The sequence below is a fragment of the Fodinibacter luteus genome (assembly GCF_039541575.1).
Classification (GTDB): domain Bacteria; phylum Actinomycetota; class Actinomycetes; order Actinomycetales; family Dermatophilaceae; genus Fodinibacter; species Fodinibacter luteus.
In genome coordinates, this window is the sequence record NZ_BAABGM010000002.1 from 1 (window position 1) to 57,671 (window position 57,671).

At 72.6% G+C, this 57,671-nt stretch carries 50 protein-coding genes (1 of these 50 running past the window's edge); 24 read left to right on the plus strand and 26 right to left on the minus strand.

The window, feature by feature from the left end:
* Window positions 1–699: 699 nt before the first annotated feature.
* Complete coding sequence (locus ABD899_RS01865; RefSeq protein WP_345201677.1) at window positions 700–2,904, minus strand: hypothetical protein; 2,205 nt, start codon at window positions 2,902–2,904, stop codon at window positions 700–702.
* The gene (locus ABD899_RS01870; RefSeq protein ID WP_345201679.1) at window positions 2,901–3,305 is read right to left on the minus strand and encodes an FAD synthase family protein; all 405 of its coding nucleotides are present in this window, start codon (window positions 3,303–3,305) and stop codon (window positions 2,901–2,903) included. Before ABD899_RS01870 ends, ABD899_RS01865 begins: the two co-directional genes overlap by 4 nt.
* Before the next feature lie 104 nt (window positions 3,306–3,409).
* Here ABD899_RS01870 and ABD899_RS01875 point away from each other — a divergent pair, with 104 nt between their 5' ends.
* Window positions 3,410–4,252: a TIGR03089 family protein gene (locus ABD899_RS01875; protein ID WP_345201681.1), complete on the plus strand. Its 843-nt coding sequence runs from the start codon at window positions 3,410–3,412 to the stop codon at window positions 4,250–4,252.
* A 369-nt stretch (window positions 4,253–4,621) separates the two neighbouring features.
* Here ABD899_RS01875 and ABD899_RS01880 read toward each other — a convergent pair whose 3' ends face one another.
* The gene (locus tag ABD899_RS01880) at window positions 4,622–6,454 is read right to left on the minus strand and encodes a peptidoglycan-binding domain-containing protein (protein WP_345201683.1); all 1,833 of its coding nucleotides are present in this window, start codon (window positions 6,452–6,454) and stop codon (window positions 4,622–4,624) included.
* A gap of 299 nt (window positions 6,455–6,753) precedes the next feature.
* Between ABD899_RS01880 and ABD899_RS01885 the strand changes: the two genes are divergently transcribed.
* A complete protein-coding gene (locus ABD899_RS01885) occupies window positions 6,754–7,548 on the plus strand; it encodes a CoA transferase subunit A (RefSeq protein WP_345201685.1) in 795 nt (264 codons plus the stop codon).
* Window positions 7,549–7,550: 2 nt separating this feature from the next.
* Window positions 7,551–8,189 carry a CoA transferase subunit B gene (locus tag ABD899_RS01890; RefSeq protein WP_345201687.1) on the plus strand — a complete coding sequence of 213 codons (639 nt, stop codon included), beginning with the start codon at window positions 7,551–7,553 and terminating at the stop codon, window positions 8,187–8,189.
* 22 nt (window positions 8,190–8,211) lie between these two features.
* Here the strand turns inward: ABD899_RS01890 and ABD899_RS01895 are convergent, their stop codons facing one another.
* The gene (locus ABD899_RS01895) at window positions 8,212–9,540 is read right to left on the minus strand and encodes a SpoIID/LytB domain-containing protein (protein WP_345201689.1); all 1,329 of its coding nucleotides are present in this window, start codon (window positions 9,538–9,540) and stop codon (window positions 8,212–8,214) included.
* Between the two features lie 232 nt (window positions 9,541–9,772).
* Between ABD899_RS01895 and ABD899_RS01900 the strand changes: the two genes are divergently transcribed.
* The 5 genes from ABD899_RS01900 (at window position 9,773) to ABD899_RS01920 (ending at window position 14,304) form a co-directional block, all read left to right on the plus strand.
* A complete protein-coding gene (locus ABD899_RS01900; protein ID WP_345201691.1) occupies window positions 9,773–11,512 on the plus strand; it encodes a lipopolysaccharide biosynthesis protein in 1,740 nt (579 codons plus the stop codon).
* A 9-nt stretch (window positions 11,513–11,521) separates the two neighbouring features.
* A complete protein-coding gene (locus tag ABD899_RS01905; protein WP_345201694.1) occupies window positions 11,522–12,391 on the plus strand; it encodes a glycosyltransferase in 870 nt (289 codons plus the stop codon).
* On the plus strand, window positions 12,388–13,194 hold the full coding sequence (locus ABD899_RS01910) for a glycosyltransferase family 2 protein (RefSeq protein WP_345201696.1): 807 nt from the start codon (window positions 12,388–12,390) through the stop codon (window positions 13,192–13,194). The genes ABD899_RS01905 and ABD899_RS01910 overlap by 4 nt, the downstream gene beginning before the upstream one ends.
* Window positions 13,195–13,258: 64 nt before the next feature.
* Entirely contained in the window at window positions 13,259–13,945 is a 687-nt protein-coding gene (locus ABD899_RS01915; RefSeq protein WP_345201698.1) for a glycosyltransferase family 2 protein, read from the plus strand.
* Window positions 13,942–14,304: a DUF2304 domain-containing protein gene (locus ABD899_RS01920; protein ID WP_345201699.1), complete on the plus strand. Its 363-nt coding sequence runs from the start codon at window positions 13,942–13,944 to the stop codon at window positions 14,302–14,304. Before ABD899_RS01915 ends, ABD899_RS01920 begins: the two co-directional genes overlap by 4 nt.
* A 46-nt stretch (window positions 14,305–14,350) precedes the next feature.
* Here the strand turns inward: ABD899_RS01920 and ABD899_RS01925 are convergent, their stop codons facing one another.
* The 4 genes from ABD899_RS01925 to ABD899_RS01940 form a co-directional block, all read right to left on the minus strand.
* Window positions 14,351–15,100, minus strand: a complete 750-nt coding sequence (locus ABD899_RS01925; protein ID WP_345201700.1) for an ABC transporter ATP-binding protein — start codon at window positions 15,098–15,100, stop codon at window positions 14,351–14,353.
* Window positions 15,101–15,104: 4 nt separating this feature from the next.
* The gene (locus ABD899_RS01930; RefSeq protein ID WP_345201702.1) at window positions 15,105–15,899 is read right to left on the minus strand and encodes an ABC transporter permease; all 795 of its coding nucleotides are present in this window, start codon (window positions 15,897–15,899) and stop codon (window positions 15,105–15,107) included.
* Window positions 15,900–15,999: 100 nt separating this feature from the next.
* Complete coding sequence (locus ABD899_RS01935) at window positions 16,000–17,217, minus strand: LicD family protein (RefSeq protein WP_345201703.1); 1,218 nt, start codon at window positions 17,215–17,217, stop codon at window positions 16,000–16,002.
* The gene (locus ABD899_RS01940) at window positions 17,214–19,808 is read right to left on the minus strand and encodes a CDP-glycerol glycerophosphotransferase family protein (RefSeq protein ID WP_345201706.1); all 2,595 of its coding nucleotides are present in this window, start codon (window positions 19,806–19,808) and stop codon (window positions 17,214–17,216) included. The genes ABD899_RS01935 and ABD899_RS01940 overlap by 4 nt, the downstream gene beginning before the upstream one ends.
* Before the next feature lie 114 nt (window positions 19,809–19,922).
* On the opposite strand from ABD899_RS01940, the gene ABD899_RS01945 reads away from it, so the two are divergent.
* Window positions 19,923–21,944: a DUF6541 family protein gene (locus ABD899_RS01945; RefSeq protein ID WP_345201708.1), complete on the plus strand. Its 2,022-nt coding sequence runs from the start codon at window positions 19,923–19,925 to the stop codon at window positions 21,942–21,944.
* On the opposite strand, the gene ABD899_RS01950 is transcribed toward ABD899_RS01945, so the two are convergent.
* Window positions 21,941–23,497 carry an LCP family protein gene (locus ABD899_RS01950; protein WP_345201709.1) on the minus strand — a complete coding sequence of 519 codons (1,557 nt, stop codon included), beginning with the start codon at window positions 23,495–23,497 and terminating at the stop codon, window positions 21,941–21,943. The two genes, ABD899_RS01945 and ABD899_RS01950, sit on opposite strands and share 4 nt — an antisense overlap.
* Before the next feature lie 144 nt (window positions 23,498–23,641).
* On the opposite strand from ABD899_RS01950, the gene ABD899_RS01955 reads away from it, so the two are divergent.
* Together ABD899_RS01955 and ABD899_RS01960 are read left to right on the plus strand one after the other, a co-directional pair.
* Complete coding sequence (locus tag ABD899_RS01955) at window positions 23,642–24,982, plus strand: LCP family protein (RefSeq protein WP_345201711.1); 1,341 nt, start codon at window positions 23,642–23,644, stop codon at window positions 24,980–24,982.
* 169 nt (window positions 24,983–25,151) lie between these two features.
* Entirely contained in the window at window positions 25,152–26,678 is a 1,527-nt protein-coding gene (locus ABD899_RS01960) for an LCP family protein (RefSeq protein ID WP_345201712.1), read from the plus strand.
* A gap of 144 nt (window positions 26,679–26,822) precedes the next feature.
* Here ABD899_RS01960 and ABD899_RS01965 read toward each other — a convergent pair whose 3' ends face one another.
* Together ABD899_RS01965 and ABD899_RS01970 are read right to left on the minus strand one after the other, a co-directional pair.
* Complete coding sequence (locus ABD899_RS01965) at window positions 26,823–27,989, minus strand: acyl-CoA dehydrogenase family protein (protein ID WP_345201714.1); 1,167 nt, start codon at window positions 27,987–27,989, stop codon at window positions 26,823–26,825.
* Between the two features lie 196 nt (window positions 27,990–28,185).
* Window positions 28,186–29,247, minus strand: coding sequence for an LLM class F420-dependent oxidoreductase (locus tag ABD899_RS01970; RefSeq protein WP_345201715.1), 1,062 nt, complete (start codon window positions 29,245–29,247; stop codon window positions 28,186–28,188).
* Between the two features lie 149 nt (window positions 29,248–29,396).
* Here ABD899_RS01970 and ABD899_RS01975 point away from each other — a divergent pair, with 149 nt between their 5' ends.
* Window positions 29,397–30,569, plus strand: a complete 1,173-nt coding sequence (locus tag ABD899_RS01975; protein ID WP_345201717.1) for a nucleotide sugar dehydrogenase — start codon at window positions 29,397–29,399, stop codon at window positions 30,567–30,569.
* Window positions 30,570–30,688: 119 nt separating this feature from the next.
* The gene (locus ABD899_RS01980; RefSeq protein WP_345201718.1) at window positions 30,689–31,141 is read left to right on the plus strand and encodes a CoA-binding protein; all 453 of its coding nucleotides are present in this window, start codon (window positions 30,689–30,691) and stop codon (window positions 31,139–31,141) included.
* 99 nt (window positions 31,142–31,240) lie between these two features.
* Here the strand turns inward: ABD899_RS01980 and purE are convergent, their stop codons facing one another.
* Both purE and ABD899_RS01990 read right to left on the minus strand, forming a co-directional pair.
* Window positions 31,241–31,732, minus strand: coding sequence for a 5-(carboxyamino)imidazole ribonucleotide mutase (purE, locus tag ABD899_RS01985; protein ID WP_345201924.1), 492 nt, complete (start codon window positions 31,730–31,732; stop codon window positions 31,241–31,243).
* Between the two features lie 41 nt (window positions 31,733–31,773).
* Complete coding sequence (locus ABD899_RS01990; protein WP_345201720.1) at window positions 31,774–32,958, minus strand: 5-(carboxyamino)imidazole ribonucleotide synthase; 1,185 nt, start codon at window positions 32,956–32,958, stop codon at window positions 31,774–31,776.
* A 39-nt stretch (window positions 32,959–32,997) separates the two neighbouring features.
* On the opposite strand from ABD899_RS01990, the gene ABD899_RS01995 reads away from it, so the two are divergent.
* Entirely contained in the window at window positions 32,998–33,474 is a 477-nt protein-coding gene (locus ABD899_RS01995; RefSeq protein ID WP_345201721.1) for a GtrA family protein, read from the plus strand.
* A gap of 59 nt (window positions 33,475–33,533) precedes the next feature.
* On the opposite strand, the gene ABD899_RS02000 is transcribed toward ABD899_RS01995, so the two are convergent.
* From ABD899_RS02000 to ABD899_RS02015, 4 genes are read right to left on the minus strand one after another with little or no spacing between them, the layout of a single operon-like run.
* Window positions 33,534–34,565, minus strand: coding sequence for a sensor histidine kinase (locus ABD899_RS02000; protein ID WP_345201723.1), 1,032 nt, complete (start codon window positions 34,563–34,565; stop codon window positions 33,534–33,536).
* Window positions 34,566–34,572: 7 nt separating this feature from the next.
* Window positions 34,573–35,247: a response regulator transcription factor gene (locus tag ABD899_RS02005; protein ID WP_345201725.1), complete on the minus strand. Its 675-nt coding sequence runs from the start codon at window positions 35,245–35,247 to the stop codon at window positions 34,573–34,575.
* A gap of 13 nt (window positions 35,248–35,260) precedes the next feature.
* Window positions 35,261–36,382 (minus strand): adenylate/guanylate cyclase domain-containing protein, encoded by a 1,122-nt coding sequence (locus ABD899_RS02010; protein ID WP_345201727.1) that lies wholly within the window; start codon window positions 36,380–36,382, stop codon window positions 35,261–35,263.
* Window positions 36,383–36,397: 15 nt separating this feature from the next.
* Window positions 36,398–37,165 carry a biotin--[acetyl-CoA-carboxylase] ligase gene (locus ABD899_RS02015; RefSeq protein WP_345201730.1) on the minus strand — a complete coding sequence of 256 codons (768 nt, stop codon included), beginning with the start codon at window positions 37,163–37,165 and terminating at the stop codon, window positions 36,398–36,400.
* 23 nt (window positions 37,166–37,188) lie between these two features.
* Between ABD899_RS02015 and ABD899_RS02020 the strand changes: the two genes are divergently transcribed.
* Window positions 37,189–38,817: an acyl-CoA carboxylase subunit beta gene (locus tag ABD899_RS02020; RefSeq protein ID WP_345201731.1), complete on the plus strand. Its 1,629-nt coding sequence runs from the start codon at window positions 37,189–37,191 to the stop codon at window positions 38,815–38,817.
* Between the two features lie 43 nt (window positions 38,818–38,860).
* A complete protein-coding gene (locus ABD899_RS02025) occupies window positions 38,861–39,151 on the plus strand; it encodes an acyl-CoA carboxylase epsilon subunit (RefSeq protein ID WP_345201732.1) in 291 nt (96 codons plus the stop codon).
* A gap of 139 nt (window positions 39,152–39,290) precedes the next feature.
* Here the strand turns inward: ABD899_RS02025 and ABD899_RS02030 are convergent, their stop codons facing one another.
* Window positions 39,291–39,953, minus strand: a complete 663-nt coding sequence (locus tag ABD899_RS02030; protein WP_345201733.1) for an MOSC domain-containing protein — start codon at window positions 39,951–39,953, stop codon at window positions 39,291–39,293.
* 45 nt (window positions 39,954–39,998) lie between these two features.
* Here ABD899_RS02030 and ABD899_RS02035 point away from each other — a divergent pair, with 45 nt between their 5' ends.
* The 7 genes from ABD899_RS02035 to ABD899_RS02065 all read left to right on the plus strand — a co-directional run bounded on the left by ABD899_RS02035 (window position 39,999) and on the right by ABD899_RS02065 (window position 48,495).
* Entirely contained in the window at window positions 39,999–41,687 is a 1,689-nt protein-coding gene (locus ABD899_RS02035) for a DUF885 domain-containing protein (RefSeq protein WP_345201734.1), read from the plus strand.
* Window positions 41,688–41,749: 62 nt separating this feature from the next.
* Window positions 41,750–42,352, plus strand: coding sequence for a TetR/AcrR family transcriptional regulator (locus ABD899_RS02040; RefSeq protein ID WP_345201736.1), 603 nt, complete (start codon window positions 41,750–41,752; stop codon window positions 42,350–42,352).
* Between the two features lie 17 nt (window positions 42,353–42,369).
* Entirely contained in the window at window positions 42,370–44,265 is a 1,896-nt protein-coding gene (locus ABD899_RS02045) for a cation:proton antiporter domain-containing protein (RefSeq protein WP_345201738.1), read from the plus strand.
* A gap of 82 nt (window positions 44,266–44,347) precedes the next feature.
* Entirely contained in the window at window positions 44,348–45,847 is a 1,500-nt protein-coding gene (locus tag ABD899_RS02050) for an amino acid permease (RefSeq protein ID WP_345201740.1), read from the plus strand.
* Window positions 45,847–46,731 carry a universal stress protein gene (locus ABD899_RS02055; protein ID WP_345201742.1) on the plus strand — a complete coding sequence of 295 codons (885 nt, stop codon included), beginning with the start codon at window positions 45,847–45,849 and terminating at the stop codon, window positions 46,729–46,731. The genes ABD899_RS02050 and ABD899_RS02055 overlap by 1 nt, the downstream gene beginning before the upstream one ends.
* Window positions 46,732–46,762: 31 nt before the next feature.
* Window positions 46,763–47,707 carry an arginase gene (rocF, locus tag ABD899_RS02060; RefSeq protein WP_345201745.1) on the plus strand — a complete coding sequence of 315 codons (945 nt, stop codon included), beginning with the start codon at window positions 46,763–46,765 and terminating at the stop codon, window positions 47,705–47,707.
* 68 nt (window positions 47,708–47,775) lie between these two features.
* Window positions 47,776–48,495 (plus strand): Maf family protein, encoded by a 720-nt coding sequence (locus ABD899_RS02065; protein ID WP_345201747.1) that lies wholly within the window; start codon window positions 47,776–47,778, stop codon window positions 48,493–48,495.
* Between the two features lie 178 nt (window positions 48,496–48,673).
* Here the strand turns inward: ABD899_RS02065 and ABD899_RS02070 are convergent, their stop codons facing one another.
* On the minus strand, window positions 48,674–50,290 hold the full coding sequence (locus ABD899_RS02070) for an acyl-CoA carboxylase subunit beta (protein ID WP_345201750.1): 1,617 nt from the start codon (window positions 50,288–50,290) through the stop codon (window positions 48,674–48,676).
* Between the two features lie 76 nt (window positions 50,291–50,366).
* Window positions 50,367–51,557 carry an acyl-CoA dehydrogenase family protein gene (locus tag ABD899_RS02075; RefSeq protein WP_345201752.1) on the minus strand — a complete coding sequence of 397 codons (1,191 nt, stop codon included), beginning with the start codon at window positions 51,555–51,557 and terminating at the stop codon, window positions 50,367–50,369.
* Between the two features lie 221 nt (window positions 51,558–51,778).
* On the opposite strand from ABD899_RS02075, the gene ABD899_RS02080 reads away from it, so the two are divergent.
* The gene (locus ABD899_RS02080) at window positions 51,779–52,183 is read left to right on the plus strand and encodes a MerR family transcriptional regulator (protein ID WP_345201927.1); all 405 of its coding nucleotides are present in this window, start codon (window positions 51,779–51,781) and stop codon (window positions 52,181–52,183) included.
* A 455-nt stretch (window positions 52,184–52,638) separates the two neighbouring features.
* Here ABD899_RS02080 and ABD899_RS02085 read toward each other — a convergent pair whose 3' ends face one another.
* The 6 genes from ABD899_RS02085 to ABD899_RS02110 all read right to left on the minus strand — a co-directional run.
* Window positions 52,639–53,553 (minus strand): PfkB family carbohydrate kinase, encoded by a 915-nt coding sequence (locus ABD899_RS02085; RefSeq protein WP_345201754.1) that lies wholly within the window; start codon window positions 53,551–53,553, stop codon window positions 52,639–52,641.
* Window positions 53,554–53,645: 92 nt separating this feature from the next.
* Window positions 53,646–55,022, minus strand: coding sequence for a hypothetical protein (locus tag ABD899_RS02090; RefSeq protein WP_345201757.1), 1,377 nt, complete (start codon window positions 55,020–55,022; stop codon window positions 53,646–53,648).
* Window positions 55,022–55,966: a glycosyltransferase gene (locus tag ABD899_RS02095; RefSeq protein ID WP_345201759.1), complete on the minus strand. Its 945-nt coding sequence runs from the start codon at window positions 55,964–55,966 to the stop codon at window positions 55,022–55,024. Before ABD899_RS02095 ends, ABD899_RS02090 begins: the two co-directional genes overlap by 1 nt.
* A 142-nt stretch (window positions 55,967–56,108) precedes the next feature.
* The gene (kynA, locus tag ABD899_RS02100; RefSeq protein WP_345201762.1) at window positions 56,109–56,969 is read right to left on the minus strand and encodes a tryptophan 2,3-dioxygenase; all 861 of its coding nucleotides are present in this window, start codon (window positions 56,967–56,969) and stop codon (window positions 56,109–56,111) included.
* A 31-nt stretch (window positions 56,970–57,000) separates the two neighbouring features.
* Complete coding sequence (locus ABD899_RS02105; RefSeq protein WP_345201764.1) at window positions 57,001–57,639, minus strand: P-loop nucleotide/nucleoside kinase family protein; 639 nt, start codon at window positions 57,637–57,639, stop codon at window positions 57,001–57,003.
* A gap of 2 nt (window positions 57,640–57,641) precedes the next feature.
* Window positions 57,642–57,671, minus strand: the 3' end of a protein-coding gene (locus tag ABD899_RS02110) for a hypothetical protein (protein ID WP_345201767.1). 1,008 nt of this gene lie beyond the right edge of the window; the window shows 30 of its 1,038 coding nt (coding positions 1,009–1,038); its start codon lies off the right edge, out of view — the gene reads right to left on this strand; it ends in the stop codon at window positions 57,642–57,644.

Consider the following 57,671-nt stretch of genomic DNA (forward strand, 5'->3'; position numbering starts at 1 on the left):
GTCCTGAGCCAGGATCAAACTCTCCGTTGATGTTCACAACCCAACACCCCCACCAACAAGCAAGGGCACCAGGAAAAAACATAACCCCAAAGGGCTTGTCCAGCTGAGCACAAACAACCAGCAAAACAATCACTGATAGTTCGTTGTCCAACCAAAGGAAAAACTCATCCACCACACCCCAGAACAACCCCACAACAGGGCCACCCCAGAACACGGCACGACGAGGTAAAACTTGGCATCGATTTTTGACACGCTGTTGAGTTCTCAAGAACCGGACGCGCACCAACGCCTCGCTCAGCGAGCTCGTCGTCGGGGCTTCTTCCGGGTTGCCGCCCCCACCGGGGTGTGAGCGACAGGTCCTGCATGACCCGCGTCCTTGCTTGGGCGACGGTCCGTGACCCGCTCTCGGAGCGGCCGGACAGATCGCGCTTGGATCTCGGCGGGGCGACCACTCTAGCACCCTCGGGCGCCAGCTCCAACTCGTCATCCGTGGGCCACGTGGTGGTCCGACGGATCCTCGTCGGGTGTGGGATCAGCTCGCGGGACCGGCCTGCTTGGTGCGGGATCTGCATCCCACCGCTTGGCGTCCGTTCCTCCCTCTCGGGCTGACGTCGACGACAGTAGACGACCCGTGACGGCGGCACCAAATCGGCTCCTCGGTCCGACCGGCCCAGCGGCGGTCAGCCGGCCCAGCGGCAGTCAGCCGGCCGGAGCCAGCCACACCCGCACCGGCAGGGGGTCGGTGCGCACGGGGCGGCGCTCGAGCACGTGCTCGTCCTCCCGGACCACGGTGTCGACGACGGGCGCGGGCGCCACCCCGAGCTCGTCGAGGGCCTCCGGGCCGTCGGCTGCGAGCAGGACGAGGCGCCCACCGCGGGCCGACACGGCGTCCGCCACCTCACGCACCGTCGACGCGAGCGCGTCCGCGTCGCGGTGCAGGCCGGCCGTCGTCGACAGCGCCGGCACACCGCACATCCCCCGCACCACCTGGGGCCACTCGTTCGCGGCCCGCGAGTCGACCGCGATGACGACGTCGCCGTCTTCGAGGGTGGCGCACACCTGCTCGACCGCGGCGAGGGACCCCCGCTCGACGCCGCCCGCCCGGTGCGGCCAGGTGGCCGCCACCGCCGGTCCGACGACGAGGGCCGCGCCGACCGCCACGACGGCCGGTCCCACCCACCGTGGCCCGGAGGCGGCCGAGCGGCGCAGGACCCGGTCGGCTCCAACCACGACGAGGACGACGACGAGGGGAAGGGCGACGAGCAGCCGGCGGTCGGCCCACGGGTGGTCGGGCGTGATGCCGGGGCGGAGCAGCGTGAGCAGGGTGGAACCGGCGGCGACGACCAGGGCGGGCAGCCACGCCTCCACGACGCCCCGGGTCGCGGAGGCCGTGGCCCGCCGCACGACGGCCGCGAGCACGACGAGGGCGACGAGCAGCGCCACCGGGCCCACGTACCAGGCCAACCACGTGACGGTCTGCTCGGCGTAGGTGCGGCCACCGTCGACGGGCAGGCCCTGCCGCGCCTGCATGCCGGCGACGTAGCGCGCGCCCGGGTCGTCGGGGTCCTGCCGGGTCACGAGCCACAGCGGGCGGCTCGCGAGGTAGAACCCCACGAGGAGCACCGCCACCCCAGCCAGGTCGGGCAGTCGCCGGACGACCCCCGCGGGGACACGACCCGGCACCCCGCGCCGGCGCACGACCAGCGCCCCCGCCGAGAGCACTCCCACGAGCACCCCCAGGGCCAGCAGCGGCACGAGGCTGCCTGCGATCGAGGCGAGGTACTGCCAGGAGAGCCCCACGGCGGCCACGGCGGACACGGCGACTGCGGCGCCCAGCCCCACGAGGAGCGGTCGGACCCATCGGGCACCGAGCGCTCCCCCGAGGGCGAGCACCGGCAGGAGCAGCACCACCTCCCGCAGCGCGTCGACCCGCACGAGCCCGGTGCCGCCGACGAGCACACCGGCGACGAACGCCGCGCGGGCGGACCCGTCGCGCAAACACGAGAAGCGACCCGACGGTGGAAGCCCGACGTCCCCACCGACCCCCTCGAGCACGCGGCCCTGCGACGACCGGTCGCCCACGAAGCCGACCGCCCCCGGGACGCGACCCTCGCCCTCGGTCCCCCCATCGACAGGGCCCCCCGGCGCCGGCACGCCGTCCCCGGGCAGCCGCGCTGTCGCCACCGCGAGCGTCACGGCGAGCAACCCCGACGTGAGCGTCAGCATCGCGAGCGGCTCCGAGTACGTCGCTCGGGCCGTGTGCACCACCGGGAAGAGCACTGCGACGAGTGCCGCGGACGCCACCCCGGCCCACGGCCCGACGACCCGGGCCACGAGCAGCCCGAGGGCGAGCAACGCCAGGCCCATGGCGAGCGCCGGCAGCACGAGCGCGGCATCCGCTCCGCCGACCCACCAGCCGAACGCGTAGACGACCGCCGGCCCGACGACGAACTGCGGCTGGACGGCCGGGGCCGTCGGTGACCCGACCTCGAAGAACGCCGGGCTCGCCAGGGTCACCCCCTCGAGACGGAGCACCTCGGCGCCGCCCACCGACGCCGGGTGGACGGGCACGACGCGGGCGTGCGTCGTCGCGAGGCTCACCGCGGCCTGGAGGTTGCTCGCGGCGTCACGCCGGGGCAGCACCTGCTCGGAGTGCGTCGCCCCGGCCCACACCGTGAACCCGACGACGACGGCGACGAGGCACGCCGAGGCCGCGACCGGCATCCGCACGCCGGGGAGACCTCGCACGCACCACGCGCACACGGCCGCGAGCACGACCGCCGTCGGCCACGCGACCCACGGCGACCACCACCCGAGGGCCGACAGGGCGGCCGCCGTCGCGCTGACGAGGACGACCCACAGGGCCGCACCGAGCGCCAGCGACGGCAGGAGCCGGGCCCTCACGACCCCAGGCTGGCGATGTGCTCGATGAGCCCGGTCGTCGACACCGACGGGGTGCGCGGGAGGTAGACGACCTCGCAGACGTCGGACACCCAGTCGAACTTGCCGGCCCAGTCGTCGCCCATGACGAGGACGTCGGCGCCGTGCTCGAGGATGTAGTCGCGCTTCTTCTCGAGGGACTCCTCGACGAACACCTCGTCGACGACCCGCAGGCTGGCGACGATCTCCATCCGCTCGTCCTGGGAGTAGACCGGGGCGCGGCCCTTCTTCGCGATGTTGAGGGCGTCGGCGGACACCCCGACGACGAGGCGGTCCCCGAGCTCGGCGGCGCGCTGGAGCACCCGGATGTGGCCGACGTGGAACACGTCGAAGGTGCCGAAGGTGATGACCGTGCGTCCGCTCATGGCGGGCAGCCTAGTGGCGGGACATCGCGGGGCCGGCCGGCCGCAGGGCGTGGACCGCCTCCCGCTTCCCCGCTCGGGCGGACCGTGCGGCTAGGGTCGCGACGGTGAGCACCCCGACGACCCCGGCCGACCTCCTGCGCCACCTCGTCGCCGCCGACCCCGGTCGCCCGCGCATCACGGTCTACGACGACACCGACTCGCCGACCCGGGGCGAGCGCGTCGAGCTGTCCGCGCGGGTGCTCGCCAACTGGGTCGCCAAGGCCGCCAACCTGCTGCAGGACGACCTCGACGTCGGGCCGGGCTCGACGGTGCGCATCGACCTGCCGCCGCACTGGCGCACGCTGTACTGGGCCCTCGCCGCGTGGTCGGTCGGCGCCTGCGTCGAGGTGCCGGCGGGGCGCACCGGTGCCGGCGTCGACGGGCGGGGAGCCGTCGGTGTCGCACCTGCCGGGGGCGTCCTGGCCGCTGGAGGCGGATCGGATGCCGTGCCGTCACCTCGTGCGTCGAGCGGCGCCGACGTCGTTGTCACGGATGCCGTCGACGCCGCCGCCGTTGCCGACGAGGCGGTGCTCGTCACCCTCGCCGCGCTCGCCCGGGCGGCGGCGGTGCCGGTTCCCGCCGGGGTCGTCGACGAGGCGCGCGAGCTCGCGACGCACGGTGACGTCTTCGAGGCCTGGGCCGAGCCGGGGCCCGCGGACGCCGCGCTGCGCGTCGTGGGTGGAGGGGCCGGGAAGGACGAGGCCTCCTTCGCCGGGCTCGTGCCCGGTGGGCCGGCGTCGGTCGGTTCGGAACGGGTGCACACCTCGACGCCTGACACGGTGGCGTTCCTGCGGCTCGCGCTGCAGGTGTGGGCGGGGAGCGGCTCGCTCGTGCTCACCCGGGGCGAGCCGGCAGCCGAGGTGCTGGCCTCCCGGCTCGAGGCCGAGGGCGTCACCCGCGCGGTCTGACGTCCCAGCGGCGACTGAGCCGGGTTCGGCGTACCGCAGGAGTGTCAGGGGCGCAGCTCACCGAGCGCCCGGCATCCCAGCGATCAGTCGCCTCCACGGCAGGGATGCCAGGGGCGCACCCCACCGCGCGCCCGGCATCCCTCGCGCCGGACGAACCCACGGCGGGACTGCCAAGAGCGCAGCTCACCGCGCGCCCGGCATCCCAGCGGACCAGTCGCCTCCACGGCAGGGATGCCAGGGGCCCACCCCAGCGCGCGCCCGGCATCCCCGCGCCCAAGGCGAGAGCGAACGCCTCGAACGTGTTGCAGATCACCCACGCGGCGAGCCGCGCTGCAGGCCCGGCCGCGTGGGTGATGTGCAAGGAGTCGGTCAGCGGGGCATGCGGGCCTCGACGGCCTTCCACGTGAGGGTTCCGACGACACCGGTCTGGGTCAGCTTGGCCGCCGCCTGGACCGACTTCACGGCCGCCTCCGTCGCCGGCCCGAACGAGCCGTCGACGGTGAGCCGCAGCGCCTTCTGCAGGGCCTTGACGGCGGTGCCCGTCGAGCCGCGCTTGAGCACCGTGCCCCAGTGGGGCAGGAGCGGGTGCACCTTCAGCTCGAGGGCGTTCCACGTCTTCGCGTCGACGACCCCGGTGGCGGTCAGTCCCTTCGAGGTCTGGAACTTCTTCACCGCGGCGAGGGTGAGCGACCCGAACGAACCGTCGACGACGAGGCCTCCCAGGCCGCGCTGGAGCACCTTGACGGCCGTCCCCGTCGCCCCCTGCTTGAGGACGGTGCTCTTGTACGCCGTGAACTCGGTCGCGAGCGAGGTGACGGTCGAGCCGGAGGTCGTCGTCGGCGTGACCGGGGTGTCGGCCATGAGGGCCTTCCACACCTTGGCGTCGGTGATGCCGTTGACGGTCAGGCCCTTGGCCTTCTGGTACTCCTTGACCCGCGCCTCGGTGGCCGGGCCGTAGGACCCGTCGACGGTGAGCTTGCCGATCGCCTTCTGCAGCGCCTTGACCGCCTCGCCCTTCGACCACAGCTTCAGGGTGATGCCCGCGTACTTGGCGAGCGGGTGCGTGCTCGCCGTCGGGCTCGGTGCGGTCTGCGTGGGGGCGGTGGCGTCGGCGATGAGCGCCTTCCACACCTTGGAGTCGGTGACGCCGTTGACGGTCAGGCCCTTGGCCTTCTGGTACTCCTTGACCCGCGTCTCGGTGGCCGGGCCGTACGAGCCGTCGACGGTGAGCTTGCCGATCGCCTTCTGCAGCGCCTTGACCGCCGTGCCCGTCGAACCCCGCTTGAGGACGACGTTGACGTACTGCTGCAGTGGGCTGCGGCTCGGGACGAGCCCGAGGGAGACCATCTTCGACCACGTCGCGTTGTCGAGCTTCTTCGTCGCGGTGAGGCCGTGCTTGGTCTGCCAGACGCCGAGGGCGGTGGCGGTGACCGGCCCGAACTTTCCGTCGGCGGTGACCCCGATGACCTTCTGGGCCAGGGCGACGTCGGGACCCTCCGCCCCCTGCTCGAGGAAGGGGTAGCCGCTCGCGGTGATCGTCGGCACGGCCGGCGGCGGGTTGTAGTACGGACCCGTGAGGGGTGAGGTCACCGCGGTCCCGCTCCACCACGAGGACCGCATCCGGGCCCCGTCCCAGTTGAACGAGAAGTGGATGTGGTCGGTGTGCGGCGACACGCCGTAGTAGGGGGCCCAGCCGCGGCCGGTGTCGTAGGCACGCCACATCTGCCGGTTCCAGATGATGTAGTTGATGCCGAACCGCTTCGCCATCGCCCCGGGCCGCCCCTTGCTGTCGGGGGCGGCGAGCCAGCGGGTGATCGCGTTGGCCAGGGCCCGCTGCTCGGCGTTGTTCGCGTTGATCATCCAGTCGAGCGCCCGGCCCTCACCGTGCTCGGCGGCGCAGTGCCGCAGGATGCCGTAGGTGCGCGAGCCGTAGGTCGCGTTGAGCATCTTCGCGAACGCCACCGCCCCGGGCTGGTTGTACGTCAGGCACTGGGTGCCCTTCTGGTACGGCGGCGCGACGTCGAGCGCGCTCGGCAGCGGCTTCGGCGGGGTCGGGGTGGGGTAGCCGGCCGCCTCCGCCTGGGCCGTCGCGAGGGGGAAGGCCAGCACGGATGCCGACACGGCACCGACCGTGCGCGCCGGGAAGCGGCGCTGGGGTCGGGGTGAGCTGGGCAGGGACAGGGCGGGCGGGTGGCTGGACACGCGAGAGTGCTCCTCGGACGGGGTCGTACACAGCGGTTGACACAGGGGGTCGAGACTCGCTCGGCACCTCTCGTCACACTCACCACACATGCCACATGAGATGACCGGGCCCCCCAGTTGTCCCACCCGCCCCGGAGGCCTCGCAACTCTTTCGGTGGAATTACACGGATGTACTTCTCAGGAGCCCCATCCGTCACGCAAATCCTCCGCGCTCACCGCCCGGAAGCCGCAGATCCTTCGGAGGCGTGTCCGCGCGGCCGGTGGCGCGCCCGCCTCCCGAGGTCACTAGAGTGCCCGGCATGGACAAAGTCGTCTCCACCCCTGCCGACGCCGTCGCCGGGATCACCGACGGGGCCACCCTCGCCGTCGGCGGGTTCGGGCTGTGCGGCATCCCCTCCGTGCTCATCGCCGAGCTGCACCGCACCGGCGTGCGCGACCTCGAGGTCGTGTCGAACAACTGCGGCGTCGACGACTGGGGGCTCGGCATCCTGCTCGCCTCCCGCCAGATCCGCCGCATGGTCTCCTCGTACGTCGGGGAGAACAAGGAGTTCGCGCGCCAGTACCTCGAGGGCGAGCTCGAGGTCGAGCTGACCCCGCAGGGCACCCTGGCCGAGCGGCTGCGCGCCGGCGGGTCCGGCATCCCGGCGTTCTTCACCCCGACCGGCGTGGGCTCCCAGGTCGCCGACGGGGGCCTGCCGTGGCGCTACGACTCCGAGGGCAACGTCGCGGTCGCCTCCCCCGCCAAGGAGGTGCGGGTCTTCGAGCGGGACGGGGTGCAGCGCGAGTACGTCCTCGAGCACGCGATCGTCGCCGACTTCGCGCTCGTGCGCGCGTGGAAGGGCGACCGGCACGGCAACCTCGTCTTCAACAAGTCCAGCCGCAACTTCAACCCCCTCGCGGCGATGGCCGGCCGGGTCACCGTCGCCGAGGTCGAGCAGCTCGTCGAGCCCGGCGAGATCGACCCCGACGAGGTGCACCTGCCCGGCATCTACGTCCAGCGGGTGCTGCCGCTCACCCCCGAGCAGGTCGCCGACAAGCGCATCGAGCGCCGCACCGTCACCCCGACCGCCGACGCGACGAGCAAGGAGTCCTGAGCATGCCGCTGACCCGTGAGCAGATGGCCGCCCGAGCCGCCGCCGAGCTCGAGGACGGTGCGTACGTCAACCTCGGCATCGGCCTGCCGACGCTCGTGCCCAACTACGTGCCCGACGACGTCGAGATCGTGCTCCAGTCCGAGAACGGCATCCTCGGCGTGGGCGCCTACCCCACCGAGGACGCCGTCGACCCCGACCTCATCAATGCCGGCAAGGAGACCGTCACCGTGCGCCGGGGTGCGTCGTACTTCGACTCCGCCACGAGCTTCGGGATGATCCGGGGCGGCAAGGTCGACGCCGCGATCCTGGGCGCCATGCAGGTCTCGGCCGGCGGCGACATCGCCAACTGGATGATCCCGGGAAAGATGGTCAAGGGCATGGGCGGCGCGATGGACCTCGTGCACGGTGCGAAGAAGGTCGTCGTGCTCATGGAGCACGTCGCCAAGGACGGTTCGCACAAGATCGTGCCCGAGTGCACGCTGCCGCTGACCGGCAAGGCCGTCGTCCAGCGCATCATCACCGACCTGGCCGTCCTCGACGTCACGGACCACGGGCTCGTGCTCCGCGAGCTCGCGCCCGACGTCACGCTCGACCAGGTCCGCGAGGCCACCGGAGCCCCCTTCACCGTCGAGATGGGCTGACCCGCCCTCTCGGGGAACCGCGCTACGGCACGGTCCACCACGTGCTGCGCAGCCCCATCGCCGCACGGAACGCGTCGCCGGAGACCGTCCGCGACCCCGCCGACCCGACGACGGTCAGGGTGACGATGCGCCCGCCCCACGCGTCGATGCCGTCGCGCTTGTCGATGCGCAGCGCCTTGAGGGTGCCCGTAGACGGGTAGGCCTTCTCGATCCGGCTGACCGGCAGCGAGGTCGTCCACCGGCTCGTGCTCCCGGTCGGCACCGCGTCGTACGGGTCGCTCTTGGACACCTGGTAGGGCAGGGACGTGGCGACCGTGCGGCCACCGTTCGACGAGCCGAACTCGGTGAGGGCGACGGCCCCGCCGGAGAAGACACCCACACCGCTCGTCGCGGCCACGGCCGCGGTCGTGCGGGGGTGCTCGAACGGGGTGAGGGTGCCGCCGGCCGAGTAGCCGGCCAGGCCCCGGTAGACCTGGCACGACGTCGAGTCGCACGTGTCGTAGGGGGTGCCGGCGGGCTGGCGGGAGGCCTGGCGGGCGGCGTACGACCGGGCCGCGACCGCCTGGGCCTCGAGGGCCGGCGTCGACCACGACGGCGGCATCTCCGCGGGCACGACGCTCTGGAGGTAGTAGTGCATCGGCACGACGCTGAGCGTCATGACCCCGGACCCCCAGCGCAGGCTGCGCACCGTCCGCCGGTAGTCGCGCTGCGTGCCGTTGGGCATGACGACGCGCACCTTGCCGAGCCCGGCGTCACTGAAGGACAGCGGCCGCGTCACCGCCCGCCAGCTGCTCGTGCTGCGCCAGGCGCCCTTCTCGAGCCACTGCAGGGTCAGCCCGCTCCCCTCGGGCACGAGCCGCCAGCGCTGCCGCAGCGACCCGTCGCCGTTGCGGACGTAGAGGGACCCGGTGCGCGTGCCGTCGGAGACGACGAGCCGGGGCTGGCTCACGACCTGGGTCGGGCCGGACCCGACGGCGGTGAGGCGCACCCGCACCGTGGGGTTGCCGATGGCGGCCGACCGCGTCGTGCCGGGGTAGTAGAAGGACAGGATCTGGCTCGCCGTCAGCCCTTTGAGCGCCGCACCGTAGGCGCCGTACTGGCTCATCCCGCGGCCGTGCCCGTAGCCCCGTCCCGACAGCGCGTACGACGTGCCGCTCGGACGGGGGAAGGTCTCGGCGGCCGATGCCGTGCCGAGGGCCTGCGCCCCGCCGGATGCCGTGCCGACGGCCTGCGCTGCGGATGCCGTGCCCGGCACCAGCGCGGAGTGCGGAGCCGCCGAGGTGGACGCGACGGGCAGGACGACGGTGCCCGCGAGGACCGCGGCAGCGGCGAGGATGCGAACGGCTCCCATGACTGACCCTGACTGCTCGGGGCGGACGTGCCGCGGCCGGTGCCGCTCGTGAGGCTCCGGGACCGACGCGGTGGTCCGACGGTGCGGTCGAGTGTGTCACAGGAACACCATCGGCCCCTCCTCTACCACAGAACTCGTCCGCCCCTCGCTATATGCTGCCCCGCATGCCGCCCGTGTCGCCCCTGTCCTCGCGACGTCCGGACGGCGTCACGCACCGCACGGCGCGACCCCGGTGAGCCGCGACGACGCGCGACCGCCGGGATCCCCGGGCCCCGGGGACGACGAGCCGGCACCCGACGACGACGCGGCGGCGTCCGCCGGCGAGACGGCATCCGGTGGCGATCCGACGGCAGCCGGCGGCGAGGCGGCATCCGGTGGCGATCCGACGGCATCCGGTGGCAAGCCGACGGCAACCGGCGATCCGACGGCATCCGGTGGCAAGCCGACGGCAACCGGCGATCCGACGGCATCCGGTGGCGATCCGACGGCATCCGGGATCGGCCGCGACCCCGCCCGCAGTCCCGAGGCGTCCGCCCCGACGGGCAGCCTGCGCTCGCGCGCCGCGCTCAGCACCTACGCGACGGCCGTCCAGGGCCTCGGCCGGCTGCTCTACAGCGTGCTCATCGGCAACCTCGGGTCGCGCGAGCTGCTCGGCCAGACGAACACCTCGCTGTCGCTGTCGGTGCTCACGAGCCAGCTCTGGGCGGCCCCGGCGGCCACCGCGGGAACCCGCTTCGTCGCCCTGCGGGCCACCCTCGGCGACCCCGAGGGTGCCGCGACGGTGGCCCGGCACATCGCGAACCGCACCGCGCTGCTCGGGCTGGTGCTGCCGACCTCGGTCGCGCTCGCGGGGTCGCTGTGGCTCGGCTTCGGCACGGCGCAGACGATCGGCACGGTGCTGCTCGCGTACGCGTACTCGATGTACAGCACCCTGCGCGGCGTGCAGTACGGCAGGTTGCGCTTCCGGCACGTCGCGGTCTGGGACACGGTCGCCGCCGCCACGGCCCTCGTCGCCGTCGTGGTCGTCCTCGCGCTCGACGTCACCGTGCTCGCACTGCTGCCGATCACGCTCGGCTACGCCCTCTTCGCGGTCGCCTCGTGGCCGGCGCGGGCGGCCGGACGGGTCGACCCGGCGGTGCGCCGCGAGATCGACCACTTCGTGCTCTTCGGCGCGGTGAGCGGGCTCGCGAGCGGCGGGCTGCTCCAGCTCTCGCAGCTCGCCGCGCACTCGTACGCGGGGCCGGCAGAGGCCGGCGACTACGCCGCCGCGCTCACCCTGGCCACTCCGGCGTCGATGCTCTCGATCGCGCTGAGCACGGTCCTCGTCCCACCGCTCGTCGCCGCCGCCGGACGGGGCGACCGGGCCGCGGTGCACTCGCACAGCGACGCCATCGCCCGCCGCCTCACCGCGATCTTCGTCGGGCTCTTCGGGGTGCTCGTCATCGTGAGCCCGCTCGCGATCGCCGTCGTGTGGGGTGAGGAGTACCGCGCGGCGGCGGCCATCCTGCCCGTCCTGCTCGTCGCCGTCATGCTCACCTCGATCGCGCTCGGGGCCGCGACGACGCTGCAGTCCACCCGCGCCCGAGGACCTCGGGCGGTCGCCTACCTCAACGTCGCCGGCCTCGTCGCCAGCCTCGCCGTCTGGCCGGTGCTCGCGCCGCGCCTCGGGACGACGGGTGTCGCCCTCGGCTACCTCGTCGGGGCGGGCCTGGCCTCGCTCGGCGCGCTCGGCACCGTGTGGCGGGTCGAGCGGCACCGCTGGGTCGACCTCGCCGCCAGGCTCGTGGGCGGCACCGCGCTCGTGCTCGTGCTCGCCGGGCTGGCCCGGGGGGTCGAGGGCCCTGCCGGTGCGGTCGCGCAGCTCGGTGCCGCGGCGGCCTTCGGGCTCGTCTGGCTCGCGCTCAACCGCCGGGAGGTCGCCGCCCTCTGGGCCACCGTGCGCGGGCGGAGTGCACCCCCCGCCACCACCTAGAATCGCAGGGTGCCGCCGACCCTCACCGTGCTCATGACCACCTACCACGGGACGTCGGTCGAGGAGCTCGAGCGGTCCGTCGCCTCGATCACCGGCCAGACCCGCCCCCCCGACGAGTTCCTCGTCGTCGTCGACGGTCCCGTCCCGCGGGCCCTCGACGACGCCCTCGCCGCCGCGGCCGCCGCCCACCCCGGCATCCGGGTCGAGCGCCTCCCGCGCAACGTCGGCAGCGGGCTCGCGTCGGCGCGCGGGCTCGAGCTCGCGACGGGTGACTTCGTCGCCCGCCACGACTCCGACGACGTCTCGCTGCCGCACCGCCTCGAGCGCGAGATGGAGGTCATCGCCGCCCACGACCTCGACCTCGTCGGCTCGGCGATGCTCGAGTTCGAGGGCAGCCCCGACCACGTCGTCGGGGTGCGCCGCACCCCCCGCACCCACGATCAGATCGCCGCGCGGATGCGCCTCAACAACCCCATCAACAACCCGACCGTCGTCTTCCGGCGGCGGCTCGCGCTCGACGTCGGCGGGTACGCCGACCTGCGCTACATGCAGGACTACGAGCTCTTCGCGCGCCTGCTCGCGGCCGGCGCCCGGGCCGAGAACCTCGACGAGCCGCTCGTGCTCTTCAACGCGGGCCAGGGCATGATCTCGCGGCGCGGAGGCTGGCGGATGCTGCCCTACGAGTGGGACGTCCAGCGGCGGCTGCGCGACACCGGCACGATCGGCACGATGCTCCTCGCCCGCAACATGGTCGTCCGCGGCGCCTTCCGCGTCATCCCCCCGACACTGCTCAAGCGCGTGTACGCCGTGCTCTTCCGCCGCGGGGCCGAGCCGCCCCCCGTGCCCCCCGTGCCCTCCGTGCCCCCGGGCGCACCGTGACCGGCGCCGGCGCCCGGCTCACCTGGGTCATCGTGTCCTACGGCGGGGTCGACGACGCGGTGCACCTCGTCGAGTCGCTCGGGGCCGACGCCCCCGTCGACGTCGTGCTCTGCGCGAACCGCCCCGGGGACACCGCGGCCGCGACGACCGCCTTCACCGGCGACCCGAGGGTGCGCGTGCTGTCGTTCGAGGACAACCCCGGCTACCTCCCGGCGCTGAACCGGGCGCTGCCCGACATCGACACCTCGCGCCCGGTCGTGCTCTCGAACTGCGACCTGCTCGCGGACCCGGGCGTCGTCGACGAGCTCGTCGCCCGGGTCGAGGCGTACCCGGATGCCGGGTGGCTGGCCCCCAGCGTCATCGGCAGCCTCGGCCAGGACCAGAACCCCAACCTCCTGCGGCCGCCGTCCGCGCGCTGGCTGCGCGCGCTCGCGGCCGTCCACCGGTTCCCGCCGGTCGCCGACCTCCTCCTGCTGCGCAAGGAGGGCCACAGCTCCCGCACCGTCGACGGGGTCGCTGCCGGCACCGCCGTCTTCGCCGGGCACGGGTCGTGCGTCGTGCTCACCCCCGCGTTCTTCGCCGCGGGCGGGTCGTGCGACTACCCGTTCGCGCTGTTCGGCGAGGAGCTGTGGTTCGGGCGCGAGTGCGCCCGGCTCGGCCTCACCGTGCGCTACGTCCCGAGCGCGGTGCTCCGGCACGCCGAGCACGCGGCCACCGGGCGCCGGCGCCGCGGCCACGTCGCCCGGGTCAAGTACGAGGGGCTGCGCTGGTGGGCCCGGGCCGCGCGGGACGCCGGGTGGTGACGGCTCCCCCCGCGACCCGTGCGTCGTGCGGGGGACGTGGCGGCTGCGCCGTAGGCTGTCCGCGATGAGCAGCGCGCACCCCGTGAACGACGACGTCTGGCTCGTGGTCCCCCTCTTCAACGAGGAGACCGTGATCGCCGACGTCGTCCGCGACGCCCGCCGCACCTTTCCCCACGTCGTCGTCGTCGACGACGGCTCGTCCGACCACGGGGCGGATGCCGCGGCCGCTGCGGGGGCGGTCGTCGTGCGCCACCCGGTCAACCTCGGGCAGGGGGCCGCCCTGCAGACCGGGTTCGCGTACGCCCTCACCGTGCCGACGATGCGCTGGGCCGTCACCTTCGACTCCGACGGCCAGCACCAGGTGTCCGACGTCCTCGAGATGCTCGACAAGGCGCGCGCCGAGGACCTCCAGGTCGTCTTCGGCTCCCGGTTCCTCGACGACCGCACGACGCCGAGCTTCATGAAGAAGATCGTGCTGCGGCTCGCCGTCGGCTACACGAACCTCACGACGGGCACGAAGCTCACCGACGCGCACAACGGCCTGCGGCTGCTGCGCCGCGACGTCGTCGAGCGGATCGACATCACCCAGAACCGGATGGCCCACGCCTCCGAGCTCGTCGCGCAGATCGGCGAGATGAAGGTGCGCTACGGCGAGAGCCCGGTCCACATCCTCTACACCGACTACTCGAAGGCCAAGGGCCAGTCGCTGTGGAACTCGGTCAACATCCTCGTGGAGCTGATGTTCCGGTGAACCCCGTGGTCATCATCCAGGTCGTCCTCATCGCCCTCGTCGTGCTCGTCGTGGCGCGGCTCTTCCGCTCCCGCGGCGCCAGGGCACAGGCGATCCGACGCATCGGGCTCGTCGTCTTCGCGGCCTTCGCCGCGGTGTCGATCCTCTTCCCCGACGTGTGGACCACGATCGCCCAGAAGGTCGGCGTCGGTCGTGGGACCGACCTCGTGCTCTACGCCCTCGTCGTCGCGTTCCTCAGCTTCACGGTGACGACGTACCTGCGCTTCCGCGACCTCGAGACGAACTACACCCGGCTGGCCCGTCGGATCGCGCTGTCCGACGTGCAGACGCCGGACCAGCCCGACGACCCGGCGTCATGACCCCCGCGCCCCCGCTCGAGCGGCTCGGCCGCTCGGTCGTCACGTCTCAGGCCCGGGTGGTCCCCTGGTCCTCGTTGTAGCGGGCGAGCACCTCGTCCATCGGGCCGTCCATGACGAGCTCGCCGGCGCGCAGGTACAGGCCCCGGGTGCCGAACCGCTTGAGGTCCTTCTCGGAGTGGGAGACGAGGAAGAGGGTGCGCCCCTCGGCCAGCAGGCTCTCCATGCGGGTGTAGCACTTCTCGCGGAACGCCTTGTCCCCCACGGCGAGCACCTCGTCGACGAGGAAGATCGGCTCGTCGAGCGAGGAGATGACGGCGAAGCCGAGGCGCACCTGCATCCCCGACGACAGGTGGCGGTACGGCCGGTCGAGGGCGGCACGCACCTGCGGCCCGGCGAAGTCGACGATGTCCTCGAACCGCTCCTCGATCTGGTCCTTCGACAGGCCGTGGAGGCCGGCCTGGATCCACAGGTTGTCGCGGCAGGTCAGCTCGCCGCGGAACCCGCCCGTCAGCTCGATGAGGGGCGCCACACCGCCGTCGACCCGCACGGTGCCCGTGTCGGGAAGGAGCACCCCCGCGATGACCTTGAGCAGGGTGCTCTTGCCGCTGCCGTTGCCGCCGACGAGGCCGACCGCCTCGCCCCTGTGGATGTCGAAGCCGACGTCGCGCAGTGCCCAGAAGGTGTCCGTCGAGGTCGAGGCGCGGCCGTGGAACAGGAGCTCGCGCACCTGCATCTTGCGACGGCGGGAGGTGTAGAACTCGATGCCGACGCCCTGGGCGCTGATGACGACGCTCATCGGCTCAGATCTCCTTCAGCACGGAGCGCTCGAGCCTGGAGAAGGCCCAGAACCCGAGGACGACGAGCAGGAGGGACATCACGACGCTGACGCCGACGTCGACCCACGACACGCCGCGCTCGAACAGCCCGCCGCGGTACAGCGACAGGATCCCGTTGAGCGGGTTGAGGATGAGCACGGCGCGCAGCTGGTCGGGCACCGACTGAAGGCCGTAGAGCACCGGGGAGAGGTAGAAGAAGAACCGCAGGAAGATGCGCACGACCCGCTGCATGTCGGTCGCGAGGACGGTGACCGGCGCGAGGAGGAGCCCCAGCCCGACGAGCAGGAGGAACTGGAGGACCAGCGCGAGCGGGAAGAACACGAGCTCCCAGTCGAGGTCGACCCGGCCCCGCGCGAGGTAGTAGATGACGAAGCCGACCAGGATCGGCAGGGACAGGACGTACTCGACGCCCTTGGCGACGACGCAGCGGATGACCCACACCTCGCGGGGCAGGTTGGTGGATCGCACGAGGCGGGCCTCCTGGATGAGGCTCTTCGTCGTGTCGGTGACCGCCCCCGTGAACCACTGCCACGCGAGCAGCCCGGAGAGCAGGTAGAGGAAGTACGGGGTGTCGGCGACCCGCCCTGCCTTGAAGATGAAGGTGAAGACGACGAAGTACACCGAGGCCATGAGCAGCGGGTCGAGGACGGTCCAGACGTACCCGAGGAGGCTGCGGGAGTAGCGCACCCGCAGGTCGCGCTGGACGAGGGTCCACAGGATCTCGCGCCGGCGGGCCACCGCCGCGATGCGCTTGATCAACGCGGTGACCTCGATTCGGCGGGACGTGGGCGAGGGCGGCGGTGGGCACCGCGCCGTCGCGAGGATACGGCAACCCCGCGTGCCCGGACCGGAGCACGCATCAGATGTCGCGCTCGAGGCGGAGCACGCCGTCCTCGTCGCGCACCATTCCGTCGGCGACGAGGGTCGCCCGCAGCCTGGCGTACTCGCCCGGGTCGCCGTGGGCGAAGTGCGCGAGCCGGGTGAGGAACAGGGCGACGGACCGGAAGCTTCGGCTGATGACGAGGTTCGGGGTGCCGGTCGTGCAGTTGAACTCGGTGACCGGGGTGCGCCAGTCGCCGTAGTTCTCGGTGAGGTAGCGGTCGGCGTCGGCGGGGCCGAGGACGTCGACCCCGGCGAGGGTGTACTCGGCCAGGTCGAAGACGCTGTTCTCCCACCGGTGGATCGACGACCCGTGCCAGAGCCGGTCGCCGTCGCGGTGGTGGACGAAGACGTCGACGTTGATGCCGTTCTCGTGGATGAGCTTGACGAGGGCCGGGGCACGCTCGACGGCGTACCGCCCGGGTGCCGTCTCGACGACGGTCTGGGCGTCGTCGAGCTTCTTGACGACGAAGCGCGGTGCCCTCTCGAGGGCGCGCACCATCGCGTCGAGCACCTCCGGGTGCTCCGGGTCGTGGGTGACGCCGACGTCGATGTCGTAGTCGTGGGCCAGGAAGCCGCCCTCGCGCACGACGCCGAGGAAGGTGCCCGAGATGACGTACCACCGCCACTGCCGCACCGGCAGGGCAGCGGCGAGGTCGCCGAGGGCCGTGCGCGCGTCGTCGACGGAGAAGTCGCCCTCGCGCTCGCCGGTCGCCGCTCGGCGCCCGCCGTGGGCGCTGCTGATGAGCGGCAGGAGGGCGTCGGCATGGGCCCGGAAGTCGGCCCGCAGGTCCTCGATGTCCCGGGCCCCCGCGTCGAGCTGGGCGTGGATGCGCGCCGCCCGCACGAACAGGTCGTCGGCGCGCCACAGGTGCTCGGGCAGGGCCCGGCGGCGGTGGGCGATGAACGCCTCGAGGGCCTCGAGGTCGGCCGGCTCCGCCCCGAGGGTGAAGTCGAAGAAGTCGTCGGTCACCGTCTCGATGCCCGGCCACCCACGGCGCAGCACCCAGCCGGCGAGCCGGAAGCCGTACTTCGTCTCGTCGTCGACGAACTGCGTGCGCACGAGGTGCGCGATCGACGGGCGGCCGGTCACGGCGAGGGTGCCGGCCCAGGCCGCTCCCCCGACGCCGTGCCGGAAGGCCGGCGAGTGGCTGCGGTTGAGGAAGTTGAGGAGCGAGTACGACTTGGCGAGCTTCACGTCGCCCCGATGGCACGGTAGAACTCCGCCATCGCCTCGTCGTTGTACCTCTGGGCGTCGAACGGTGGGTTGGGCACTTCTCCCCTCAGGGCCGCCGCCATCCCCTCCGTCAGCGCCTCTTCGGACCTCTCCACGACCAAGCCCGACCCGGGTGGTATCGCTCCTCCCACCGAGCCAAAGGCGGTCGAAACCACAGGCAACCCGAGCACCCGGGCCTCGAGGATCACCATCGGCTGGCCTTCGTAGTCGCTCGACATGACGAACACGTCGCAGTCCGCCATCAGCGCCCACGGGTTGTGCAACAGGCCAGTGAAGTGGACACACTCCGCCACGCCGAGGGACTCCGCCAGGCCACGGACCCCTTCGAGGAGCGGCCCGTCACCAATGATCACGAGCTCGGCGTCGGCGTGCCGCGCGAGCAGCGCCGCGAAGGCGCGGATGAGGCGGGCATGGTTCTTCTCCGGTGACACCCGCCCCACCGTCACGAACCTCGTGCGCGACGATCGGGGCGGCACGGCGCCCAGGGCGAGGCGTCGGGCAATCTCCTCCTGGAGGTGGGGCACGTCGTGCTGGACTGCGAGGACGTCCGGAGTCGCCACCAGCTCGTCGGCGTCCTCGTCGGCCGACGGAATGGGCTCCAGGATGTGGTCGCCCGGCCACTCCCGGGCAGCATCGGGGTGCCCTGCAGCGGCAGCGAGGATGCCCTGGGCATCGATCGTGTTCCGCGCGAAGGTGAACTTCGATGCAGGGGCGAAACCGGCGAGGTGCTCGGCGTTGATGTCGCGCAGCGCCTCACTGACGGAGACCAGGTTGTCGTAGAAGCGATAGGACGAGAAGACAGCGCCCAGGTGGTGTTCGAACGGGCGAGCGCCGTCGACCATTCGCATCTGGTCGGCCTTGAGGTCGTTGTGCAGCCAGATGGATCGGTGCGAGGTGGGGGCCTCTGCCATGAGGAAGGACCAGAACGGTGAGTACCCGCTGAAGTCCACGAGGTGGTCGAACCTCGCCGACCCGACGCAACGCCGCCACTCGGCATTGAGCAGTGCCAGCATCTTCTGCAGCTGCTGCGGCGACATGTCACCGCCCTGCTGAAGCAGCCGCCGCCGCTTCCGGCGGTGGGCCTTACCCGTGGTGAACCGCCCGATACGCGCCAGTCGGCGCACCTCCGGGGGGATCCGCCCCGCGTTGATCGCACGGTCACCCCGGCCCGAGTGCCGGTACACGGCCGTGACGTCGAACCGGGAGTGGTCGATACTGCGCAGGAGGTTCAGGGCAGACGTCGTGATCCCGTTCGACTTCAGTCCGCCGAGGTAGATCAGCACCGTCGTACGACCGTCGGAACGGACCGGGGACACGGACAGCCCCTGCGTCCTGCCCCGCCAGACGACGTCGACGACTCGCTTGGAGGCGAGCCCGTCGTCCTTGGCTGCGAACCGCTCCTTCGCGGCCCGGTACACCAGGGCGTGGGTGACCTGCGGGTCCAACTGGGATCCGGATCCCACGGCGAGGATGCGCTCGGCTGCGGCCTCGAGGTCGGTGACGAGCGGGCCGGGCAGCTCGTCCTCGGCCAGGTACAACCCGCGGGTCGCGGCATACTCCGTGAGGTCCGGGGCGAACAGGACGAGGGGAAGATCAGTGGCGAGCGCGTCGAACAGGATGCTGCTGAAGTCCGTGACGAGAACGTCCACCACCGCGAGCACGGCGTTGGCGGGGATCTCGTTGGGCACGAGCTGCCCCGCGGCCTCCGGGTGGGTCAGGGCCAGGTCGTACACCTGCTGGTGCACCTTGAGCAGCACCCGGTGGCCGGCCCCCAGCAGGCGGGACAGGTGCTGTGTGCGGGTCAGCAGGTCGAGGGCATCGTCAGCAGCGTCGGAGAAGCTCGCCCCGCGCCACGTCGGCGCGTAGAGCACGATCCGCTCGGTGCCCGTGCCGAGGTCGAGGCCGGCTTCCACGAGCTGCTGGCGGACCTCCGACCGTGCCCCTCGGTCGAGCACCTGCCGGTCGGTGCGGGGGCCGCCTTCCTCGATGATGCGCCCGGGGTAGATGTTGAGCAGTCGGTACGCGGACTCGTACATCGTGCTCGTCATGTAGGGACTGCTCGAGAGGACGAAGTCGCACATGAGGAAGTTGCGCAGGACATTGCGGGTGGCCGCCGTCTCGCCGGGCTCGTCGTGACCCATCCTCTTGAGGGGTGTGCCGTGCCACGTGTTGAGGTAGACCTGACCCTCGCGCTTGGCGAACGCCGCCGGAAAGGTGGCGTTGTTGACGAGGAACCCGGACGTGGCCAGCGCCCTGACGTAGGCGTAGCTCCCTCGGCGCACGAAGGACACCCTCGGATGCTGCTCGATCTCGCGCAGGTGCTCGGTGACCGCGACGTCCTCACCGAGGACCCACACGTGGTGGAGGTGCTGGAGGTCCTCAGCGCCGAGAAGCTCGCGGAAGATAGCTTCGGGATGGCACAGGACCCCCCGACCGCCGAACGCTTCGTAGAGGACGACGTCGGGGCGGACCGGCAGCCTGGCGGTCGCGTGGTACCACTCGTTGCGAATCGCCTTGCGCACCTGCCGCGGCAGTCTGAGGAGGCTGTCCACGGCACTACGACCTTCGGGCATGTGGGGGCGACTCCTGCACGGGGATTGGGGGGGCGGCGCACGCAGTCTACCGGGGGTTTCGGTCCCCATGACGACGTCGCGTAGCCTCGCACCGTGCTGACCCCGGGTACTCACGCATGGGCCGACGCGATGCTTCCCGCCCTCGTCGCGTTGGCGCTCCTGCTGCTTCCCGGCTTCGTGCCGCTCGTCCTCATCGGGCTGAGGCCGACTGTGGCGGCAGCGGCCTCCCCGGCCCTGTCGACGGGGATCGTCGTGGCGGCCGGGAGCGTGGCGGCGGCTCTCGACCGGCCCTGGACGGCCACGATGCTCCTCCTCGGCACCGGGCTCGCCTGGCTGGTCGCGGCGGCCGCCTGGTTCGGCCTGCGTGCTGCCCGGGCGCGATGGTGGCCGGGGACGCAGGGTGACCGGTCCCTGTCGAGCACGGCGGGGCCCGAGCGGGAGGGCCCGGCGTGGGCGTCAGCGACCGCGCTCCTCCTGGGGACGCTCGCCGCCGCCTCGATCGTGGCGTTCGTCCTCACTCGGTCGGCGGACTCACCGGAGGAGTTCCCCCAGCACCCCGACACGATCTTCCACCTCGGGGTCACCCAGTGGATGGCCGAGAACCGTGACATCTCGTATCAGCACGGCACGACGTTCGCCCGAGGACCGGTGACGTCCGGGTACCCCATCGGACTGCACTCGATGGCGGCCTCGGTGGCCCTGTTCACCGACGTACCGGCGGTGGTGGCTGTCTCCGCCATCGTCCTCGTGACGGCCGGCGTCATCTGGCCGCTCGGCGTGGGCGTGGTGGCGCGAATTGCCTTCGGTGGTGCCGTGGTCGCCGGTGTGGGAGCTGTCACGAGCGTGCTCTTCGTGGCGTTTCCGTTCATGCTCATGGGCTTTGGGGTCCTTTGGGCCAACCTGTACGGCCAGGCCCTCCTGCCCGGCGTCCTCGCTCTCGGCCTGACGGTCACGGCTGGCCTGGCTCCCAATCTCGGATCGACGGACCCCGTCGGACGGGGCTTTCTGGCTGCTGCCATCTGCCTCCCCGGCCTGGCACTGGCCCATCCCCAGGCCGTGATCACGGGCATCCTGTTCCTCGCCGCCGCCGCACTCGTGGCGGCTGCCCGCCGAGCCCGCGCCCCGGTGGGTACTCCGTGGCGACGACTACCGGTGACGGTGATCTCGTCAGCGTTGGTGGTCGGCGTGGTGGCGTCGCTCATCATCACACCGGGGAGCATGAAGGCCACGGGAGCGCCGGGTCCCGAGATGAGCGTGCACGACGCCCTGCAGGACGTCGCGGGCTTCGCACCCCGGGTCGCGACCCCTGCCTACCTGCTCGGGGTCACCGTGCTGGTCGGCTGTCTCGCCATCGTCCTGTGGTTCCGATCGGCCCTGTGGGTGCTTCTGGGCCTGACCGTGCTCGTCACCGCCTACTACCTCAACACCGCGGTCGACACACCCACGGCCCGCTTGCTCACCTGGCCCTGGTACAACAACGCCATCCGGATCGCCGCAGTGGGTGTGCTCCCCGCAGCTCTCACGGCCACAGCGGCGATCCTCGGCCCGGCTCGCCTCGTCGGCCGACACCGAAGCCCGGGGTGGGCGTGGGAGGGGGCCGTGGCCGCGGCAGTCGTCGCCGCCCTCGTCATCCCACCATCGGCGTGGGTACGGCGCGACGTGAAGTGGCTGCGCCCGTACTTCCACCCGGGCGTCGCGAGATCATGGGCGAACCCCGAGGAGCTCGCGGCCCTGCACGAGCTGGCCGCCCAGCTGCCGGACGACGCCGTCGTCGCCGCAGACCCGTGGAAGGGCGGCACGTACATGTACGTCGTCGGAGGGACCACGATGCTCTGGCCGACGGAGAAGGCGAACACCACTCCGTCGCTGCGGCTCCTCGGGCTACGACTGGATCGCGTCGGCGACGAGCCCGCGGTGTGTCAGGCGGCCCTCGACCAGGGAGTCACGCACGCACTCACCGGCGGCGTCCCGTTCCTGTGGGGTGGAAGTCGATCCCGTCGGCAGTACGTGGGGGTCGCGCGCGTCTCGAACTCCCCGGCGTGGCGGGAGCTGTCGGCAGCCGGGCCCTACCGGCTCTTCGAGATGGTGGACTGCGCCGACCGCCCTGGCGGCTAACCCGCCGAGCAGACGCTCGCGAGGTCGGCCGTGTCGGCGTCCGGGTCGCTGCCCGGACGCTCCATGACGGCCTGCTTCCTCGGCTCGTCGCCGTCCCCCTCCTCGCCCGCCTCGTCCGCCGCCGGGGATGCCGGGGCGGCACCGGGTGCGGTGCTCGGCGCGGCGTCCGGAGCGGTGGCCGGGGCGGCCGCGCTCGCCTCCTCGGCCTCCTCGGACCGCTCGATGGCCGCGGCGACGGTGTCGTGGACGACCGCGGGGTCGTAGTCCCACGGCTCGATGAGCGGCGGCACGAAGTTCACCGAGGTGATCTTCTGCTGCTTGGTCTTCACGGCCAGCTCCCCGAGGCTCGCGAGCGCGTCCTGCGGGATGTTCGTGCGGAAGACGCCCTTGGTCGCCTTGGCGATGTCGCCGAAGTTGAGCACGACGGTCTGCGGGTCGAGCTGGCGGATCATCGCGGTGACGACGCACCGCTGGCGGGCCATCCGCTCGTAGTTCGTCGAGTTCGCACGGCTGCGCGCGTACCAGAGCGCGTCGTGGCCGTCGAGGTGCCGCTCGCCCGCATCGATCCAGCCCCTGATCTGCGCCTCGGAGCCGATCGGTGTCCGCCGCTGCACGGTGATGTCCAGGCCGCCGACGGCGTCGACGAGGCTGCGGAACCCCTTGAGGTCGACGAGCACGTGGTACTGGATCTCCAGCCCGGACAGGGCCTCGACCGCCTCGGTCGTCGCGACGAGGCCGGGGTCGTCGGTGCCGGGCGGGAACTCCTTCGCGTGCTCCTGCCCCCACGTGTAGAGGCCGTTGAGCAGGCACTCGTCGCCACAGGTCCAGCCCTGCGGCATGAGCCCTGCCATGACCGACCCGGGCCGGAAGCTGATGTGCTCGGTCTCGCGGGAGAAGCCGAAGAGCACGGCGCGCCCGGTGTCGGCGTCGACGCTCGCGAGCTGGATGCTGTCGGGCCGCAGCCCGGTGCGCCCGGCACCGCTGTCACCGCCGAGCAGCAGGATGTTGTAGCGCCCGTCGACGGCGCCCGCGGCCTCACCCGCGCCGAACAGGGACGTCATCGCGGCCCGGGCGGCACCGACGTTCATGCCGGCGTACGCCGCACCCCCCGGCAGCACGAGGAGGAGCACGAGGAGCGAGACGAGCAGCACGCGACGGTCGCGGCGGGGCAGGCGGTCCGGCCGGCCGAGCCGCCACGCGTCGACGAGGAGCACGGCCCACAGCACCGCGATGCCGAGCAGCACGGCCTGCAGCACGGCGAGCGTCCACCGATGGGTCAGCAGGGTGAGAGCAGCGGTGCGGCTCACGAGGGCGAGCAGCCCGACGAGCACGGCCACCCCCACCACGCCGAGCCAGACGCGCAGAGCGAAGCGCCCGAGCGACCGGTGGCCCGCGGCCAGCTGCGCCGTGCCCGGCAGGACGACGGTGAGCCCGAGGAGGGTCACGGCGCGGCGGCGGTCGCGACGGGTGGTGCCCGGTGCGCGGGTGTCGACCCGGATCGGGGCCTCGGCCGCCCCGCGCTCGAGCACGGCGGAGCCGCGCTGGTGTCCCATGGGTCGTGAGTATCGGTGCCCCGGACGCCGCGGTGACCGAGGCGCGCCGGGGTGTGGGCGAGATCGCGGTCAGGGAGAACCCAGACTTCGTTGGCAGACTGGGGGCCGACCCGTGTCCCCAGCCGTGAGAGCCGCACCACCACCATGAACGACGACCACGCCCGGCCGATCCCCCAGGGGAGCGGCCACGGCACGCCCGACGACGACGTCTACGTCGTCGACACCCGGCGGCGCCGTCGGAGCCGGGGCGACGGGCCCGCCGCCACCGGTTCGCCCCCGGGCGCGGGAGCTGGGGCGGCAGGGCCCACCGCACAGGCGGTCGGGCGGCCGGCGGGGCCTCCCCCGTCTCGCCCGGCCACGGGCGGCGGCGACGTGCACGGCATCCCCGATGCACCGGCCGCCGCGACGGCGTACGACGAGCTCGGTCGCCCGGTGCACGCCGGTGGCCCTCCCCCTGCGCGCCCGCCACGTGCCCCGCGACCGCCCCGGGCGCCCCGGCCCGGCCGTGGCCGGCGGGTCACGAGGGTGGCGCTCGCGGCGCTCCTCGCGTGGCTGGCCTTCGTCGTCGTGACGCCGCTGCACGCGTGGTCCCAGGTCACCCGCGAGGACACGACGCCGACGGGCGAGCGGCCCGCGGACGCCGACGGCAGCACGTACCTCCTCGTCGGCTCCGACAGCCGCGAGGGCCTCACCGCCGAGGAGCGCGAGGCCCTCGGCATCGGCGGCAACGCCTCGGGGAAGCGCACCGACTCGATCATCCTCGTGCACGTGCCGAGCGGGTCCGGGAAGCCGGTGCTCGTCTCGGTGCCCCGCGACAGCTACCTGCCCATCCCGGGTGAGGGCCGCGACAAGGTCAACGCCGCGTTCGCGATCGGCGGCCCAAGACTGCTCGCGGCCACCCTCGAGCAGGCGACCGGGCTGCCGATCGACGGCTACGTCGAGATCGGCCTCGGCGGGTTCGCGGGCGTCGTCGACAGCCTCGGCGGCGTCGAGGTGTGCGTCAAGCGCGACATCCAGGACGACAAGGCCGGCATCGACCTCACGAAGGGCTGCCAGGTCCTCGACGGCAGGAACGCGCTCGGCTACGTGCGGGCCCGCTACTCCGACCCGAAGGGGGACCTCGGCCGTGCGGAGCGCCAGCGGCAGTTCCTCGGCGCGGTCATGAAGCAGGCCGCGACGCCGTCGACGGTGCTCATCCCCTGGCGCTGGTGGGGGTTCACGCACACCGCGGCGTCGAGCGTCGTCGTCGGCGAGGACACCTCCCTGCTCGACTCGTACCGCATCCTGTCGACGATGCGGAAGGTCTCGTCCGACGACGCGCTGAGCCTCGTCGTGCCCCTGTCGTCGACGAGCACGACGACGACCGCGGGCAGCTCGGTCATCTGGGACGAGGCGCGCGCCGCCGACCTGTTCACGATGCTCCGCGAGGGCGAGCCGATCGTCGAGCCCCCGCCGGGCACCGACGGGGAGCCGAGCGGCGGATGACGGCCCGCGCCACCTCCCCCGGGCCGGCCCTGCATCCGCCCCTCCCGGGGCTCGCTCGCCGCGGACCCCTGCCGGCCGCACCGCTACGCTCCACGTCGCGGTAACCGCACCGACGACGCACCGACACGCACACACCGACCGACACCCGACCCCGACCGAGGAGCATGAGTTGCCCGGCCACGACGAGCGACTCGTCCCCACCACCGGCATCCCCGGTGGCCACGCCGGAGCCGGCGAGGTGAGGGTCATGACCCGCCGCGAGATCCACGCGCGCCCGCCCCGGCCGTGGCGCCGCTGGGCCGTCCTCGGGGCGGTGGCGGCGCTCGTCGTCGTGGTCGGCGGCTCCGTCGTCGCGGCGTGGCGGCTCAACGCGAACATCGACCGGGTCGACGTCTCGTCGGGGATCGGCACCGACCGGCCCGGGGCCGGTGGGGGTGGTGACGTCAACATCCTCCTCATCGGGTCGGACACCCGCGAGGGCGCCGGCAACGACGCCTACGGTGACAACGACGGCTCGACCGGTGACGCGCACTCCGACACCAACCTGCTCGTCCACCTCTCCGCCGACCGCACGTCGGCGACGGTCGTCTCCATCCCCCGCGACTCGATGACGCCCGCCCCACCGGAGTGCTCGGCGACCGCCCCCCGCGAGGAGTGGGTCGTTCGGCAGTGGAACGCGAACTACGGGATGGGCGGCACCGGGTGCCTCATCCGCACCCTCGAGGGCAACACCGGCGTGTTCGTCGACCACTACGCGGTCGTCGACTTCCGCGGGTTCAAGCAGATGGTCGACGCCCTCGGTGGGGTCCAGGTGTGCACCTCGGAGCCGATCGACGACCCGAAGACCCACCTGCAGCTCGCCGCGGGACGCCACACGCTCGACGGCCGCCAGGCCCTGCAGTACGTGCGGGTGCGCAAGTCGGTCGGCGACGGCTCGGACCTCGGCCGCATCGAGCGCCAGCAGGCCTTCCTGTCCTCGGTCATGCAGGAGGCCACGTCGACCCAGCTGCTCCTCCAGCCGAACCGGCTGTACTCCTTCCTCGACGCGGCGACCCGCTCGCTGACGACCGACCCGGACTTCGGCGTCGGCACGATGCGCGACCTCGCGTCGAGCGTCAAGGGGATCGGGCTCGACGAGATCCGGTTCGTCACCGTCCCTCACGAGGAGTACGCACCGGACCCGAACCGCGTCCAGTGGACCGCGTCGGCCGACGAGGTGTGGTCCGCGCTGCGCGAGGACCGGCCGGTCGGCGGGGCGAAGCAGCGCCCGGGGGCGAGCCCCTCGCCGAGCCCGTCGCCCCTTCGCGTCGCACCGGACGAGGTCAGCGTGCACGTCGTCAACGCGTCGGGCACCCCCGGGTTGGCACGCCAGGCCCGGGCGGCGCTCGAGGTGCAGGGCTTCGTCGTCGAGCCGACGACGAACGGCCCGACGGTCACCGAGCCCGTGGTCGTCGAGTACAGCGGCGAGAACGCCGAGGCGGCCCGCACCGCGGCGGCCGCGTTCCCGGGCGCGACGGTCGCGAAGGCCACCGGCCTCGGAGACACGGTGCGCGTCACGCTCGGCCAGGGCGCACCGGCGGTCGTCGAGGTGGAGAACCGCCTCGGGAGCGAGCCGGTGCCGTCGCCGAGCATCACGTCGAGCCCGGCGCCGGGGACGGTGCAGACCCGCCAGGCCGACACCGACATCTGCTCCTGACCCACCGGCCCGCCCGCACCCACCAACAGGCAGTACGGCGTTTCGCGGCGCGAGGCCGAGCACGGCCCCGGCCCATGGACGGTCGTACTGCCTGTCCTGCGGTGCGCCGCCGCCCGGGCCGACGGTGGATGCCGTCGGGTCCGGTCAGTCCTTGAGCAGCTGGCGCGCCATGACGATGCGCTGCACCTGGTTGGTGCCCTCGTAGATCTGGGTGATCTTCGCGTCGCGCATCATCCGCTCGAGCGGGAAGTCGCGCGTGTAGCCGGCACCGCCGAGCAGCTGCACGGCATCCGTCGTCACCTTCATCGCGACGTCGGAGGCGAAGCACTTCGCGGCCGCGCCGAAGAACGGCAGGTCGGCATCGCCACGCTCGGACTTCGCCGCGGCGACGTAGACCATCTGCCGCGCGGCCTCGAGCTCCATCGCCATGTCGGCGAGCATGAACTGCACGCCCTGGAACTCGGCCACCGCCCGGCCGAACTGCCGGCGCTCCTTGACGTAGGCCACCGCCTCGTCGAGCGCACCCTGCGCGATGCCGACGGCCTGCGCCCCGATCGTGACGCGGGTGTGGTCGAGCGTCGCGAGCGCGAGCTTGAGGCCGCCCCCCACGGTGCCGACGACGCGGTCGCCGGGGATGCGGGTGCGCTCGAAGATCAGCTCACGGGTCGGGGAGCCCTTGATGCCGAGCTTGCGCTCCTTCTCCCCGACGCTGAACCCCTCGTCGTCCGCCTCCACGACGAACGCCGTGACGTTGTTGCCCCGCGGACCGTCGGGGTCGGTCACGGCGAGCACCGTGTAGAACTGCGAGACACCGGCGTTGGTGATCCACGACTTCTGGCCGGTGAGCACCCAGTCGTCACCGTCGCGCACCGCCCGGCACTTCATCGCAGCGGTGTCGGAGCCCGCCTCGCGCTCGGACAGCCCGTAGGAGAACGTCGTCTCACCCGCGGCCAGCGGCGGCAGGTAGCGCGCCTTGACCTCGTCGCTGCCAGCGAGGATGACCGGCATCGAGCCGAGCTTGTTGACCGACGGGATGAGCGAGCTGCTCGCGCACACCCGGGCGATCTCCTCGATGACGATGCACGTCGCGAGCGCATCGGCCCCGACCCCGCCGTACTGCTCCGGCACGTGGGGCGCGAAGAAGTCGCTCGCGACGAGTGCGTCGTGCGCCTCCTGCGGGTAGCGGGCCTCTTCGTCGACGGCGGCCGCCCACGGGGCGATCTTGTCCTGGGCGACGGCACGCACGGCCTCGCGGATCGCCTCGTGGTCCTCGGAGAGCCGGTAGGTGTCGAAGTCAGGGTTGCCGCTCATACGAGCCATGTTACTGACCGGTATGCCGTCCGTCCGCCGGGGTGAGCGAGCCCACGTCGGGCGCGACGGGCGTCGCCCACATCAGCCGCGACCCGCGTCGCCCACGTCCGGCGTCATGGGCGTCGGGCGCGACGGGCGTCGCCCACGTCGGGCGCGACGGGCGTTCGCCTCGTCGGCGCGACGCGCACCGCCCGCCTCACCGCCCGTGCATGAAGTGCCACATCCCGCTGTGCTGCTCGCGCTCGACGAACGCCGGGATGACGGCCTGCTCGAACAGCTCGACCCCGGACAGGTCGTAGGCCTGCTCGACGAAGTACGTGATGGCGTAGGTCATCCCCCGCGCCTGCAGGTCGGCGAGCGCCTCGACGACCTGCTCCGGCGTGCCGACGAGCGGGCCGGTGGCGAACGAGCGCACGGTCGACTCGACGACCCGCTCCGGAAGGCCCGCGGAGGTGTAGTGGTCCCGGATCCACCCGAGCCGCTCCTGCACCTCGGCCTCGTCACGGCCGATGACGACGTTGAAGTTGGCGCTGCGCACGATCTCGTCGAACTCCCGACCGATGTCGGCACAGTGGCCCCGCAGCACCTCGCTCTTGGCGCTGAACTCGTCCGGCATCCCGGAGAAGTTCGTGTAGTCGGCGTACTCGGCGGCGATGCGCAGCGTCTTGCGCTCGCCGCCGCCGGCGACCCACATCGGGATGCCGTTGCGCGGGCTGCCGGCGACCGCGTCCCCCTGCAGGGGGCGGGGGAAGCACATGGCGCCGTCGACGGAGTAGTGCTTCCCGGCATACGTGCCGTACCCGGTCGTCCACATCCGGCGCATGATCTCGACGCCCTCGCGCAGCGCCTCGAGGCGCTCGCCGGCGGACGGGAAGCCGTAGCCGTAGGCACGCCACTCGTGCTCGTACCAGCCGGCGCCGATGCCCATCTCGAGCCGCCCCTCGGAGATGACGTCGACGGTGGCAGCGACCTTCGCGAGGTACGCCGGGTTGCGGTAGCCCATGCACGTGCACATCTGGCCGAGCCGGACCCGCCCGGTGACACCCGCGAAGGCGGCCAGGAGCGACCACGCCTCGTGCGTCGCCTCCTCGACCGGCCGCGGCGTCGTGTGGAGGTGGTCGTAGACCCAGATCGAGCTCCAGTCGGCGTTGCCGTCGGCGCGCCGGGCCAGGCCGGCCATGACGCCCCAGTGCTGCGCGGGGTCGATGCCGACGAGGTCCTGGCGCCAGCCCTGGGGGATGAACAGTCCGAACTTCATGGGAGTCCTCTCGGTGGACCGGGTCGAGGCGTCGCTGCCACCCGGGGCCCCGATCGTGCCACCCGCGTGGTGGCCGTGAGGCGGGGGTCCGCACCCACCACCCAACTCCGAGGCGAGGCGTGGCGCAACTCCCCGTATCGTTGGGCCGCGTGAGCCGAACCATCTGTGTCGTCGGGACGTCCTACGTGGGCCTGTCCATCGCCGTCCTCCTCGCCGAGCACCACGACGTCGTCGCCTACGACATCGACGAGGGACGGCTCGAGCTCATCCGCCAGCGGCGCAGCCCGATCTCGGACCCGGACATCGAGCAGCGCCTCGCCACGCACGACCTGCGCCTCAGCGTGACCGGCGACCGGCACGAGGCGTACTCCCGTGCCGACATCGTCGTCGTCGCGACCCCGACGAACTACGACGAGCGCACGAACTACTTCGACACGAGCAGCGTCGAGCAGGTCGCCGGGGACGTCGTGGCGACCAACCCCGACGCGACCGTCGTCATCAAGTCGACGATCCCGGTGGGCTTCACCGCGGGGCTGCGCCAGCGGCTCGGCACCGACCACGTCGTCTTCTCGCCGGAGTTCCTGCGCGAGGGCCGCGCCCTCCACGACAATCTCCACCCGTCGCGGATCATCGTCGGCGACCGGGGACCTCGCGGTCAGGAGTTCGCGACCCTGCTCGCCGAGGCCGCCCTCGACGACGACGTGCCGGTGCTCCTCACCGACAGCACCGAGGCCGAGGCGATCAAGCTCTTCGCCAACACCTACCTCGCGATGCGCGTCGCGTTCTTCAACGAGCTCGACACCTACGCCGCGACCCACGGACTCGACACCCGCCAGATCATCGAGGGGGTCGGGCTCGACCCCCGCATCGGCGGCCACTACAACAACCCGTCGTTCGGCTACGGCGGCTACTGCCTGCCCAAGGACACCAAGCAGCTGCTCGCGAACTACGCCGACGTGCCGCAGACGCTCATCAGCGCCATCGTCGCGGCGAACACGACCCGCAAGGACTACGTGGCGACCGACATCGTGGCCCGCGGGCCGCGGGTCGTCGGCATCCACCGCCTCATCATGAAGGCCGGCTCGGACAACTTCCGCTCGAGCAGCGTCCAGGGCGTCATGAAGCGGGTCAAGGCCAAGGGGGTCGAGGTGCTCGTCTACGAACCCGAGCTCGACGACGACCGGTTCTACGGCTCGGAGGTCGTGCGCGACCTCGACGAGCTCAAGCGCCGCAGCGACCTCATCGTCGCGAACCGGCTCGTCGACGAGCTGCAGGACGTCGCCGACAAGGTCTACACCCGCGACCTGTTCGGCAGCGACTGAGCCGTCGCCGGCCCCGAAGGAGGCCGCGCCGGCCGCCACGGCATCCCGGCGCGGCATCCACGGCGTGTCGTCGACGCCTCCCCCGTTTGCGGCGGCACTGTCGGGGGCAGGATGACGGCATGGGCCTGCAGCACCAGAACGACCCCGACCTCATCCGCGCTCTCCTCATGGACCCGGGCGTCTGGGCCGTCGTCGGGCTCTCGACGAACCGCGCCCGCACGGCCCACCGCATCTCGCGCTGGCTGCACATCGAGCTCGGGAAGCCGATCGTCCCGATCCACCCGAGGGCCGAGACGGTGCACGGCGCCCAGGGGTACGCGTCCCTCGCGGACGTCCCGGACGGCAACGTCAAGGTCGTCGACTGCTTCGTCAACTCCCAGCACGTCGGCGCCGTCGTCGACGACGCCATCGAGCAGCGCGAGCGCCTGGGGATCGACGCCGTCTGGATGCAGCTCGGCGTCGTCGACGAGGAGGCGGCCGAGCGGGCCCGTGCGGCCGGCATCGCCGTCGTCATGGACACCTGCCCCAAGATCGAGTGGCCTCGGCTCAGGCACGAGGGCATGCAGCGCTAGCCACCCCCGCCCCCTGTCCCCCGCGAACGTGGGTGAAGACCTCCGTCCAGCCGACGATCTCCACCCACGTTCGCGGGAGCTGGGGTGCCGTTCCGGGGGTCAGGTGCCGGCCGCGTGGCGCTCGCGCAGGGTCGCCCCCTTGGCGTGGGCCTCGTCGCGCAGGCCGGCCCGGAACTCGGCCATCGCCGCCCGCAACCGGGCCGCCTCCTCGCCCTCCCCCGCCCCGAGGATGCGCACCGCGAGCAGGCCCGCGTTGCGTGCGCCGCCGACCGACACCGTCGCGACGGGCACGCCGCCCGGCATCTGCACGATCGACAGCAGCGAGTCGAGCCCGTCGAGGTGGGCGAGCGGCACCGGGACGCCGATGACCGGCAGCGAGGTCACCGACGCGAGCATGCCCGGCAGGTGCGCCGCTCCCCCAGCCCCCGCGACGAGGACGCGCAGCCCGCGCTCCTCCGCGCTTCGCCCGTAGGCCACCATCTCCTCGGGCATCCGGTGCGCCGAGACGACGTCGACCTCGCACGTGACACCGAAGTCGTCGAGGGCGTGCACCGCCGCCTGCATGACCGGCCAGTCCGAGTCCGATCCCATGACGACGCCGACGACCGGCATCCCCGCCTGTGCGTGCCTGCTCACTCGGTCACCACTCCCTGGATGTAGCCCGCCGCGTGCGCCGCCCGCTCGCGCAGGTCGGCGAGGTCGTCGCCGGAGATGTTGACGTGCCCGATCTTGCGACCCGGCCGCACGCCCTTGCCGTACATGTGCACCTTGGCCTCCGGGTCGCGCGCCATGACGTGCCGGTACGCGGGGTACAGGTCGGGCAGCTCGCCGCCGAGGACGTTGGCCATGACCGTCCACCGGTCGTGGGGGCGCGGCGACCCGAGGGGGAGGTCGAGCACGGCCCGCAGGTGCTGCTCGAACTGCCCGGTCACGGCGCCGTCCATCGACCAGTGCCCGGAGTTGTGGGGGCGCATCGCGAGCTCGTTGACGACGAAGGACGCCCGGCCGTCGACCGCCTCGACCTCGAAGAGCTCGACGGCGAGCACCCCGGTGACGTCGAGCTCGCCGGCCACGCGCAGCGCCGCGTGCACGGCGTCCGCCGACAGGCCGGCATCCAGCCCGGGCGCCGGGGCGATGACCTCGGTGCAGATGCCGTCGGTCTGCACGGTCTCGACGACCGGCCACGCGGCCGCCTGGCCGGACGGGCTGCGCGCGACGAGCACGGCGAGCTCGCGGCGGAAGGACACGCGCTCCTCGAGGAGCAGGCCGGAGCCCTCGGATGCCGCGCGCTCGAGCCAGGCGGTGAGCTCACCGGCATCCGCCACGACCCTCACCCCCTTGCCGTCGTAGCCACCTCGGGGGGTCTTCGCGACGACCGGCCAGCCGACGGCATCCCCGAACGCCGTGACGTCGGCGGCGGTGTCGGTGCGCACCCAGCGCGGGCAGGGGACGCCGAGCCCGGTGAGTCGCTCGCGCATGGCGAGCTTGTCCTGGGCGAAGCGCAGCGCCGCCGGGTGCGGGTGCAGCTCGACCCCCTCCGCGACGAGGAGGTCGAGGACGTGCGGCGGAACGTGCTCGTGGTCGAAGGTCACGACGTCGCAGTGCTGCGCGAACGCGTGGACCTCCTCGGCCTCGGTGTGGTCGCCGACGGGCGAGCTCGGCACGACGAGGGCCGCGCTGGCGTCGTCCGCCTCGGCGAGCACGCTGAGCGTGACCCCCAGCTCGGCCGCGGGGCCGGCGCACATCCGGGCCAGCTGTCCACCGCCGATGATGCCGACGACGGGGAAGCCTCCGGGCGCGCGACGTGGGCTGGTCACCCGGCGAGGATAGCGACCGCGCGTGTGTAGGCTTCATTGGTGCCCACGACCGCCCCTCCACCGACGCGCGGCCCCGCGCGCCTGCTGGACGCCGCGCGCGGGGCGCTCGACGTCATCTACCGCGAGATGATCAAGTTCGGCGTCGTCGGCGCCCTCGCGTTCGTCATCGACCTCGGCCTGGCCAACCTGCTGTGGCACACCGTGCTCGAGGACCGCGTCACGACCGCCAAGATCATCTCCGGTCTCGTCGCGACGCTCTTCGCGTGGGTCGGCAACCGGCAGTGGACCTTCCGCCACCGGCGCAGCCGCCCCGCCCACCACGAGGTCGCCCTCTTCTTCGCCGTCAACCTCGTGGCCCTGGGCATCGCGACGGCGACCCTCGCCGTCTCGCACTACGGCCTCGGGTTCACCTCGACCCTCGCCGACAACATCGCGACGGTCGTCGGCATCGGGCTCGGGACGCTGTTCCGGTTCTGGGCCTACCGCCGGTTCGTGTTCGCCGGCGAGCTCCTGTAGCGGCTGGTCGCCCCCCGGGCACACCGCACCGCGGTGTGTCCCCTCGACCCAGCGCCGCCTCAGACCTCGCTCGACGACAGGAACAGCGCGAAGAGCAGCGGCTTGGCGCGCACGAGCTCGAGCCGGCCACCGGCGGCCTCGGCGAGGTCGCGCGCGAGCGAGAGCCCGAGCCCGCTGCCCGAGGAGGACACCGAGCGCTCGAAGATGTGGGGGGCGATCGCGGCCGGGACGCCCTCCCCCTCGTCGCTCACCTCGATGACGACCGACGGGCCGGCCCGCCGCGCCGAGATCTCGACGGTGCCCCCGCCGTGGGTCAGCGAGTTCTCGAGCATCGTCGTGAGGATCTGCGCGAGCGCCACCGGCGTCGCACGCACCCCGAGCCCGCGCTCGCCGCTCACGTGGATGCTGCGCCGGGCCGCGGCGTAGGGCGGCTCCCACTCGCGCTGCAGCGCCGCGAGCACCGAGTCGAGCGACACCGCGGGGTTCGCGTCGACGCCGCTGCGGGTGCGGCTCATGAGGTCGTCGACGACCTTGCTCAGCCGTTCGACCTGGCCGATGGCGATCGTCGCCTCCTCCTCGACGACGTCGAGGTCGTCGGTGCTCGCGATCTCCTCGAGCCGCATGAGCAGCGCCGTGAGCGGGGTGCGCAGCTGGTGCGAGGCGTCGGCGGCGAAGTCGCGCTCGGACGCGAGCCGCCGGGCCCCCTGCTGCGCGCCGCGCGCGAGGGCCGCGTCGAGGCGGTCGACCTCCTCGATGCCGGAGTGCAGCGGCACCGGACGCGGGTCGCCGGGCGCGAGGCGCTCGGCGCGCTCGCCGAGGGTCGCGAGGAAGTGCGCCACGCGGGCCGCCCGGCGGTCGGCGACCCACACGACGAGCGCCATCGCGACGGCGGCGGCCATGGCGACCGCGCCGGCCAGGGTGAGGAGCACCGCGCCGGATGCCGTGCCGTCACCGTCACCGCCCGCCGCACCCCCCGCGAGTCCGCCCACCGGGTTGCCGGGCCACAGCAGGAGGGCCCCGACGACCAGGGCGACGAGCACGGCCGTGGTGGCGACCGCCTGGGCGGCCGTCACGACGAGCAGACGGCGCACTCGCGGCTCACTCCTCCGGGGCGTCGAAGCGGAACCCGACCCCACGGATGGTCGTGATGTAGCTCGGGTGCGCGGCGTCGTCGCCGAGCTTCCTGCGCAGCACCGAGATGTGCATGTCGAGCGTCTTCGTCGACCCGTACCACGCGCTGTCCCAGACGTCGCGCATGAGCTTCTCGCGGGAGACGACCTTGCCGTCGTTGGCGACGAGCACCTTGAGCAGCTCGAACTCCTTGCCGGTCAGCTGCACCTCCTGCCCGCGCAGGAAGACCCGACGACCCTCGTTGTCGATCCGGACGAGGGCCTCGGGCGCCGGGGGCTCGACGACGCCGCGCCGCAGCAGCGCCCGGGTGCGGGCGAGCAGCTCGGCGAGCCGGAACGGCTTCGTCACGTAGTCGTCGGCGCCCGCGTCGAGCCCCACCACGGTGTCGACCTCGTCGGCGCGGGCCGTGAGCACGAGCACCGGCACGGTGCTGCCCTCCTGCCGCAGCCGGCGGCACACCTCGAGGCCGTCGATCTTCGGCAGCCCGAGGTCGAGCACGAGCAGGTCGGGCTGGAGCAGGGCCTGCTCGAGCGCGGCCTCGCCGTCGGTGCAGACGTCGACCTCGTAGCCCTCGCGCCGCAGGGCGCGGGCCAACGGGTCGGAGATCGCGGGGTCGTCCTCCGCGAGCAGCACCTTGGTCATGGCTCGATGGTAGTCACGGGGCGCCGTCGCGCGCCGTGGGGCCACGCCCACCCGGCGCGCGCTGCAGCTCGTGGAGGGTGACGACCCCGATACCGCGCAGCATCCGGCGGCGGCGCTCGGTGGCGCTGAAGCCCGACACCGAGCCGAGCACGCGCGCCATGTCGTCGTCGACGTAGACGTGCCCCGAAGGCGTCACGGCGGTGATCCGGCTCGCCTTGTTGACGGTCATCCCGAACACGTCGCCGAGCCGGGACACGACGCGCCCGTGGGCGAGTCCGACCCGCACGGGGGGCAGCAGCTCGTCCTCGGCCATGGCGTCGACGAGGTCGAGCGCGATGGCGGATGCCGGCGCCGCGTCGGTGTGCACGAAGAGCACCTCGTCGCCCACCGTCTTGATGACCCGGCCCCCGTGCTCGGTGATGACATCGCTCGCGAGCAGCTCGAAGCGCTGGACGAGCCGCGCGAGCTGCCGCTCGCTCATCCGGCGGACGAACGAGGTGAAGGACACGAGGTCGGCGAACCCGACGACGCGGATCGGCGCAGACGGGTCGGAGTGCACGGCCGGGTCGGCGTCGGCGAGCATGCGGGCGATCGCGTTCGTCAGGTGCCGGCGCCACACGTAGACGAGGAGCGGCTCGACGTCGTCGCAGATCCGCGCGAGCAGCTCGGCCGCGTCGGACGCGATCCGCGGTTCCGGCACCGAGCGGCTGTCGCGCCCCTCGAGCTCCTCGGAGAACGGCGAGGTCAGCGACTCGGCGACGAGCTGGGTCTGCCACACGGCGAGCCGGTCGGCGGTCCGGGCGAAGGCGCGGGTCATCCCGAGGGCGAGCTCCTCGCTGACGTGGTCCTCGCGGATGAGCGTCGCCACCCGGCGCAGCGCCTCGAGGTCGGCCTCGGTGAACATCGCCTCGTCGTCCTCGACGTTCTGGAAGCCCATCGCGTGCCAGAACCGCCGCGCCGTCGCCGGCTCGACCCCGGCGCCCTGCGACACCTCGCGCCGACCCATGGATGCCGGTCGCCCGAGCAGGCGCCGCTCGATGCGGCCGGGGAGGTCGTCGGGGTCGGTCGAGGCGTGTTCGCGCGGGTCACCGTGGAGGTCCGCGTCGAGCGGGAGGGCGGCGTCCATCGAGGGCATCCGACCCGCCTCCTCTCATCGCGACCTGACGTGCACGACGTCCCCGGCCGACACGGCATCCGTGCCGTTCTCCGTCCGAACCGTCAGTCTGCCCGCTCCGTCGACCCCTGTGGCAACCCCGGAGCGCACCGTCCCGCCGGGTTCGTGGACCTCGACCTCCCGTCCGAGCGTGCCGCACGCCGCGCTGTAGGCGGCCTGCACGGCGCCGCCCGGCCCGGTGTCGTCACGCAGGAGCGCGGCCAGGTGGACGAGGACGGCGGTGAGCAGGGCCGCGCGGTCGGTGCCGGGAGCGCCGGCGGCCCGCAGGGAGGTCGCGGTGCCGAGGGGGAGGTCGGCGCGGGCGGTGTCGACGTTGAGGCCGAGCCCGACGACCACCCCCTCCGGGATCCACTCGCAGAGGAGCCCGGCGAGCTTGCGGTCGCCGTCGCCCGGCACGAGGACGTCGTTCGGCCACTTGAGGGACGTCGCGACCCCCGCGACCTCCTCGACGGCCCGGTGCACGGCGAGTCCGGCGAGCAGCGGCACCCACGAGGCCCCGGAGGCCGGTGCGGGTACGAGGACGGACACCGCGAGACCGGTTCCCGGGGTCGTCGTCCACGACCGGCCGAGCCGCCCGCGCCCGGCATCCTGCCGTTGGGCGACGACGACGCGCCAGGGCACGGGGAGGCGGCGCACCTCGTCGTTCGTCGACCCGAGGCGCTCGAACAGCTCCACCGGGAGCCACGGATCGCCGGGTGTGACGGATTGCTCGGTGAGTGGTCGGGGGAGGGCAGCGTCGCTCACGACGGCAAGGCTAGGCTCGGGCCATGTCCAAGAGCGACACCACGTCCATCGGCGGCACCGACGTCCCGAAGGACATCGACACCACGACGACCGCCGGCAAGCTCGCCGACCTCAGGCGCCGGGTGGCCGAGGTGGCGGGGGCCGGGTCCGAGCGCGCCGTGGAGAAGCAGCACGCCCGCGGGAAGAAGACGGCCCGCGAGCGTCTCGACCTGCTGCTCGACGAGGGCTCGTTCGTCGAGATGGACAAGTACGCGCGCCACCGCTCGGTCGCGTTCGGCCAGGACCGGAACCGGCCCTACGGTGACGGCGTCGTCACCGGCTACGGCACCGTCGACGGGCGCACCGTCGCCGTCTTCGCCCAGGACTTCACCGTGTTCGGCGGGTCGCTCGGGGAGGTCTTCGGCGAGAAGATCACCAAGGTCATGGACTTCGCGATGAGGGTCGGCTGCCCAGTGGTGGGGCTCAACGACTCGGGCGGGGCGCGCATCCAGGAGGGCGTCGTCTCGCTCGGCCTGTACGGCGAGATCTTCCGCCGCAACGTCCACGCGTCGGGCGTCATCCCGCAGATCTCGCTCATCATGGGCCCCTGCGCCGGTGGGGCGGTCTACTCCCCGGCCGTCACCGACTTCACCGTCATGGTCGACCAGACCTCGCACATGTTCATCACCGGGCCCGACGTCATCAAGACCGTCACCGGCGAGGACGTCGGCTTCGAGGAGCTCGGTGGGGCGCGCACCCACAACACGAAGTCGGGCGTGGCGCACTACATGGGCACCGACGAGGACGACGCCGTCGAGTACGTCAAGGCGCTGCTGTCGTACCTGCCGAGCAACAACATGGAGGACCCGCCCGTCTTCGGCGACGAGAACGACCTCGAGGTCACCGAGGACGACCTGTTCCTCGACACGATCATCCCGGACAGCCCCAACGTGCCCTACGACATGCACGAGGTCTTCACCCGGGTCCTCGACGAGGGCGAGTTCCTCGAGGTGCACCCGCTCTTCGCGCCGAACATCATCTGCGGGTTCGGGCGGGTCGAGGGCCGCTCGGTGGGGATCGTCGCGAACAACCCGATGCAGTTCGCCGGCACCCTCGACATCGACGCATCCGAGAAGGCCGCCCGGTTCGTGCGCACGTGCGACGCGTTCAACGTGCCGATCCTCACCTTCGTCGACGTGCCCGGCTTCCTGCCCGGCACCGACCAGGAGTGGGACGGCATCATCCGCCGTGGCGCCAAGCTCATCTACGCCTACTCCGAGGCCACCGTGCCGATGGTCACCGTCATCACCCGCAAGGCCTACGGCGGCGCCTACGACGTCATGGGGTCCAAGCACCTCGGCGCCGACATCAACCTCGCGTGGCCGACGGCGCAGATCGCGGTCATGGGTGCCCAGGGCGCGGTCAACATCCTCTACCGCAAGGAGCTCGCGAAGGCCGCCGAGAAGGGCGACTCGGTCGAGCAGGCCCGGGCGCAGTTCATCAAGCAGTACGAGGACGCCCTCGCCAACCCCTACATCGCCGCCGAGCGTGGCTACATCGACACCGTCATCTCCCCGTCGAACACCCGGATGAACGTCACGAAGGCCCTGCGGGCGCTGCGCTCCAAGCGCGCGTCGCTCCCGCCCAAGAAGCACGGCAACATCCCGCTGTGACGCGCCCAGCAGCTCCGGGTCCGGCTCCGACGGGGGCGGGGCGATGACGGGCCAGCAGCCCCCCACCGTGGCCGCCGCGACCGCCACGACCGGCGACGACACGGCATCCGGCCGCTCCGCCACGCAACCGGACGCGGTCGCGCCGGCGGTCGTCGTCCACGGCGGCGCGACGCCCGAGGAGGTCGCGGCGCTCGTCGCCGTGCTCACGGCGGCCTCGGGCGGCGGCGAGCCGACCCCCGACGTGACGCCGTCGGTGTGGGGGGCGCACGCCGCGGCCCTGCGCCGACCCGTGGGGCACGGCCCCGGCGCGTGGCGCACCTCGCTGCGCACCTGACCCGCTGCGCACCAGACCCGCTGACCACTGACGTCCAGCGCGCGTTGGGGAGGGCCCCGGATGCCGTACCGCCTCCGCTACCCCGTGGTACTCGCCGCTCCCCCAGCGACTCCCGCGCGGTAGGGCGCGCGCCGAACCCTCAGCGGCGGGAGCGCGAGCGCCGCCGGGCGAGGGCGGCGCGGTCGTCGTCGGCGAGGACTCCCGCGGCGAGCACCCGGTCGGCGAGCGCATCGTCGCCCATGAGGCCCCGGAAGACGTCGGGCACCGTGATGCCGTGGCCCGGCCGGTCGACCACCTCGACGCGGTCCCCGGCCGTGACCACCCCGGGCTCGATCACCGCGAGGTAGGCCCCCGTGCGCCCCCGCTCGGTGAACCGGCGCACCCATCCGGGCTCGCCCATCCACGCGGCGAAGGTCGCGCAGGGGATGCGCGGACCGGTGACCTCCAGGACCGCGGAGCCGACCCGCCAGCGCTCCCCGACGACCGCAGCGTCCACCTCGAGGTCGACGGTCGTGAGGTTCTCGCCGAACATGCCGTCGCGCAGCTCGCGGCCGAGCTCACCGCCCCAGTGGTCGAGCTCCTCGCGGGCCACGGCGTACACGGCCTGCCGGGAGCCGCCGTGGTGCCGGCGGCTCGAGACGTCGTCGCCGACGACCCCGCTGCCCAGGCCACCGGTCTTCGGGCCGGGGTCGCGGACCTCCACCGACGCCACCGGCCGCTTGTCGATCGACGTCATCCCTCCCCGGCGCCGGATGCCGCTGCGCGCGCCGCCGACGTTGACCGACCTCACCACAGGCTGCATCCCGGCAGCGTAGGCCGGGCGGCATCCTCGGGTAGCGTCCGACGGGTGACCGAGACGACCTCCGGAACCCGCCAGCCCACCGCCGTCGACGCCGTCGCCGACGCCCACTTCGACGCCGTCGTCGACGCGAGCCCGATCGAAGCCACCTACCTCGGCGTGCCGGGCCGCGACGGCGAGCTCGACGACCTGTCCCCGGACGGGTTCGAGGAGCACGCCCGGATCGCCCGTGACACCCTCGCCCGGCTCGACGCCCTCGAGGCCGTCGACGACGTCGACCGGGTCACCGTGGCCGCGATGCGCGAGCGCCTCGGGCTCGCGGTGGCGAGCCACGAGGCCGGCTACGACATGATGCAGCTCGACGTCATCGCCTCCCCGCTCCAGGCCTGCCGCGACGTGCTCGACCTCATGCCGACGGCCACCCAGGACGACTGGGCGACGATCGCGAGCCGCCTCGCCGCGGTGCCGACGGCGCTCGAGCAGTGGACCGGCTCGCTGCGCGCCGCCGCCGACCGGGGCCTCGTGAGCCCGCGTCGCCAGGTCAGCGAGTGCATCGCGCAGTGCGCCGACCTCACCGGCTCCGACGGCTTCTTCGCCACCTTCGTCGAGCGCGCCTCGGCCGACGGCGCCCCGCTCGGGACCTCGGTGCGCGCCGACCTGGAGCGCGGGGCGCGGGCGGCCTCGACGGCGTACGAGCGGCTGGCCGAGGACCTGCGCACACACCTGCTCGACCGGGCCCCCGAGTCCGATGCCGCGGGCCGCGAGCGCTACGAGCTCGCGTCGCGCCAGTTCCTCGGCGCGACGGTCGACCTCGAGGAGACCTACGCCTGGGGCCAGGAGGAGCTCGCGCGGATCACCGCCGACATGGAGCGCACGGCCGGCACGATCCTGCCCGGTGCGGGCGTCAAGGAGGCGATCGCGCACCTCGACCGGGACCCGCGCTACCAGCTGCACGGCACCGACGCCCTGCGGGAGTGGATGCAGTCGCGGGCCGACGAGGTCATCGCCGACCTCGCGGGGACGCACTTCGACATCCCCGACCCGGTGCGCACCATCGAGGCCCGGATCGCCCCGACGCAGACGGGCGGCATCTACTACACGGGCCCGAGCGACGATTTCAGCCGGCCGGGTCGGATGTGGTGGTCGGTGCCCAAGGGGGTCACCGAGTTCGGCACCTGGCGCGAGCTGACGACCGTCTACCACGAGGGCGTGCCGGGTCACCACCTCCAGGTGGGCCAGACCGTCTACCGCCGCGAGCTGCTCAACCGCTGGCGCCGGATGATGTGCTGGGTGAGCGGGCACGGCGAGGGGTGGGCGCTGTACGCCGAGCGGCTCATGGCCGAGCTCGGGTACCTCGACGACCCCGGCACCTACCTGGGGCTGCTCGACGGGCAGTCCCTGCGGGCGGCCCGGGTCGTCATCGACATCGGCGTGCACTGCGGCTTCGAGGCCCCGGCCGAGGTCGGTGGGGGTGCGTGGACCTACGACAAGGCGTGGGCCTTCCTCGACGCCCACGCCAACCAGGGCGAGGAGATGCTCCGCTTCGAGCTGAACCGCTACCTCGGCTGGCCGGGTCAGGCCCCGAGCTACAAGATCGGCGAGCGGCTGTGGCTCCAGCTGCGCGACGAGGCACGCCGTCGGGAGGGAGACGCCTTCTCGCTCAGGGACTTCCACCGCCGGGCCCTCGACATCGGCTCGGTCGGCCTCGACGTCCTGCGCGAGGCCGTCCTGCGGTGACCCCGGCCCGGCGCGGCATACTTTTCCCTGACCGTGGAAATGTCGTCGGCGAGGAGGACCGGGTGGCGGGCACTCGTGGTCGAAGACCTGCGGGCAGCGGCACCCGCGAGGCGATCCTCGCCGCGGCCTCGCGGGCCTTCGCCGAGCAGGGCTACCCGCGCACGACGCTGCGCGGCATCGCCCGGGATGCCGGGGTCGACACCCGCCTCGTCTCGCACTACTTCGGGACCAAGCAGGAGCTCTTCGTCACCGTCGTCGAGCTGCCGTTCGACCCCGACCGGGTCATGCCCGCCCTCCTGGAGCCGGGGCGCGACGGGGTCGGGTTCCGGCTCGCGGCGTTCGCCGTCGGGGTCATGGAGACCCCCGGGGCCCGCCGCACGATGACCGGGCTGTTGCGGGCCGCCGCCTCCGAGGAGGATGCGGCGGTGCTCGTCCGCGACCTGCTCATGGAGCGGCTCCTCGGCCCGCTCGTCCGCCACCTCGGGGGCGAGGACCCCGAGCTGCGCGCCTCGCTCGCCGCCTCCCAGGTGGCCGGTCTCGCCTTCGCCCGCCACGTCGTCGGCCTGCCGCGCCTGGCCTCCGCCTCGCGCGACGAGCTCGTCGCCGCCCTCGGTCCGGTGCTCGAGCACTACCTGACGGGCGACCTGTCGCCCACGACCGCCTGACCGGCGACAATCCTCGGGTGGAGCTCGCCGCGACGGTCGTCGCCATCGTCCTCGTCGTCATCCTCGTCAGCCGCGGGGCGGCGCCGACGGGGGTCCCGGCCCCGATCGCCCTGCTCGTCGTCGGGGCGGTGCTGTCGTTCGTGCCCGCCGTGCCCGAGGTCACCCTGTCGTCGGACCTCGTGCTCTACGGCCTGCTACCACCCCTGCTCTACGCCGCGGCGCTGTCGACCTCGCTCCTCGACATCAAGACCCACCGGGCGGCCATCCTCAGCCTGTCGGTCGGGCTCGTGCTGTTCACCGCGCTCGGCGTCGGGGTCGTCGCGTGGCTGCTCCTGCCCATCCCCTTCGCCCTCGCCGTCGCGCTCGGGGCGATCGTCGCACCGCCGGATGCCGTCGCCGCCACCGCCGTGGCCCGCCGCATCGGCCTGCCCCGCCGGGTCACGACGATCCTCGAGGGCGAGTCCCTCCTCAACGACGCGACGGCCCTCGTCTCGCTGCGCACCGCCCTCGCCGCCGCGGGCTTCGCGGCCCACGGGGCGTCGGCCCACGCGTCGGCTCCCGAGGTGACGCTCGGGTCGGTCGCCACCGACCTCGTCGTCGCGTCCGTCGGCGGCGTCGCCGTGGGGGTCGTGGCCTACCTCGTCATCAGCACCCTGCGGCGGCACCTCACCGAGGTGCCCGCCGACACGGCGCTGTCGTTCGTCGCGCCCTACCTCGCCTACGTCCCCGCGGAACGGGTCGGCGCCTCCGGGGTGCTCGCCGTCGTCACGACCGGGCTCCTCCTCGCGCACCGGGCGCCGCAGATCCAGACCGCACCCTCACGGCTCTCGGAGAGGATCAACTGGTCGAGCGTCACCTTCGTGCTCGAGAACGCCGTGTTCCTCCTCATCGGCCTGCAGATCGCGGCGCTGCTCGACGACGTCGGCGACGGCGACCAGACGCTCGCCCGCACGCTCCTCGTCGGCCTCGCGGTGCTCCTCACCTGCCTCGTCCTGCGCCCGGTGTGGATGGTGCCTTCGGCCGTGCTCACCGCCCGCGGCGACGCCGACCGGCGGGGCCGCCTGCGCGCAGCGCTCGTCGGGTCGTGGGCGGGGATGCGCGGGGTCGTCACCCTCGCCGCGGCCCTGACCCTCCCGGAGGAGACACCGCTGCGCGCGGAGCTCGTCGTCATCGCGCTCGTCGTCACCGTCGGCACCCTCCTGCTCCAGGGGACGACCCTGCCCCTGCTCGCCCGGGCGCTCGACGTCCGCGGGCCCGACCCGCGCGAGGACGCCCTCATGGAGGCGACCGTCCTCGGCGCGACGACGGGTGCCGGACTGCGCCTCATCGAGTCCGACCCGACCGCCGACCCGGCATCCGTCGCCGTGATCCGCGAGCAGGCGAGTGCCCGGGTCAACCGCAGCTGGGAGCGGCTCGGAACCCTCGGCCCGGGCGACGAGGAGACGCCGAGCGAGGCCCGCGCGCGACTGCGCACCGCGATGATCCACGAGGAGCGGGCCGAGCTCCTGCGCATCCGCGACGCCGGTGGGGTCGACCACGCCGTACTCCGCGCCGTCCTCGGCCAGCTCGACGCCGAGGAGACGGCGCTGGGGTGGAGCGCGACGCGCAGCGCCGCCGTCCGCGCCTCGCCGCTGCGCCCCCCGGACCGGATCGCCGGCGCGTGCGAGCACCTCGCGGCCGCGGAGGTCCCCCGAGCGCCGACCTCGGCCGAGGGCTGCCGGAGGTGCCTCGCCGAGGGCCTGCGGTGGGTGCACCTGCGGGCCTGCGCGCAGTGCGGTGAGGTCGGCTGCTGCAACTCCTCCCCGGGGCGGCACGCCGACGCGCACTTCCACGAGACCGGCCACCCGGTGATGCGCAGCATCGAGCCGGGCGAGGCGTGGCGCTGGTGCTACGTCGACGAGGTCGTCGGCTGACGCCTTCCGGGTGCCTACCGGCCGGTAGGAGCCTATGTTGACGGGCAGGAGCAGTGCCCCAGCATCCGGAGGAGGCCGTCCCATGTCCGCGTCCACGAGGTCCGGCCCCCTTCCCCTCGGCACCCAGCTCGCCCGGCGCAAGCCGGTCGTCTTCCGGCACCGCCACCACCCCGGTGAGGAGCTCGGGCGCACCCTGACGACGTTCCAGCTCACGATGTTCGGCGTCGGGGCCACCGTCGGCACCGGGATCTTCTTCGTCCTCAGCGAGTCGGTGCCCGAGGCCGGCCCCGCGGTCGTCCTCAGCTTCCTCATCGCCGGCCTCGCCGCCGGCCTGTCCGCCCTGTGCTACGCCGAGCTGGCCAGCTCCATCCCGGTGAGCGGGTCGACGTACTCCTACGCCTACCACGCGATGGGCGAGCTCGTCGCCGTCATCATCGCGGGGTGCGTCCTGCTCGAGTACGGCGTCGCCGCGTCCGCCGTCGCGGTCGGCTGGAGCGGGTATTTCAACGAGCTGCTCGACTCCACCCTGGGGTTCGAGATCCCGCAGGCGCTGTCGACGTCCTTCATCCCCGGCTCCGACGGTGAGGCGACCGGCGGCGTGCTCAACCTGCCGGCCGTCGTCCTCGTGTTCCTGTGCATGCTCCTGCTGCTGCGAGGCGCGACGGAGTCGGCGCGGATCAACACGATCATGGTGCTCATCAAGCTCGGTGTCCTCATCCTCTTCATCGTCATCGGGTTCACCGCCTTCGACGCCGACCACTTCGACGGCTTCTTCGGCGCCGGCCTCGGCGGCATGACCGCCGCGGCGGGCACGATCTTCTTCTCGTTCATCGGCCTGGATGCCGTCGCGACCGCCGGTGAGGAGGTCAAGGACCCACAGCGGGCCCTGCCTCGGGCCATCGTCGGGGCGCTCGTCATCGTGACGACGGTCTACGTGCTCGTCGCGCTGGCCGGGCTCGCCGCCAAGCCGGCCTCCTGGTTCAGTGAGGACGCCGCCCAGGACGCCGGGCTGTCGCAGATCCTCAACGACGTCACCGGGTCGACGATCTGGGGCACGATCCTCGCTGCGGGCGCGGTCATCTCGATCTTCTCGGTCACCCTCGTCACGCTGTACGGGCAGACCCGCATCCTGTTCGCCATCGGTCGCGACGGGCTCATCTCCCGGCGCTTCACCCAGGTCAACCCGCGCACCCTGACCCCGAGCTTCAACACCGTCATCGCCGCGGTCGTCGTCGCGCTCATCGCCGGCCTCGTGCCCTCGGACTACCTGTGGGACACCGTCTCCATCGGCACCCTCGTCGCGTTCTCGGTCGTCGCGATCGGCGTCATCGTGCTGCGCCGCACGCATCCCGACCTCGAACGCCCGTTCACCATCCCGGGCTACCCGGTGACCCCGGTGCTCGCCGTGCTCGCCTGCGTGTGGATCCTCGTCGAGCTCCCGGGCATCACGTGGCTCATCTTCGGCCTCTGGCTCGTCGTCGTCCTCGCCTTCTACTTCGCCTACGGCCGGCGCCACGCCGTGCTCAACCACGTCGTGGACCTCGAGGACATCGCCGAGCCGCGCGGTGACGAGGACGACTGATGCCCGTCCTCGTCGGCTACAGCCCTCACAAGGAGGACCTCGGCGCCCTCGACCTCGCGTGCCAGCTCGCGCGCTCCGACGGGGAGTCGGTGCACGCCGTGAGCGTCCTCCCCCAGGTCTGGCCCACGGTCGTGGCGGGGCACACCGACCGTGAGTTCGAGGCGTGGGTGACCGAGACCGGGGCCGGCTGCGCCGCCGAGGCGGCCGCCCACCTGGGCGTCCACGACGACGTGCCCTTCGAGGCAAGCTGGGTGTCGGGGCGCTCGGTCCCCCAGGCCCTGCTGGACCGCGCCGCCGCGATCGGTGCGGAGCTCGTCGTCGTCGGCTCGGGTGACGACGTCGCCCACGGACAGATCGGCATCACGAGCAAGACCGACCGGCTGCTGCACTCCTCCGACGTGCCGATCGTCATCGCCCCCCGCGGCTACCAGGCCGGCCCCGGGGCCACGATCACCCGAATCACCGTCGCATTCCGCGGCGACGACGCCACGTGGAGCCTGCTCGACAACGTGGCCCGGATCGCCCGCCGGACCCGCGCGTCGACCCGGGTCGTGACCTTCGCCATCCGCTCCCGACCGATGTACCCCCGCCGGGTCAGCGGCGCCGAGGACATGGTCCACGAGGCCTGGGTGCAGCAGGCCCGTGAGGAGCAGGCCGAGGCGGCTGCGCACCTGCGCAGCCTGGGCTTCACCGACGACACCCTGACGCTCGCCGTGGCCGAGGGGCGCAGCTGGGGCGGAGCGATGGACTCCCTCGACTGGGAGCGTGGTGACGTGCTCGTCGTCGGCTCGAGCTCCACGCACCGGCTCAGCCAGGTCTTCCTCGGCTCGAGCGCCGCGAAGATCCTGCGCCACTCCCCCGTCCCCGTCGTCGTCGTCCGCTGACCGAGCCGACCCTCGCGAAAGGAGCCACCGCATGTCCGCAGTGAGCCTCATCGGAGCACCCACCGACGTCGGCGCCAGCGTCATCGGTGCCCGGCTCGGGCCGGGGGCCCTCCGGGTCGCCGGCGTCGCCGACGCGATCGCCGCGTTCGGCCACGAGGTCCGTGACCTCGGCGACCTCGAGGGGCCGGACAACCCCCTGCGGCCCCCGGTCGCCGGCTACCGGCACCTCGCGGAGGTGAGCGAGTGGAACCGGCTCGTGCACGATGTCTACTTCTCCGAGCTCGAGGGCGGACACCTGCCGATCCTCCTCGGCGGTGACCACTGCCTGGCCATCGGGTCGATCAGCGCGGTCGCTCGGCACTGCCGCGGCACCGAGCGCCCGCTGCGCGTGCTCTGGTTCGACGCCCACGCCGACTTCAACACGGCGGCGATCACGCCGTCGGGCAACCTCCACGGGATGCCGGTCGCCTGCCTCACCGGGCACGGTCCCGACGAGCTGACCGGCCTGTCCGGCACGACCCCGGCCATCTCGGCCGACGTCGTGCGCCAGGTCGGTCTCCGGAGCGTCGACGCGGGTGAGAAGCGGCTGCTGCACGACATCGGGGTCGAGTGCTTCGACATGCGCTACCTCGACGAGATGGGCTTCCGCAAGACGATGCGGCGCGCCCTGCGGGGACTCACCCCGGAGCACCACGTCCACGTCAGCCTCGACCTCGACTTCCTCGACCCCCACGTTGCCCCGGGTGTTGGAACCCCCGTCATCGGCGGCCCGACCTACCGGGAGGCCCAGCTCGCCATGGAGATGGTCGCCGACACCGGGCTGCTGCGCTCGATCGACATCGTCGAGCTCAACCCCGCCGTCGACGTGCGCAACGCGACGGCGGAGGTCGCCGTCGAGCTGCTCGACTCCCTCCTCGGCAAGTCCACCCTGCTACGGGTTCACGACCGCCCCACCGCGGAGGACCTCTCCGGCTGACGTGCGCCCGCCCGGCGGTGTCCCGACGGCGCACCGTCGACGGTCGCACTCCCACTAGGTTGTGCCGTATGCCGTCCGCCCACCCCGCGCTCCTGCTCGCCTCCGCGTCGCCGGCCCGTCGCAGCACGTTGCGGGCCGCGGGCGTGGAGGCCCTCGTCCACGTCTCGTCGGTCGACGAGGACGCCGTCGTCGCGGCGGCCGAGGCCCGCTACGGTGCGCTCGCCGCCCCCGACGTCGTCCTGCTGCTCGCGCGCGCCAAGGCCGACGACGTCGTCGGCGCGCTGCGGGCCGAGGAGGTGGCCGCGGGCGAGGACGGCGCTGCGGGCCCAGCGGTGGTCGACCTCGACGTCGACGTCGATGTCCTCGTGCTCGGCTGCGACTCGGTGCTCGAGCTCGACGGCGAGGTCCACGGCAAGCCCGTCGACGCGGCGGAGGCGGTCGAGCGGTGGCGCCGGATGCGCGGACGCACCGGCGTGCTGCACACCGGGCACTGGCTCGTCGACGCCCGGCACCCCGACGACGGCGGGACGGGCGGCATGGTCGGCGGCACGGCATCCACGACGGTGCACTTCGCCGACCTCGACGACGCCGAGGTCGAGGCCTACGTCGCGACCGGCGAGCCGCTGCGGGTCGCCGGGGCGTTCACGATCGACGGGCTCGGTGGGCCGTACGTCGCCGGCATCGAGGGCGACCCGAGCAACGTCATCGGGGTCTCCCTGCCGTTGCTGCGCGAGCTCGTCCGCGAGCTCGGGCTCGCCTGGCACGACCTGCGCCACCCGGCAGCCTGACCCGGCCACCCGGCATCCTGACCCGGCCCCCGGCATCCGAGGCCCGGCCCCCGGCATCCGAGACCCGGCCCGCCCGGCCCCCACCCCCTACCCGCGAAGTCAGGAGCACTTCGCCCACTCATGGCCGTACCCGACCCTGAGTGGGCGAAGTGCTCCTGACTTCGCGTGGGGGGGCGGGTCAGACCGGGGGGACGTCGCGGCGCTTGTCGGCGAAGTGCCGGTCCCGCCGGGCCGCGTACCGCAGCCGGCGGAGCAGCTCTGCGCGCAGGTCCTCGGCCTCCACGACCTCGTCGAGCACGAGGTCGGCGGCGAGCCGCTCGAGGTCGACGTCCTGCTCGTACTCGGCGCGCCGGGCCGCGACGAACGCGTCGCGCGCGGCAGTGCCCTGGGTGGCCTCGACCTCGGCGATCTTGTTCGCGTAGACGGCGTTGACCGCGGCCTCGGGCCCCATGACGGCGATCCGGGCGGTGGGGAGCGCGATCGTCGCGTCGGGCCCGAAGCCGGGGCCGCCCATGGCGTAGAGCCCGGCGCCGTACGCCTTGCGGACGACGACGCAGAACTGCGGGACCGTCGCCGAGGCCACGGCGGAGACCATCTTCGCGCCGTGCCGGATGATGCCGCCGCGCTCGACCTCGGAGCCGATCATGAAGCCCGGCACGTCGGCGAGGTAGACGAGCGGAACCGAGAACGCGTCGCACAGCCAGATGAAGCGGGCCGCCTTGTCGGCGGAGTCGGTGAACAGCACCCCGCCCTTGACGGCCGAGTTGTTCGCGACGATGCCGACGGTCTCGCCGTCCATCCGGGCGAACCCGACGACGAGCTCGGCGGCGAAGAGCGGCTTGACCTCGAAGAAGCTGTCGTCGTCGACGAGGCCGTCGATGAAGTCGTGGACGTCGAAGGGCTGGCTCTCGCGCTCGGGCACCGACGCGCGGGTCAGCGGCCGGGCCGGCTCCTCGGCGTGGTAGGTCGGCAGCGGGGAGCGCCAGTTGTCGGGCAGGTAGGAGAAGTACAGGCGCGCGAGCTCGATGGCCTCGGCGTCGTCGTGGGCGAGCAGGTCACCGACGCCCGAGACGGTGCAGTGCATCCGCGCGCCGCCCATGTCCTCGAGGGAGACCTTCTCGCCGACGACCATCTCGGCCATCCGCGGGCTCCCGAGGTACATCGAGGCGTTGCCCTCGACCATGATGATGACGTCGCAGAAGCTCGGGATGTAGGCGCCACCCGCCGCGGAGGGCCCGAACAGGCAGCAGACCTGCGGCACCTTCCCGGACAGGGCCACCTGGTTGTGGAAGATCCGCCCGGCGCCGCGCCGGCCCGGGAACATCTCGACCTGGTCGGTGATCCGGGCGCCGGCGCTGTCGACGAGCCAGAACACCGGCAGCTCCTCGCGCAGCGCCGTCTCGGTGGCCCGCACGATCTTCTCGACGGTGCGTGCCCCCCACGACCCGGCCTTGACCGTCGGGTCGTTCGCGATGACGACGACGGGCCGCCCCTCGACGGTGCCGCGACCGGTGACGACGCCGTCCGCGGGCAGGCCGGGCGCGAGGGCGTTGGCGTAGCGGCCGTCCTCGACGAGGCTGCCCTCGTCGAGGAGCAGCGCCAGCCGGTCGCGGACGTAGAGCTTGTGCTGCGAGGCGAGCTTGGCGGCGGCCTTCTCGGGCGGTCGTGCGGATGCCGCGCGCGCGGCGTCGAGGCGGGCCCGCACGTCCGCGACCCGCGGGTCCCCGGCGGGGGCCACGGCATCCGGCTGGGGGTCAGCGGTGGTGGGCTGCTCGAGGTCCGGGCTCACCGGCATACCTTTCGTCGTTCTGTTCGAGTCGGGTGCTCAGCCGGTCGCCAGGACAACCATCTGAGCACCCGACGCGAGGGGGTCAGGCGGTCGGGAGGCCGAGGCCCTTGGCGATGACCATGCGCTGCACCTCGGAGGTGCCCTCGCCGATCTCGAGGATCTTCGCGTCGCGGTAGAACCGGGCCACGGGGTACTCCTCCATGAACCCGTTGCCACCGAAGACCTGGGTGGCGATGCGCGTGGCGGTCACCGCGGCCTCGGAGGTGTAGAGCTTGGCGACGGCCGCGGCCTGCTTGACCTCGGCGACGGAGCGGCGCCCGGCCTCCTGCTCGTCCTTGAGCCACGCGGCCCGGTAGGTGACCAGCCGGGCGTTCTCCTCCATGACGGCGAGGTCGGCGATCGGGAACGCGACGCCCTGGTTGACCCCGATCGGCCGCCCGAACGCGGTGCGCGTCCTCGCGTACGCCGTCGTCTCCTCGCGCATCCGGGTGATGAGCCCGAGGGCGAGGGCGCTGATCGCGATCCGGCCGTCGTCGAGGGTCTTGAGGAACTGGCGGAAGCCGTGGCCCCGCTGTCCGAGCAGGTGGTCCTCGGGCACCCGGCAGCCGGAGAACGACAGGCCGTGGGTGTCGGAGATGTTCCAGCCGAGCTTGTCGTAGGCGGGCTCGACGGTGAACCCCGGCGTGCCGGAGGGGATCATGATCGCCGAGATCTCGGCGCGGCCGTCGGCGTCGGTGCCCGTGCGGGCGGTCACCGTGACGACCGAGGTGATGTCGGTGCCGGAGTTCGTGATGAACGCCTTCGCGCCGTCGACGACCCAGTCGCCGCCCTCGAGCACCGCCTTGGTGCGCGTGGCACCCGCGTCGCTGCCGGCATCCGGCTCGGTGAGCCCGAAGCCCGCGAGCGCCCGGCCCGCGACGAGGTCGGGCAGGAAGCGCTCCTTCTGGGCGTCGGTGCCGTAGGTGAGGATCGGGTTGATGCCGAGCCCGACGCCGGCGGACAGGGTGATGCCGACGGACTGGTCGACCCGGCCGAGCTCCTCGATCGCGATGCACAGGTTCGTGAAGGCGCCGCCGTCGGCGTCCTCGAGCGAGCCGCCGTAGGCCTCGGGCACGACGAGGCCGAAGAGCCCGAGCTCGCCCAGCCGCGGCACGAGGTCGGTCGGGAAGTGGTGGTCGCGGTCCCACTCGGCGACGTGCGGCTCGACGGCCTCGGTCGCGAAGTCGCGGACGACCGCCCGGAAGTCCTCGTGGTCCTTGCTGAGCTCGAACATCGGCGCTCCTTCGCGCGGCTGGGTGCGGCCCGGGGTCGCCGGGGCGCGTACGGTCACGTTCTTGACGTTGACGTCAACGTAAAGCAATACTCCCCGGTATGCCAACCCCCACGACGGATGCCGTGCGCTCGCCCTCCGCTGGGCGCGGCGGTGTGGGCGGCGGGGCCGGCGCCTCCGGGCGGGCTGCGGGGGCGACGACCGCGACGCACGCAGGGGGATCGGTGGCCACCGGGTCGGCGAGCGCCGAGCATGACCGCACGTGGACGATCGCGCAGGTCGCCGAGGAGTTCGGGGTCACCCACCGCACGGTGCGGCACTACGAGGAGCTCGGCCTGATCTCTCCTGAGCGACGCGGCACGACGCGGGTCTACCACCGGCGGGACCGGACCCGGCTCGGGCTCATCCTGCGGGGCCGGCGGCTCGGGTTCCCGCTCGAGGAGATCCGCACGATCATCGACCTGTACGACGTGCCGCGGGGGCGCCGCAGCCAGCTCGAGTACGTCCTGGGCCAGATCGACGAGCGGCGGGCCGACCTCGAGCAGCGGCGGCGCGACCTCGACGCCGCACTCGCCGAGCTGGGCGACTTCGAGCGGCGCTGCCGCACCGACCTCGCCCGCCTCGCCTGACGGTGAGGATCGACATCGCAGCCTGTTGGTGCTGGGCTGTGGTCGACCGCCTGGGGTGTGACCCCTCGCCCGATCGTGACCCTCGCCTGACCCTGCGGGCGCGGCGAGGCCGTGACGTGGGGGCATGAAGCGGGGCCGGCATCCGCCTCAGATGCCGGCCCCGCAGTGTCGAGCCACCGCCCCTCGGCCCGTCCAGCCCGGGCGGCGGTTCGGGCCACCTCCTCCTGCAGTCGATGGGTCAGGGTTCGACGCGAGCGGTGCCGGAGCCCGACACCACCCGCGCCATACGAGCCGTCCGTGAGCAGCTGCTCGAGGAAGGCCTGCCAGTGCCCGATCCTGCCTCGTCACGCAGGGCCGTGTCCATGACCCATCTTGACTATCTCTTTACCCTTCGGTGACCCTCCCTTTACGCCCGGCAGCCTCGGGCGCCACACGAGCCACGCCCGTCCTGCCCGTCACGCCCGCAGGAACGCGTCGATCTCGGCCCGCGTCGGCGCGGTGTCGGGCCCCCGCCGGGTGACCTTGATGGCGCCGGCCACGTTGGCGCGTGCCGCGGCATCCGGCCACGCCAGGCCGGCGGCGCGCTCGGCGAGCAGGACGCCGGTGTGCGTGTCGCCGGCGCCGTTCGTGTCGACCGGCCGCTGCGGGTGCCCGGGCAGGTGCGTCGTCACCCCGCCCTCCCGCACGACGCACCCGCGAGCGCCGTCGCGCACGATCGTCACGGCATCCGGTGCGAGCACGGTGGCGACGACCTCGGCGGCCTCGCGCATCCCCCGCACCCCGGTGAGCGCGGCGGCCTCGTCGGCGTTCCCGGTCCACACGTCGGTGCGGGTGAGCACGCGGTCGCGCAGCGGCGCGGCGAGCTCTCCGAACGTCGCCCCGGGGTCGAGGACGACGACCACCCCGTCATCCAGCGTGTCGAGCCACGCGACGAGCGGGTCGCGGGTGAGGCCGACGAGCGAGTAGCCGCTGACGCACACGAGGTCGCCGGGAACCGGCGCCGACGCGGCGAGCGACTCCACCGAGATCCGGCGCTCGGCGCCCTGGGTCGTGACGAACGTGCGCTCGGCGCTCGGCTCGACGAGCACGACGCAGACCCCCGTGTCGAGGTCGGGCAGCGGCGGCGACGACAGCTCGACGCCCTCGTGCGCCAGGGCCGCCCGGACGAGGTCGCCGTTCGGACCGGTCCCGACCGCCCCGGCGTGGACGCACCGGGCCCCCGACCGCGCCGCCGCGAGGAGGATCGTCACCGCTCCCCCGGCGTACCGGTGGTACGACGTGGCCATGACGTTGCCGCCGCGCAGGGGCAGCGCCGGCACCTCCATGACGGCGTCGACGAGGGCCTGAGCGGTGTGGATGACCCGAGGCATGCGCCGAGTATGCCGGTGAGCAGGCCATGCACTCCTCGGTTGCGTCGGTCCTGCTGTGCGGGCAGGACGTGACACCGCGATGGATGGAGGCTTCAGACAGGAGTGCGGGTTCCCTCGTCCCGACTGTCATTCCGCGGGGCCTGCGCAAAGACCGGCCTCTCCGTGGCAGACTCCGCCTCGGGCGCTGCGGCGACGGAACTGCGACGCTCGGCAGCGGCCACGACGGCGAACCCGACGACGCCCAGAGCCACGGGGAGGTTACGGTATGTGAAGAACTCGTGGATCTGCGAATGGTTGGACAGCACCTCGTACCAAACCACGGCAATCCCAGCCGGCAGTCCGATGACGCCCGCTGCTACCAGCGGGCGGAAGCCGTCGGGGCCACCTCTCAGCGCTCGACGCACCATGACCGTCATCATCACCAGGACCAGGAGCGCCACGGCTGCGATGGCCACACGGGCGGTCGGAACGTGCTCGAACCAGTAGCGGACATTCACGGAGGTGGGGACACCGAGGCTTGGCCGCACACCCTCCGCAGCCCCCGAGCTCCTGAAGAGCATCTTGTCCACCACGTCACGACGCACCACCCCCGCGCCAGCCGCGGGCACCGCGATGATCCACCGGGAGGCCCACGTTGCAGCGAAAGCGAGCGGCCATAACGCGCCAGCAACCACCATGCTGAACGACGTGTCCTTCAGCCCCTTCGTGCGTACCCACGTTACCCCGGCGGCAACCGCGACGGACAACATCCATGCCGCGGCAGGGGTGGTGAGTAGATCCATGAAGCAGAAGAGTGCGGCGGAGACGCCCACGCTCAGCAGCCCCCATGACATCGACCTGGATGCGGCGAGCGCGGTGCCTGCCGCGCACCCGAGATACGTCGCGATCGACAATGCCTGACTGAGGGAGGTGGAGGGTGTCGACATCACGTTGCTCGCCACGACCAAGGGCGCAACCAGAGCCGCCGCCGCCAGCGCAGACACCGTACGGCTAACAGCCCAGACGAGCCCAAGGAGAGCAGCCACAAGAATCGCTCCCACGAGCACCCTCAGCCCCCCGAGCCCCCACCACGCGATGGCAGGCTTGGTGACCACCGTGTAACCGGCCCAGTAGCGGAAGTAGTAGCCGAGGCCGTCGATCTCCTCGCCGGACACGACGGCCCTGATCTGCACGTCGCCGCCATTGCAGCTCGCCAAGCGGGGCATGAGCGCGGCGCGGTCGACCACCCCGAGATCTGGACGACCCAACCCGGTGCCGGCGACGACACACTCAGTGAAGGTGTCGGCCGTTCCGCCCATCCGATCGATGGCACCGGGTGGCCCGTACCGGCTCTCAGCCAGGTCACTCACCAGCTGCGTCGCGACAGCCCGGTCCGGCACCGCCGCCCCCGCCACCAGGAGCCCGAAGAGGACGGCCTGAAGCACGACGAACCCGCACAGCAGTAGGAGCGTGGTCCGAATGACCTTCATCAGGGAGAGGTCCGGAACGCCGGAATGCTCATGTAGGCAATCCGCGTGCTGTCTGCTCGAACCTTCCGCAAACCGTCAAGAAGTATTCCTATGAGACCAACGACGGTGGCCAGCAGCACCGTGGAAGCCGCCAGGATGGCGGTGGGGAAGCGGAGCACCAGGCCGGTCTGGACGTACTCCACGATGACGGGCACACCGAGTGCGACGCCAAGGACAGCGAGCAGCCCGCCGAGAGAGAGGTAGAGAGCCAGTGGCCGCTCGTGGTGAAGCAGCCGAGCAATCATCGCCAGAATGCGGACGCCGTCATGATATGTGCGCAGCTTGCTCTCGGAACCCTCAACCCGATCCTTGAAACCGACCTGCACCTCCGCCTGTGGCACCCGATTGTTCACAGCGTGGACGGTCAGCTCGGTCTCGATCTCGAAGGCCCGAGAGGTTGCGGGGAAGGATTTGACGAATCGGCGGGAGAAGACCCGGTACCCGCTGAGCATGTCGTTGACGGGGTATCCGAAGATCGCAGAGACCACCTTGTTGAAGAATCGATTGCCGCGTTCATGGCCAGCCCGATAGGCGCCCTCGTGGCTCGGGAGACGCACGCCCGTCACATGGTCGAGCGGACCGTCGAGCAGTAACCGGATCATCTCAGGAGCGGCCTTGGCGTCGTAGGTGTCGTCGCCGTCGACCATGAGGTAGACATCGGCCTCCACATCCGCAAGTGCCCGCCTGATGACGTTGCCTTTGCCCTTCAGCGGCTCGGTCCTGACGACGGCTCCGGCTGCCTCGGCCTCACGGCGGGTGGCGTCCGTACTAGCGTTGTCGTAGACGTAAACGGTCGCTGTCGGCACGGCGGCCTGCAGGTCAGACACGACTTTCCCGACCGCAGCCTCTTCGTTGTAGCAGGGCACGATGGCGGCGATGACCGGGGACCGAAGGTTGTTGTGCATGGCGGGGTCTCTCGGGTGGTGAGGCGAGGATGCGCGTTGACGGTACCCGACCCTCACGGATTCCCGCGCGCCCGGCTACCGTTTGCGCGTCGCTTGTGTGGCCCACCGTGCGCACCCCGGTCCGGACGACAGGTCTCGGACGTCACTCGACGCGGACCCGCACGGCGTACAGCTCGGGGAAGAACGTCAGGTCGAGCGCCCGGCGCAGGAAGGCCACGCCGCTCGACCCGCCCGTCCCCTGCTTGTGGCCGATCGTGCGTGTCACGACCTGCAGGTGCCGGAAGCGCCACTGCTGGAACAGGTCCTCGATGTCGACGAGCTCCTCGCACGTCTCGTAGACCCCCCAGTGCGCGGCCGGCGCGGCGTACACCGACGCGAACACCTCGACGAGGTCCTCGTCGAGCCGGTACGGCTGGGTGACGTCGCGCCCGAGCACCGCCTCAGGCACGGCGTGGCCGCGCCGCGCGAGGAAGCGGAGGAACTCGTCGTACAGGGTCGGCTCGCGCAGCAGCCGCTCGAGCACGGCGTGCTCGCGCGGCGAGTGCTCGAAGACCCGCAGCATGTCGGCGTTCTTGTTCCCGAGGAGGAACTCGACCGCTCGGTACTGGTGGCTCTGGAACCCCGAGCTCGTCGCGAGGTAGGGCCGGATCTGGGCGTACTCGCTCGGCGTCAGGGTCGCGAGCACGTCCCACTGCTCGACGAGCTGCTTCTGCACATGCTTGACCCTCGCGAGCCGCTTGAGGGCCGGCGCGAGCTCGTCGGCCGCGACGAGCGCCCGGGCGGAGCGCAGCTCGTGGAGCAGCAGCTTGAGCCACAGCTCGGCGACCTGGTGCTGGACGATGAACAGCAGCTCGTCGTGCTGCTCGGGCTCGCTGCGCGGGTGCTGCGCGGACAGCAGGGTGTCGAGGTCGAGGTAGGCGCCGTACGACATCGCCTGGCTGAAGTCCTTGGAGATCCCCTCCTCGAGCACTCGCTGGGCCCGGTCGACGGCGTCATCGCTCATGGAGGCATCATGCCGGGCCTCCGTGCCCCGGTCAGCGCCGAACGAGTTCGAGGATGCGCGCGCAGGTCTCCACCGGGGGACGGACCCCGTCGGCGACGACATCCATGCCGGCGCGGTCGATGAGCCGGGCGGGGTCGACCGCGCCGGATGCCGTGGTCATCCCGGATGCCGTGGGCGCGCCGACCGTCTCACCCCCCGGAGCGTGCCGCCCGGCCTTCGCGAGGTCGCGGGGCAGGGCCCGCTCGGCGACCCGACGGGCCATGACCTCGGGATCGACGTCGAGCCAGCAGAGCACGACTTGAGCTGCGCCCCAACCGATTCCGCTGCGACGCCACCCCACGGCATCCGCTGCCTCGGAGGTGAAGGGCGCCACCGCGACGACGTCTCGCCCGGCGCGCAGGTTGTCCGCCACGACCTCGGCGAGGCACGCATACCGGGCGCCTCGCAGGGCGGCGAACCTCGGGGCGTCGAGGTCGGCGGCCTCCCCGAGGGACGCGGCGAGGGCCTCGACGAGCGGGGTGGTCACGCTGTCGAGGTCGACGAGGCACATCCCACCGGCCGCCGCCACGAGGGCGCCCACCGTCGTCTTGCCTGCGCCGGGCACACCGCCGACGCAGACGAGCGTGCCGCCCGCCCGGCCGGGCTGCGGCTCGTTCGCCGAGGCGACCACGGTCAGGCCCCGGGGGTCCCGGACGTGCGGTA

Excerpts from the sequence above, each read along its gene's own strand:
- ABD899_RS01870 (WP_345201679.1), bottom strand. The coding sequence starts at position 3,305 with ATGAGCGGACGCACGGTCATCACCTTCGGCACCTTCGACGTGTTCCAC.
- ABD899_RS01885 (WP_345201685.1), top strand. The coding sequence starts at position 6,754 with ATGGACAAAGTCGTCTCCACCCCTGCCGACGCCGTCGCCGGGATCACC.
- ABD899_RS01890 (WP_345201687.1), top strand. The coding sequence starts at position 7,551 with ATGCCGCTGACCCGTGAGCAGATGGCCGCCCGAGCCGCCGCCGAGCTC.
- ABD899_RS01895 (WP_345201689.1), bottom strand. The coding sequence starts at position 9,540 with ATGGGAGCCGTTCGCATCCTCGCCGCTGCCGCGGTCCTCGCGGGCACC.
- ABD899_RS01915 (WP_345201698.1), top strand. The coding sequence starts at position 13,259 with ATGAGCAGCGCGCACCCCGTGAACGACGACGTCTGGCTCGTGGTCCCC.
- ABD899_RS01925 (WP_345201700.1), bottom strand. The coding sequence starts at position 15,100 with ATGAGCGTCGTCATCAGCGCCCAGGGCGTCGGCATCGAGTTCTACACC.
- ABD899_RS01950 (WP_345201709.1), bottom strand. The coding sequence starts at position 23,497 with ATGGGACACCAGCGCGGCTCCGCCGTGCTCGAGCGCGGGGCGGCCGAG.
- ABD899_RS01955 (WP_345201711.1), top strand. The coding sequence starts at position 23,642 with ATGAACGACGACCACGCCCGGCCGATCCCCCAGGGGAGCGGCCACGGC.
- ABD899_RS01965 (WP_345201714.1), bottom strand. The coding sequence starts at position 27,989 with ATGAGCGGCAACCCTGACTTCGACACCTACCGGCTCTCCGAGGACCAC.
- ABD899_RS01970 (WP_345201715.1), bottom strand. The coding sequence starts at position 29,247 with ATGAAGTTCGGACTGTTCATCCCCCAGGGCTGGCGCCAGGACCTCGTC.
- ABD899_RS01980 (WP_345201718.1), top strand. The coding sequence starts at position 30,689 with ATGGGCCTGCAGCACCAGAACGACCCCGACCTCATCCGCGCTCTCCTC.
- purE (WP_345201924.1), bottom strand. The coding sequence starts at position 31,732 with ATGGGATCGGACTCGGACTGGCCGGTCATGCAGGCGGCGGTGCACGCC.
- ABD899_RS02005 (WP_345201725.1), bottom strand. The coding sequence starts at position 35,247 with ATGACCAAGGTGCTGCTCGCGGAGGACGACCCCGCGATCTCCGACCCG.
- ABD899_RS02010 (WP_345201727.1), bottom strand. The coding sequence starts at position 36,382 with ATGCCCTCGATGGACGCCGCCCTCCCGCTCGACGCGGACCTCCACGGT.
- ABD899_RS02020 (WP_345201731.1), top strand. The coding sequence starts at position 37,189 with ATGTCCAAGAGCGACACCACGTCCATCGGCGGCACCGACGTCCCGAAG.
- ABD899_RS02025 (WP_345201732.1), top strand. The coding sequence starts at position 38,861 with ATGACGGGCCAGCAGCCCCCCACCGTGGCCGCCGCGACCGCCACGACC.
- ABD899_RS02030 (WP_345201733.1), bottom strand. The coding sequence starts at position 39,953 with ATGCAGCCTGTGGTGAGGTCGGTCAACGTCGGCGGCGCGCGCAGCGGC.
- ABD899_RS02050 (WP_345201740.1), top strand. The coding sequence starts at position 44,348 with ATGTCCGCGTCCACGAGGTCCGGCCCCCTTCCCCTCGGCACCCAGCTC.
- ABD899_RS02055 (WP_345201742.1), top strand. The coding sequence starts at position 45,847 with ATGCCCGTCCTCGTCGGCTACAGCCCTCACAAGGAGGACCTCGGCGCC.
- rocF (WP_345201745.1), top strand. The coding sequence starts at position 46,763 with ATGTCCGCAGTGAGCCTCATCGGAGCACCCACCGACGTCGGCGCCAGC.
- ABD899_RS02065 (WP_345201747.1), top strand. The coding sequence starts at position 47,776 with ATGCCGTCCGCCCACCCCGCGCTCCTGCTCGCCTCCGCGTCGCCGGCC.
- ABD899_RS02070 (WP_345201750.1), bottom strand. The coding sequence starts at position 50,290 with ATGCCGGTGAGCCCGGACCTCGAGCAGCCCACCACCGCTGACCCCCAG.
- ABD899_RS02075 (WP_345201752.1), bottom strand. The coding sequence starts at position 51,557 with ATGTTCGAGCTCAGCAAGGACCACGAGGACTTCCGGGCGGTCGTCCGC.
- ABD899_RS02085 (WP_345201754.1), bottom strand. The coding sequence starts at position 53,553 with ATGCCTCGGGTCATCCACACCGCTCAGGCCCTCGTCGACGCCGTCATG.
- ABD899_RS02090 (WP_345201757.1), bottom strand. The coding sequence starts at position 55,022 with ATGAAGGTCATTCGGACCACGCTCCTACTGCTGTGCGGGTTCGTCGTG.
- ABD899_RS02095 (WP_345201759.1), bottom strand. The coding sequence starts at position 55,966 with ATGCACAACAACCTTCGGTCCCCGGTCATCGCCGCCATCGTGCCCTGC.
- kynA (WP_345201762.1), bottom strand. The coding sequence starts at position 56,969 with ATGAGCGATGACGCCGTCGACCGGGCCCAGCGAGTGCTCGAGGAGGGG.